Genomic DNA, 56,447 nt, shown 5'->3' on the forward strand with positions numbered 1-56,447 from the left:
CAGGAGACGATCGACAAGCGGCCGGAGGTGGTGAAGTGCTTCGTCGATGGCTCGGCCAAGGGCTGGTACAATTATCTCTACGGCGACAACAAGGCCGCCAACGAAGCGATCAAGAAAGACAATCCCGACATCACCGACGAGCAGATCGCGTTTTCGATCGAGCAGATGAAGAAGTTCGGCATCGTCGATTCTGGTGACGCGGAAAAGCTCGGCATCGGCGCCATGACCGACGAGCATATCGCAGGGTTCTACGCCAAGATGGTCAAGGCTAAGGTCATTCCTGAAGGCCTCGATATCAAGAAGGCCTACACGCTCGATTTCGTTAACAAAGGCGTGGGGCTCGACCTGAAGAAGTGAGCCCGGCTCCGGCGTAATGGTTCCATCGACAACAGTACCGGGCATGGAAGGCAGCGGAAAACCGCTGCTTTCGCTGCGCGCCGTGGGAAAGACCTTTTCCAACGGCGTGACCGCGCTCAGCAATGTCGACATGACGATCCGGGAGGGCGACTTTCTTAGCCTGCTCGGTCCGTCCGGCTGCGGCAAGTCGACGGCGCTGCGCATTATCGCCGGCCTGACCGCGCCGACCACCGGCACGCTGGACTGGTCGCGCAAGCCGGGTGAGGAGAGTTCCGTCGGCTTCGTTTTCCAGGAGCCGACGCTGCTGCCCTGGGCCAGCGTGTTCGACAATGTCTGGCTGCCGCTGCGGCTGAAGGGCGTTTCACGAAGCGATGCTGCACCGGCGGTTTCGCAGCTTCTTGAGCGCGTTCACCTGTCGGGTTTCGAAAATGCAGTGCCGCGCGAGCTTTCCGGCGGCATGAAGATGCGCGTGTCGATAGCCCGCGCACTGGTGACCAAGCCGCGTGTGCTGCTGATGGACGAGCCTTTTGCGGCGCTCGACGAAATCACGCGCTTCAAGCTCAACAACGATCTCCTCGAGCTCTGGCAGGACGAACGCTTCACCACGGTCTTTGTCACGCACAGCGTCTTCGAAAGCGTGTTTCTTTCCAACCGCATCGTCGTCATGGCCGCGCGTCCGGGCCGGGTGTTTCAGGAGGTCGAAGTCGACGCGCCCTATCCGCGCGATGAGGCGTTTCGCACGTCGCCCGCCTATGCCGCCCTGTGCCGGCAGGCCTCCGATGTGCTGGTCAGCGCGATCAACTCCACGCATGGAGCGGCGGCATGACCGCTGTCGAACGGTCCGTGGCAACGCTCGACCCCGAGGAAGCGCGGCGCCTGCGGCGGGAACGGCTGGAGCGCATCGGCAGCTGGGTTCTGCCGCTGGCGATCATGGTTCTGGCGATCTGGCTGTGGGACCGCATCTGCGTCTGGAACGAGATCCCGCAATATATCCTGCCGCGGCCGGGCGTGGTGCTGCAGACGCTGCACAACGATGCCGGTCTGCTGTTCGGCTCGCTGCTGGTGACGCTGCGCATCACCTTTCTCGGCCTGCTTCTGGCGGTCGTCGGCGGCGTCGGGCTTGCCGTGCTGTTTGCGCAGTCGAAATGGGTCGAGATGTCGCTCTTCCCCTTCGCCATCGTGCTGCAGGTCACGCCGATCGTCGCGATCTTTCCGCTGATCAACATCTATGTCGACAACCAGACGGCCAAGCTGCTGCTCTGCGCCTGGATCGTTGCCTTTTTCCCGATCCTGTCCAACACGACGCTCGGGCTGAACTCGGTCGACCGCAATCTGCGCGACCTGTTCCGGCTCAACGGCGCGACGCGCTGGCAGGAGCTCTGGCATCTGCGCCTGCCTGCGGCGATGCCCTATTTTCTCGGCGGCTTGAAGATCGCCGGCGGCCTGTCGCTGATCGGCGCGGTGGTGGCCGAATTCGTCGCCGGCGCTTCCGGCCAATCGTCGGGGCTCGCCTCGCGAATTATCGAGGCCGGCTACCGGCTCAATGCGCCGAGATTGTTCGCGGCGCTGATCCTGATCTCGCTCGCCGGCATCGTCATCTTCCTCGTGCTTTCGCTGGTGTCGCATCTCATCCTGCGGCGCTGGCACGAAAGCGCGCTGAAGCAGGAGCGGTAGTGATGATCCTGCTCGCATTTCGCTGCCCCTCATCCCCCTGCCGGGACCTTCTCCCCGTGAACGGGGAGAAGGGGGCTAGCCGCAGCGCCTCCACTTCTCCTTCTCCCCGTCACTATACGGGGAGAAGGTCCCGGCAGGGGGATGAGGGGCAGCAATGACATCTATCCAGATACCCGCCTCCGGCAACTACACCCTCGTCAATGCCCGAGTGCACTCCTCACTCACGCCCGACTTTGCCGCATCCTTCGACGCTGACGGCTTTGCGCTCGCCGACATCGCGGTCATGGGCGGGAAGATCGCCAGCATCACCGCGAACGAAGCACATGATCCCGCCGCCGCCATCGACCTCAAAGGCCGCATCGTCCTTCCCTGTTTCGTCGATTGCCACACCCATATCGACAAGGGCCACATATGGCCGCGAACGCCGAACCCGGACGGTTCCTTCCCGGGTGCGCTGGTCGCGACGGGAAACGACCGCGCGGCGCGCTGGACTGCCGAGGATGTCGCGCGGCGCATGGATTTCTCCCTGCGCTCGGCCTACGCCCACGGCACCAAGGCTCTGCGCACCCATATCGACAGCGTGCCGCCCCAGGAAGAAATCTCCTGGCCGGTTTTCGAGGAGATGCGCGAGCGCTGGAAAGGTCGCGTCGAGTTGCAAGGGGCCTGCCTGCTCGGCATTGATGGCGCGCGCGACGCGGCATGGTTCGAGCGGTTGGCGAAGCAGGTGGCGGCTGCCAAAGGCGTGCTCGGCGCTGTTGCATACATGGTGCCCGACCTCGATGAACTGCTGGACCGCATGTTCCGCACCGCGACCGATCTCGGCCTCGATCTCGATTTCCATGCCGACGAAACCGCCGATATCTCCGCAGTCGGGCTCAGGAAGATCGCGGAAGCGGCACTGCGTCATCGCTTCGGAGGAAAAATCCTCGTCGGCCATTGCTGCTCGCTGGCGCGCCAGCCGGACGCCGATGTGCTGGACACGCTCGACAAGGTGGCGCGCGCCGGCATCGCGGTCGTGTCGCTGCCGATGTGTAATCTCTACCTTCAGGATCGCCGCCATGACGGCACCACGCCACGCTGGCGCGGCGTGACGCTGCTGCACGAGATGAAGGCGCGCGGCATTCCCGTCTCCGTCGCCTCCGATAACACGCGTGATCCCTTCTATGCCTATGGCGATCTCGACATGCTGGAGGTCTATCGCATGGCGACGCGCATCCTGCATTTCGACCACCCGGTGAGTGACTGGCCGAAGTCGGTTGCGGCGACGCCGGCAGAGGTGATGCGGCTCGACGGGGCAGGCGGCTTAAGCGTCGGCGATGCCGCCGACTTCATTGTCTTCAAAGGCCGGAGCTGGACCGAACTCCTGTCGCGGCCGGAATCTGACCGCATCGTCGTCCGCAATGGCAAGGCCATCGCGCGCGAACTGCCCGACTATGCCGAACTCGACGACCTGATGGTGAACTGATGGACATTGCGGCGCTGAAGCGCGAACTCGACGGCCTGAAGATCGAAGATAATCCGGCGATCGTGCAGCAGAAGAGCCGCGATTTCTACTGGTACAGCCCTGTTCTGAAGCGCCAGCTCGAAAACGTAACCGCCGATCTTGTCGTCTCGCCCAGGAACCAGGGCGAGGTCGTGCGCGTGCTCGCCGCCTGTCACCGCCTCGGCATTCCGGTGACGCCGCGCGGCACCGGCACCGGCAATTATGGTCAGGCCATGCCACTGTCGGGTGGCGTTGTGCTGTCGCTCGCCGAGATGAACGAGGTGACCACGATTGCGGCGGGGCGTGTCATTTGCGGGCCGGGCGCGATCCTTGCCGATATCGACCGGGCGACGCGCGCGCATTCAGGCCAGGAACTGCGCCTGCATCCTTCGACCTACAACACCGCTTCCATCGGCGGTTTCATCGCCGGCGGCTCAGGTGGGGTCGGCTCGATCAATTTCGGCGGCTTGCGTGATTTCGGCAACGTCATTCGCCTGCGCGTCGTCACCATGGAGGCCGAGCCGAAGGTGCTCGACCTCACCGGCGAGGACCTGCACAAGGTCACGCACGCCTATGGCACCAACGGCATTATCGTCGAGGTCGAGATGCCGCTGACGGCGTCCTATGACTGGATCGACGTGATCGTCGGCTTCGACAGTTTCATCGGCGCAGCGCGCTACGGCAATGCGCTCGCCTGCCAGGACGGGCTTTTGACCAAGCTCATCACGCCGATCGCGGCACCGGTGCCGCAGGATTATTTCAAACGCCACCAGCGCTTCTTCCGGCCGGGGCAGAGCATTTGTCTCGTCATGGTCGCGCCGCAGTCGCTCGATGCTTTTCTGGCCTTCACACGCCGCGAGGGCGGGGAAGTTGTGATGAACGCAGCCAGCATGTCGGAGGCGGAGAAAAAGGGCCTTCCGCCGGCCTTCGAGCTTGCCTGGAACCACACGACCTTGCGGGCGCTGCGCGTCGATCCTTCAATCACCTATCTGCAATCGCTCTATCCGTTCCCGAACCAGCTGGCTCTGGTCGAGAAGATGGATGCGATGTTTCCGGGCGAGGTCTTTTCCCATCTCGAATTCGTTCGCTTCGATGGCAACATCACCTGTTTCGGCCTGCCGCTGGTGAAATTCACCAGCGAAGAGCGGCTCGATGAGATCATTCGCTTGCATGAGGAGAATGGCTGTCCGATCTTCAATCCGCACCGCTATACGCTGGAGGAGGGCGGCATGAAGCAGACGGACGATATTCAGCTCGCCTTCAAGCGCGAGGCCGACCCGCAGGGGCTGCTCAATCCCGGCAAGATGATCGCCTGGGAAAATCCCGACTACGACTACCGGTCGGGCAAGACCTTTCTGTTCAAAGGTTTGCAGCGGGCGGGTTGACGGAGCAGGCATGAACATCCTCGTCCTCTACGCCAATCCGGTCGAGACAAGCTTTGGCGCTGCAGTTCACAGCCTGATCGTTGAACGGTTGAGGACGAAGGGACATAGTGTCGACGACTGCGATCTTTATGGCGAAGACTTCGACCCGCGCCTCACGCGCGCCGAGCGCATTGGTTATCACGATGTTCCCGCCAACATCGAAAGCGTTCACACCTATGTCGAACGCCTGCGCCGCGCGGATGCGCTGGTGCTCTCCTTTCCTGTGTGGAACTACGGCTATCCCGCCATCCTGAAAGGCTTTTTCGATCGCGTCTTCCTGCCCGGCGTGTCGTTCAAGCTTGTCGCAGGCCGCACGGTGCCGACGCTTCACAATGTCAAAAAGGTCGCCGCAGTCACCACTTATGGCGGCAGCAGGCTTGCAGCGTTCCTGGTTGGCGATCCACCGCGAAAGATCATTACGCGGGTGCTGCGCGCGACGGTAAAGCCGGGCGCGCCGGTTTCCTATCTGGCGCATTATTCCATGAACCTCTCGACGCCTGCGTCGCGCGAAAAATTCATGGCGAAGGTTTCGGCCCAGATGGACGCCTTCTGATGCGGGTGCTGGTGGTCTATTGCCATCCTGTGCCTGAAAGTTTTTGCGCCGCGGTTCGTGATGCGGCCATAGAGGCGATCCACGCCAAGGGCTGCGAAGCGCGTCTCGTCGATCTCTACGCGGAAAACTTCGACCCCGTCATGCGTGACGACGAGCGGCGATTCTACAATGATCGTCGGCCGGTAGACCCGGCGCTTGAAGCGCATATCGAGCACCTGAAATGGGCGCAGGCGATCGTCTTCATCTACCCGACATGGTGGTATGGCCTGCCGGCCATGCTGAAGGGTTGGCTCGACAGGGTTTGGGCAACGGAGGTCGCCTTCGAACTGCCCAAGGGCAAGGGAGCGATCAAACCGCTGATGACGCATGTGTCGAAGATCGCCGTCATCACCACCTGCGGTGCGCCGCGCTGGTGGTCGCATGTCGTCGGCCATCCCGGCCGCAAGACCATCCTGCGCGGCATCCGCGCGCTCTGCGCCCGGCGCTGCCGCACGATGTTCCTGGCGCATTACATGATGGATACCTCGACGCCGAAAAGCCGCGAGGCGTTTCTGGGGCAGGTGCGGCGCAAGCTGGCGGCTTTTTGAGGGGTTGCAGTGGTCTTTCTTCTCCCCGTTCACGGGGAGAAGATGCCGGCAGGCAGATGAGGGGCAGCGCTTGCCTCTCAGAAGTTGGAGCCGCCCCTCATCCGACCCTTCGGGCCACCTTCTCCCCGTAAACGGGGAGAAGAAAGAGCGCGCTACATCCTGACCCGTTCCGACTTCGGATCATACATCGGCCTCAACGATGCCTCGGCCTTGAAGCGTTCGCCGGCGATCTCGATCTCGTAGGACGAGCCGAGCACATCGGCCTCGCTCTCCCCCTTCGCCGGCACATAGCCCATGCCGATGGCACCGCCGAGGTGATGGCCGTAATTGCCCGAGGTGACCGTGCCGACGATCTTGCCGTCGCGCACGATCGCCTCGTTGTGGAACAGCAGCGGTTCCGGGTCGGTCAGGCGGAACTGCACCAGCCGGCGTGACAGGCCGGCATCCTTTTTTGCCAGCACCGCGTCGCGGCCAATGAACTCGCCCTTGCCGGTCTTCACGGCAAAGCCGAGGCCGGCTTCCAGCACATGGTCCTCGTCGGTGATGTCGTGGCCGAAATGGCGGAACGCCTTCTCGATGCGGCAGGAATCCAGCGTGTGCAGGCCGCAGAGTTTCAGGTCGAATTCGCGCCCGGCGTCTTCCAGCGCCTCGAAGACATGGGCGGTCTGGTCGGTCGAGACATAGAGTTCCCAGCCGAGTTCGCCGACATAGGTGACGCGGTGAGCGCGCGCCAGCCCCATGCCGATCTCGATCTCCTGGAAGGTGCCGAACGGATTGTTCGCATTCGAAAAATCGTTTGGGCTGATTTTTTCGATCAGTTCGCGAGAACGCGGACCCATCAGGCAGAGCACGCTTTCTGAAGCCGTCACATCGGTGATGACGACGAACTCGTCGCGCAGATGCTTGCGCAGCCATGCCAGGTCGCGCTGCAAGGTCGCGCCGGGCACGACGGCGAAGAAGGCCGTTTCGGAAAGACGCGAAACGGTGAGGTCGCTCTCGATGCCGCCGCGATTGTTCAGCATCTGCGTGTAGACGATCTTGCCGGGTGCGACATCGAGATCGTTGGCGCACATGCGTTGCAGGAAGGCCAGCGCATCGCGGCCCTCGATCCTGATCTTGCCGAAGGAGGTCATGTCGAACAGGCCGACATTGTTGCGCACGGCCAGATGCTCGTCGCGCTGGTTGTCGAACCAGTTCTGTCGCTTCCAGGAATATCTGTATTCGCGCTCCTGGCCTTCGCGGGCGAACCAGTTGGCGCGTTCCCAGCCGGCGACTTCGCCGAAAACGGCTCCGCGCGCCTTCAGTTGCTCATGGATAGGCGAGCGGCGCACGCCGCGCGAAGTCGCCATCTGGCGGTAGGGGAAATGGTCGGCATAGAGAAGGCCGAGCGTTTCGGAGACGCGCTCCTTGAGGTAGGCGCGGTTCTTCTGAAAAGGCTGGGCGCGGCGGATATCGACTTCCCACAGATCGAAGGGCGCTTCGCCGTCATTGATCCATTGCGCCAGCGCCATGCCGGCACCGCCGGAGGAAACGATGCCGATGGAATTGTAGCCGGCGGCCACCCAGTAGCCGCCGAGTTCGGGCGCTTCGCCGAGATAATAGCGGTCGTCGGGCGTAAAGCTCTCCGGGCCGTTGAAGAAGGTGTGGATGCCGGCGGTGCCGAGCATTGGCATGCGGTTCACGCCCATTTCGAGGATGGGCTCGAAATGCTCGAAATCCTCGGGCAGCTGGTCGAAGCAGAAATCCTCCGAAATGCCGTTCATGCCCCATGGCTTGGCGACCGGCTCGAAGGCGCCGAGCATCATCTTGCCGGCGTCTTCCTTGTAGTAGGCGCATTCGTCCGGCACGCGCAGGACGGGGAGGCGGCCAAGCCCCTCAATGGCTTCGGTGACGAGATAAAAATGCTCGCAGGCGTGCAGCGGCACGGTCACGCCCGACATGGCGCCAAGTTCGCGCGCCCACATGCCGGCGCAGTTGATGACGATATCGCTCTCGATCGTGCCTTGCTCGTCGCCCTTGGCCCATGAAACGCCGGTGACGCGGCCGTTCTTCTGGTGCACGGCTGTGACTTTGACGTTCTCGACGATCTTCGCGCCGCGCTGGCGTGCGCCTTTGGCCAGCGCCATGGCGATGTTGGCAGGGTCGCACTGGCCGTCGAGCGGCAGATGCACCGCGCCGACCACGTCGGCCACGTTGAGATGCGGATACATCTCCTTGACTTCATTAGGCGAAATCTCGCGCACATCGACATCGAAGGCGCGCGCCAGCGAGGCCTGGCGGTAGATTTCGTGCTTGCGCTCCTCGGTCAGCGCAACGGTGATGGAGCCGACTTGGCGCATGCCGGTGGCGACTTCGGTTTCTTCTTCCAGCTTGACGTAGAGGTCGGCGGAATATTTGGCGAGCCGCGTCATGTTCTGCGAGGCGCGCAGCTGGCCGATCAGCCCTGCCGCATGCCAGGTGGTGCCGGAGGTGAGCTGTTTGCGCTCCAGAAGCACGATGTCGGTCCAGCCGAGCTTGGCGAGGTGATAGGCGACCGAGCAGCCGGATACGCCGCCGCCTATGATGACGGCGCGGGCCTTTTGCGGCAGAGAACTCATGCTTGCTTGCTTTCCTTGGATGGGCTGTAGGCGGCGGCGAAGCGCTTCAGGCGTTCGGCTGCTTCCAGAAGAATGTCCTCCGGCTGGCAGAGGCTGATGCGGATGTGGCCGGCGGCGGCGTCGCCGAAGCTGACGCCGGGCATGACGGCGACCTTCTCGCTGTTGAGGAACGCCCAGGCGAAGCTTTCGCAGTCCGGCTCTATGGCGCTGATGTCGAGCATGACATACATGCCGCCTTCGGAGCCGCGCACGGTGACATTGTTCAGCCCGCGCACGGCGTCGAGAAAGACGGCGCGCCGTGCCGCATAGCGCTCGGCTATCTCCTTGACGCCGTATGCATTCTCCATTGCCTCGACCGCTGCACGGCTGACGAAATCGGTCAGGCCGTAAGTGGTGACGAGATTGAGGCTGATGAGCAGGCTGACCAGGTCCTTCGGCGCAGTCAGCCAGCCGATACGCCAGCCGGTCATGCCGTGGCTTTTCGACATGGAGTTGATGACCAGCGTGCGCTCGGCCATGCCGGGCAGCGAGCGCGGCGAGACATGCTCGCCACCGCCCAGCGTCCAGTAAACCTCGTCGGAAAACAGCCAGAGATCATGCTTGCGGCAGATTTCCGCGATGCCTTCCAGGCTTTTGCGGGAATATACGGCACCCGTCGGGTTGTTGGGCGTGTTGATGAGGATCGCCTTGGTGCGCGGCTGCAAGGCAGCAGTGATGTCTTCGGCGCGCGGCTGGAAACCGTCCTCGGCGCGGGTCTCGACGATGGTGAAATCAGCGCCCGCCGCGCGGAAGGTCGGCGGGTAGGTGGCATAATAGGGCGCGACGACGATGGCGTGGTCGCCTGGATCAAGCGCGGCCTGCGCGGCGGCAAACAGCGCGAGCTGCCCGCCCGGCGTGGCGATCACCTCGTCGGCAGTGGTGGGCACGCCGGTGCATTGCGCGGAAAGCTTCGCCATGGCCGCGCGCAGGCGCGGGATGCCGGGAAGCTGCGTGTAATGATGATAGCCGCCGCGCACGGCGGTGACGCAGGCTTCGACCGTCTCAGTAGGCGTGTCGAAATCATGATCGCCGACCGAAAGCATGATGATGTCCTCGCCTGCCTCCTTGCGGTTCATGGCGGCGAAGTGGACCTCCCAGCCATCCTTGCCGGACGGCGTGATGCCGGAAATGCGGGACGAGGGTTTGGGCATCTTATGCTCTCAATCTTTCGTTCTTCGGGTCCCACAGGGGCTGGTCTTCCTGCACCACCGCGGGGAAATTCTCGCCAAAGATTTCCACCTGCACTTTCGTGCCGGGCACCGCCAGATCGGCGCGGATCGTGCCGAGCGCGATCGACTTGCCGACGCGGTAGCCCCAGCCGCCGGAGGTGGTTTCGCCGACGATCCTGCCTTCATAGAGAACGGTCGACATGTAGGGCGCGTCGTGAGCGCCAGCCTCGACCACCAGCGTGACGAAGCGTTTCTTCACGCCCTGCTGCCGTTCGCTGAGCAGTGCGGCCTTGCCCTTGAAATCCGGCTTGTCCCATTTGACGAAGCGCTCGAGCCCGCCTTGCAGAACGGTGTAGTCGGTCGAAAGATCGCCCTTCCAGGCGCGATAACCTTTTTCCAGCCGCAGCGAATCCAGCGCGAACATGCCGAAGGGTTTCAGGCCGTGCTTTTGTCCTGCAGCCCAGACGGCGTCGAAGATCGCCGCCGTGTCTTCGATCTTGGTGTGGATTTCCCAGCCGAGTTCGCCGGCAAAGGAAACGCGCACGAGCTGGCACCAGCGGCCGGCGATCTGCACGGACTGATGCGACAGCCATGGCAGCGTGAGGTCGGCGTCCGTTACGCCGGCCAGTATCGCACGGGAATTCGGCCCTGAAAGGATCTGGCAGGAAAAGGCGTCGGTCATGTTTTTGAGTGAGATTTGAGTCGCTTGCGGAAGATGCTTCTGAAGCCACTCGAAATCATGCCACTCGGCAACGGCCGCCGTGATCAGGAAGAAAAAGTCCTCGCCAAGCGCCATGATCGACATTTCGGTGACGATGCGGCCCTTGTCGTCGGCGAAATAGGCAAGCCCGATACGCCCGGGCTTCGGCACCACGCCGGTGATCAGTGAAGACAGCCAGTCGCGCGCGCCGGCGCCTTCGACGCGGAAGCGCGAGAAGCCGGGCAGGTCGAGGATGCCGGCCGTGTCGCGCACGGCCAGGCATTCCTCGCGAATGCGTTTCTCCCACGGCCCAGTGCGCGCAAAAGTCTGGGTGGATTCTTCCGAGGTGTCGTCGCCGTCCTTCGCGAACCAAGTCGCGCGCTCCCAGCCATTATAGGCGTTGAACTGTGCGCCGAGGGCGGCGATGCGGTCGTGGATCGGCGACAGTTTTTGTCCACGACCAGCCGGCCAGGCGTGGCGCGGGAAATGGATCGCATATTCGTGGCCGTAGATTTCCATGCCCTTGGCCACGGCATAGTCCTTATCGGCAGCGAATGAGGTGAAGCGGCGCGGGTCGCAGGACCACATGTCCCATTCGGTCTGGCCTTGCGTCACCCACTCGGCCAGCACCTTGCCGGCCCCGCCGGCCTGGGCGATGCCGAAGGTGAAGACGCAGGCCTCGAAGGCATTGGGCACGCCCGGCATCGGGCCGATCAACGGGTTGCCGTCAGGCGCGTAGGGGATAGGGCCGTTGATGACCTTGGAAAGCCCTGCGGTGCCGAGGATCGGCACGCGGGCTATGGCGTCGTTGAGATACCACTCCAGCCGCTCCAGATCGTCCGGGTAGAGCTGGAAGGAGAAATCGTCGGGCATTGGGTCGTCGGCGGTCGCCCAATGGGCGCGGCAGTTGCGCTCATAGGGGCCGAGATTCATGCCGTTCTTTTCCTGCCGCAGATAGTAGGAGCTGTCGACGTCGCGCAGCAGGGGCAGCTTGTGTCCGGCCTCCTTCGACCAGGCGGCGAGTTCGGGGATTTCCTCGAACAGGATGTATTGATGGCTCATCACCATCATCGGCACATCGCGGCCGAACATCTTTCCGACCTCCTGCGCCCGGTAGCCGGCGGCGTTGACGACATATTCGCAGCGGATTTCGCCTTGCGCGGTCTCGATCGCCCATTCGCCATTCTCGCGGCGCACACCGCTGACCGGGCAGAAGCGGATGATCTTGGCGCCCATGTCGCGCGCGCCCTTGGCAAGAGCCTGGGTCAGCTGCGCCGGGTCGATGTCGCCGTCGCTCGGGTCGTAGAGCGCGCCTTGCAGCTCATGCGTTTCGATAAAGGGATAGCGCGCCTTGATCTCGTCGTTGCCGACAACCTCGATGTTCATGCCCTGATAGCGCCCCATGCCTCTGGCGCGCTGGAACTCCTGCATGCGCTCCTTCGAGTGGGCAAGCCGCAGCGAACCGGTGACGTGATAGTTCATGGGGTAGTCGACTTCCGCCGCCAGCCCCCGGTAAAGCTTGGTCGAATAGCGCTGCATGTTCATCAGCGACCAGGATGACGAGAAGGTCGGCACGTTGCCTGCCGCATGCCACGTCGAGCCGGAGGTCAGCTCGTTCTTTTCCAAGAGCACGCAGTCGGTCCAGCCGGCCTTGGCCAGATGATAGAGCGCCGAGACGCCGACAGCTCCGCCGCCGATGATGACCACGCGCGCCGTTGTCGGAAAATCAGCCATCGAACTCTTCTCCTCCTCAATTCCTCAATAAACCGGTGGCGAGATCACCCATATGACCACCGCCGGTTCGTTCCCCGGATTCTTCCATCGGAACGGCTTGCCGCCGAACCTGAAACTGTCGCCTTCTGCGAGGCTGTGCCAGTTGCCGTCGATCTCGATGTCGAAGCGGCCTGAGACGAGATAGCCTGCTTCCTCGGTCGGGCGATGCGCCGCCGTCTTCAATTCTGCGCCGGGCGCGAATTCGGAGCGCAGCATTTCGAAGCTTCCGCCAAGGTCCGGCGAAAGAAGCTCTTCCACCAGGCCGGAATCGCTTGTGCCAAGCGAGCGGCGGCGGCCCGCGCGCACGATCACGCCGCGCTCGGCCTCTTCCGGTACGTCATGACCGAAGAACAGGCTGACCGGCACGCCGAACAGATCGGCGAAGGCGCGCAGGTCACCGATCGAAGGCGTCGACAGGCCGCGCTCGACCTGGCTCAGCCAGCCGACCGAACGCCCAAGTTTCAGCGCAATCTCGGACAATGTAAGGCCTCGCGCCTTTCGCAGCGCGCGCAGATCCCGCGCCAGCAGCGCGTTTGCGCCGTCTGGAAGGGGGCCATCCGCCGCGATGTGCCGGGACTTTTGAAGCGACATGAAAATTCCTCGAGAAATTTCATCAGATGTCAATTTCGTGAAAAATTCAAGCAGAATTTCATGGAACGCAGGTAGTGCTTGCGAGAGTTAAGAGGCTGGTGCAAATGCAGGTTTCGCGAAAGGATGATGAGGAGCGTTCTTTGGATCGCAGCCGCATCGAGAAGGAACTGTTCATGCTGGCACGTGGGGCCGCAGCCAACGCCAAGGACGAAACTGCAATCGTCGACGAGGCCATCGTGTCGCGTCGTTCGGTACGCGCTTTCCTGCCGACGCCGGTCGATGACAAGGTGATCCGGGAAATCCTGGATGTCGCCGCGCGCGCGCCGTCGGGCACGAACATGCAGCCGTGGAAGGTCTACGTCACCAAGGGCGAGAGCAAGCAGCGCATCACCGACGCCATCCTCAATTCCGGTATCCGCGCCGAGAAAGCCAATTGGGACGAGTACAAATACTATCCCGACCAGTTCTTCGAGCCCTATCTGGCGCGCCGCCGCGCCAATGGCTTCGGCCTCTACAGCGTGCTTGGCATCGGTCGGCGCGAGGTCGAGCGCATGCGCGCGCAGCACGACCGCAACTTCGTCTTCTTCGACGCGCCGGTCGGCATGATCTTCACCATCGACCGCCGGCTCAACCAGGGTTCGTGGATCGACTACGGCATGTTCCTGCAGAATATCATGATCGCAGCGCGGGGCAGGGGCCTGCACACATGCCCGCAGGCGGCATTCGCGCCCTATCACAACCAGATCAGGCCGGTTCTTGATATCCCGGATGAGGAAATCGTCGTCTGCGGCATGGCGCTCGGCCATGAAGACACGACCAAGCCGGAAAGCACCTTCCGCACCGACCGCGCGCCACAGGAAGAGTGGGTGACGTTTCGGGAGTGATTGCCGGCCGCAAGGCGGCCGGCTTCACGGCTGGTCGTTCAGGCGATTTTCCAGATTGGCGATGACGCCGCGCAGCATCGCCAGAAAAGCTTCCCTGTCGGGGCCCTCCAGACCTTCGAGCGCATCGGCATTGACTGTGGCGATTGCCGCTCGCACGTCGAGTGCTTTTTTCATTGCGGAGGGCGTCAGCGAGAACAGGGCACTTCTGCCGTCCTCCGGGTTTGGCGCGCGCGCGACGATGCCGTCGCGTTCCATGCGCGACAGCGTTGCGGCCATGGTCGGCTGCTCGATCGCAGCGATTTCGGTCAGCGCTTTCTGTGACATGGCACCGCCATCGCCAAGCGCGAAAAAGACAGGCAGTTGGCCGGATGACAGGCCGAGTTCCTTCAATCGTCGGTCGATGGCTTTCGCAAACAGGCGCGCCGCCCAGTTGGTGAGATAGCCGGCTGATTTCTCGCGCGAAAACTTCATCTGCATAGCTTGCGATTTATATCGCATGCTACGGTCACCGCAAGCGCGCTACCTCACCTCGTAACCGACCTCTTCCGAGGCATGGCACAGGGCGGTCCAGAACGATCGTGCGAAAGAGCGGAAGACATAGACGTCGAACTGCGTCGGCGCGCTGCGCTGGATCTGGGCGAAAATGTCGTGATGCACGGTCGAGCGCCCGGCGCCGACCGGGAAGGCGGTCGGCGAAAAGTCGATGGCGAAGAATTTTGCCAGCACCCATTCCGCCTTCGGCCCGGTGATGCGGATCGCCGTGCGGCCATGCGAGAGGTCGGTCACAGCCCCGGTCTCCGCCTTGACGGATTTCGCGAAAGCCTCAGTCAGCCCTTCCTGCTCGTCAACGATGAGGAATTTTCCCGGCGCAAAGCCGAAGGCAGCCTTCGTGCCGGTTGCCGTTCCACCGCCTGCGCCGTCCGGCAGCGTCAGGCCGGCGACCTTCTTGATGGCCGCGATGATCGCCTTTTCCTCGCCGTGCCATGCCGCGAGCTGGACGATCGAGCCCGGCGCGGTTTCGGACAGATAAACGCCGACGCCATCCGAAAAATTGCCGCGCGTGCCCGGCTTCCACACCGGCTTCAGCGGTGATTCCTGCTCAACCATGCATGCGGCTCCCTTCCGGATCGAAGAAATGGTGGCTGACGATCTCGACCGGGCCGAAGCGCTTGCGCAGCGGATCGGAGATGAAGGCGCGGGTGCCGCGCCGCACCTTGCCGCCCTTGACCAGCGCCAGGCCGATATATTTGCCGAGCGACGGCGAATAGCATGCGGCGGTGAGATGGCCGAGCGAGCCGTGCGGATTGGCCTCGTCCAGTTCCTCGACGATATGCGCGCCGCCATTCAGCGGGCGGTTGTCGAGCGAGACGATGCCGACGAGTTGCAACCGATCGTCTGCGACCAGCCCTTCGCGGTCCATCATCGCCGAGCCGATGAACGGCTTCTTCTTCGACAGCATCCAGTCGAGATGCAGGTCGCGCGCGGTGGTGCGGCCGTCGATTTCGGCGCCGGTGACATGGCCCTTCTCGATGCGCATGGTGCCGAGCGCTTCCAGCCCATAGGGCACGATGGCGAAGGGCTCGCCAGCCGTCATCAACGCTTGCCAGACATGGGTGCCGTGGCCCGCGCCGCTATAGACCTCGTAGGCCAGTTCGCCGGAGAAGGAGAGGCGGCAGATCATCACCGGCGCGCCGTCGATCTCGCCGTAGACGATGCCCATGAAGGGCAGGGCCTCGTTGTCGACCTTGGTGCCGGTGACACAGGCAGCCAGCACGTCGCGCGATTTCGGCCCGGAGATGGCAGCACCCGCCCACTGGTCGGTCACCGAGGTCAGTTGCACCTTCAGCTCCGGCCAGACGACATCGAGCAGATATTCCAGATGCTGCATGACCTTGCCGGCATTGGCGGTGGTGGTCGTCATCAGGAAATCATGCTCGCCGAGCCGCCAGGTCGTGCCGTCGTCGAGGACAAGGCCGTCCTCGCGCAGCATCAGCCCGTAGCGCGCCTTGCCGATGGCAAGGGTGGAGAACATGTTGGTGTAGACGCGGTCCAGAAACGCGCCGGCGTCCGGCCCCTGCACGGCGATCTTGCCGAGCGTAGAGACATCGACAAGCCCGACGCTGCCGCGCACGGCCTTCGTCTCGCGCACATAGGCCTGCTCGATGGTTTCGCCCGAGAGGCCGTAGATCATCGGGCGATGCCACAGGCCGGCGGCGTAGAAGGCCGCGCCATTCTCGACATGCCAGTCATACATCGGCGTCAGGCGCTCGGGGCGGATGTCGCCATAGCGCTCGCCCGCCAGTGAGCCGACCGAGACCGGCGCGAAAGGCGCGCGAAACCGCGTCGTGCCGACGTCCGGTATCGGCTTGCCCAGCGTCTCTGCCATGATGGCGAGCCCCGGAATGTTCGAGGTCTTGCCCTGGTCGGTCGCCATGCCAAGTGTGGTGTAGCGCTTCAGGTGCTCGACCGAGACGAACCCTTCGCGGTGGGCGAGGCGCACGTCGTCGGCCGTCACGTCATGCTGGAGATCGACGAAGGCCTTGCCCTTGGCCTTGATCTCGAAGACCGGCGCTGGGTTCGGGTCGAAGGCGTCGGCGTCTACCGAAGGCAGATCGTCCGCCTTGCTGTCGGCGGCACCCGCTGCGGAAAGTCCTGCGGCATAGCCTTCCGCGATCGCCTTTTCAGTCGAGAAACTGCCGTTGAACGCGCCGGCGCCGACCCAGTTCTGCGTTGGCTTCGGCGGCAGGAAGGCTTGCAGGTCGTTGTCCCATTCGGGCTTCAAGCCGGCCTGGCTGGCAAGGTGGATCGTCGGCGACCAGCCGCCCGAAACCAGCAGGCAGTCGGCATGGATGCTGCGCGGATCGCCCGACAGCGCACCCGTCGCGGCATTGATGCGCTGGACCTTGATGCCGGAGACCTGCGCGCCGCCTTCGGTGGCGACGACGGCGTGGCCGGCGAGGTATTCGCCGCCGACTTCGCGTGCGATTTCGCGTCCCGCGACCGATGTATCGTCGCGTACGTCCACCATGACGACGATCTCGGCGCCGGCCTTCTTCAGCGCTTCCGCGGTGCGATAAGCGCTGTCATTGTTGGTGAAGATCGCGACCTTCTGCCCCGGCAGCACGCCATATTGGTTGACGTAACGCAGGGCTGCACCCGCCAGCATCACGCCCGGCCGGTCGTTGCCCGGAAACACCAGCGGCCGCTCAAAAGCGCCCGTCGCCAGCACGACCGCTTGCGTGCGGATCGTCCAATGGCGATGGCGCGGCTCGCCCTTGGTAGGGGAGTTCTTGTGGTCGGCTACGCGCTCGATCGCCGACAGCGTGTTGCCGTCGTAGTAGCCCCAGACGGTGGTGCGCGGCAGCACGCGGACGTTCTCGCGCGTCTTCAGGTCGCGCAGCATGCCGGCTGCCCATTCGGTTGCGGGCATGCCGTCGATCGTCTCGCCGGACCAGTTGGCCGAGCCGCCTGGCGTCGCGTCGAGTTCGGCCAGCATCACACGCGCGCCATTGTCGGCGGCAGCCTTCGCCGCCATCAGCCCGGCGGGACCGGAGCCGACCACCAGCACGTCGCAGAAGGCGTTCATGCGCTCGTAGCGCGACGGGTCCTTTTCGAGCCCGGCGCTGCCGAGGCCTGCGGCGCGGCGGATGAACCATTCGCAGAACATCCAGAAGCGCGTGCCTTTCAGCGGGCCGATCACCGGGCCCATGAAGGTCTTGTAGTAGAAGCCGGCGCCAAGCACCTTGCTGCCGAGCTGGTTCAGCGCGCCGACATCATAGGCGAGCGAGGGGAAGCGGTTCTGGCTGACGACGTTCAGGCCATCGTAAATCTCCAGCATTGTCGCCGGAATGTTGGGCTCGCGCACCGCACCGCTCAGCACCGTCACCAGCGCATTGGGCTCGTCGATGCCGGCAGTCAGCACCCCGCGCGGGCGGTGGTATTTGAACGAGCGGGCAAACAGCGTCACGCCATTGGCAAGCAGCGCTGAGGCCAGCGTGTCGCCGGCATGGCCGGTGAAGGGCCTGCCGTCGAAGGTGAAGCGGATGGTGCGCAGGCGGTCGATCCGCCCGCCGGAAATGGCGCGGCGCGGGCTCATGCCTTGGCTCCGGTCTTGCGGCGGCTGTCGGACTTTTTGTGGCCGGCGTCGCGGGCGAAGGGAACGCTGCTGACGACATGCGTCAGCGTATTGCGCGTCACGGCAAGATGCGCGCGGCAACCACCGGAATGCTGCCAGATCTCATGGTGCTCGCCCGCCGGATTGAGCCGGTCGTAGACATAGGCGTTCCAGACCTCCTGGTCGGTCGAGGCGGGATCCGGCCGGGTTCGGTTGCCGTCACCCTGATAGGAGTATTCGGAAACGTCGCGCGGGCCGCAATAGGGGCAGGTGATCAGCATCTGGGTTCTCTAATGCAGCCGCGGGGTCGAACCCTGGCCCTTGTCGTCGATGATGGTGCCGCGATGGAAACGGTCGAGCGTGAACGGCGCGTTGAATTCGTGCGGCTCGTCGCGGGCGATGGTGTGGGCAAAGCACCAGCCGGAGGCCGGCGTCGCCTTGAAGCCGCCATAGCACCAGCCGCAGTTCAGATACATGCCGGGCAGGGGACCGGTGGTGATGATCGGCGAACCGTCCATCGACATGTCGCAGACGCCGCCCCATGAACGCAGCACGCGCACGCGGGCAAGGCTCGGGAACAGCGCCAGCATCTCGCTCATCACTTCCTCGACGATCGGCAGGTTTCCGCGCTGGGCGTAGCTGTTGTAGCCATCGAGGTCGCCGCCATAGACGAGACCGCCCTTGTCGGATTGCGAGGCGTAGAAATGGCCCATGCCGAAGGTCAGAACCGTATGCAGGAAAGGTTTCAGCGATTCCGAGACGAAGGCCTGCAGTACGTGACTTTCGATCGGCATGGTGTCGATGCCGGCCATGCGCATGACATGGCCGGTATGGCCGGCGACCGCTACGGCCACTTTGCCGGCGCGGATCTCGCCGCGCGTGGTGTTGACGCCGATCACGCGGTCGCCATCCTTGATGAAGCCGGTGACCTCGCAGTTTTCGAGAATATCGACGCCACGACGGTCGGCGCCGCGCGCATAGCCCCAGGCCACCGCATCGTGACGGGCGGTACCGGCGCGCCATTGCATCAGGCCGCCGATGATCGGGAAGCGCGCCGAGGCGGAGACGTCGAGACCCGGCACCAGCTTGGCGATCTGCGCCGGCGTCATCAGCTCGGCGTCGACGCCTTCGTGGCGCATGGCATTGCCGCGGCGCGCATAGTCGTCGAGCTGGCCCGGCGTATGGGCGAGGTTCAGGCAGCCGCGCTGCGAGAACATCACGTTGTAGTTGAGTTCGTGGGAGAGGTTCTCCCACAGCTTCATCGAGTGTTCGTAGAAGCGGACATTTTCCGGCAGGAGATAGTTGGAACGAACAGCGGTCGTGTTGCGGCCGACATTGCCCGAGCCGAGATAGCCCTTTTCCAGCACCGCGACATTGGTGATGCCGAATTCCTTGGCGAGATAATAGGCGGTGGAAAGACCATGGCCGCCGCCACCGATGATGATCACATCGTAGGCAGGCTTCGGGTCCGGCTTGCGCCAGGCCGGTTTCCAGTCCTGATTTCCGGTGAGCGCATTCTTGAGCAGCGAGAAGGCCGAATATTCCGCCATTATGTAATTCGTCCAATTGGGATAGTGCGCAGACTATAGAGCAGGCGCGACCCGCAAGGCCAATATTGCGCCACGGCCTTTCGTATGGCCGACTTTGGCCTGCCGGATCAAGGCGGCTTGCCCCGTTGGCGCGCCATCTTTATCACTGGGCGACTTTTCACAACCGGTTCTGGAAGCCAGTGAGTCGCCCGATCAATCTCTTTTCCATACTCTTGCGGCGCTTTGCCGTCCTGACCCTGCTGGCTGTTCTGGCAGCTGCCGGGCCGGTGGCAGCAATCGCGCAGCCTTCGGACACGGTTGCCGATGCTGCCCCGCCCGCAAACGGGATCGTTGCCGATCAGCGGCAGAAGATCGAGGCTATAACCGCTCAAGTCGATGCCATAGAAAAGAAAATCGATGCGAGCGCGGAAGATGATGTCGGCCTCGTCGAAATCCGGAGCGAACTGGAGCCGGTCGACAAGGCTCTGCTCGAAAGTGGCGTGGCCTTTCGCCCGCGCCTCGGCGAAATCAATTCCCGCATCGAGCAACTTGGCGCGCCGCCCGCCGAGGGCCAGCCGCCCGAACCGGAAATGGTTTCCAACGAACGCCGCGCTTTGGCAAATGAGAAGGCTGAAATAAACGTCCTGCTCGGCAAGGCGGAAGACCTGTCGGTTCGCGTCAACGGGTTGGCCAACAAGATCCAGACCATGCGCCGCGACCTGTTCGCCAACATGCTGACCAAGCGCTACCAGCTCAGCCAGGCATTCAGCGGGGAGGTCGGCCAGGAGATCCAAACGGAATTCTCGACCTTCAACAGGTCGATTTCGTCCTGGCTGCGCTTCGCCTTCCAGTTCAAATTCCAGGCTATGCTCGGCGCGACCTTCTTTGCGCTGCTGGCTGCCGCCGCCTTGCAATTCATCGGAAAACGCCTCGTCAAAAGGGTGATCGACCGCGATCCGACGATCGAGGACCCGTCCTATCTTGCGAGGCTGACAGTCGCATTCTGGTCGACGCTGCTGCCAAGCGTTGCGCTCTCCGTGTTCCTGAGCGCGACGATAGGGCTGTTCAACTATTTCAATGTCCTGCGCGGCGATATCGGCAGTTATCTCAACGGCCTTGTCGGCGTGATTTTCCTCGCCTTCTTCGTCTACCGCCTGAGCCATGCCGCCTTGTCGCCGGACATGCCCAACTGGCGGCTTATCCCGATCGAATCCCGACCTGCCCGCGTGCTGGTCTGGCTGATGACGGCTATGGCACTGGTTGTCGGCCTCGACTATTTCATGGGGCTGATCAGCGAAACGCTAAGCTCGCCGCTTTCCGTCACCATCCTGAAAAGCCTTATCGCAGCCGTGATCGTCGGCGTGCTTCTGGTTCTCATCGGCAGTGTCAGGCCGTTCATCGATGCACAAGGATCGCGGCGCCGCTGGCCGGCGACCTTGCGTTTCCTGCTCTATTTTCTCGGCTTCGCCACGGTCGTTGCCGCGCTGCTCGGCTATATCAGCTTCGCACAGTTCATCTCGCAGCAGATCGTCGTCACCGGGGCGATGCTGGCGACGGCCTATATAGGTTTCCTGGCCGCGCGTGCAGTGTCGGACGAAGGCAGCTTTGGCAACACCTTCATCGGCAGGCGCCTGAAGGCTCGCTTCGAGACGGAAGACACCACGCTCGACCAGCTCGGCCTTGCGGCGAGTGTGTGCATCAACATCCTGATCGTCGTCGTCTTCCTGCCGCTGGTTCTGTTCCAGTGGGGTTTCCAGCCGGGCGACATCGCGAACTGGCTCAACAAGCTGGCGACCGGCTTCAAGATCGGCACCTTCTCCTTCTCGCCATTTGCCATAGTCACCGGCCTGATCGTCTTTGCGATCGGCTATTTCATCACCCGCTGGTTCCAGAGCTGGCTCGACGATTCCGTCATGGCGCGCGGCAAGGTCGACACCGGCGTGCGCAACTCCATCCGCACGGTGGTCGGCTATGCCGGTCTGGCGCTTGCAGCGTTGATCGGCATCTCGGCTGCCGGCATCAATCTCTCCAATTTTGCCCTTGTCGCCGGCGGTCTTTCCCTCGGCATCGGTTTCGGTTTGCAGAACATCGTGCAGAATTTCGTCTCCGGCTTGATCCTGCTGGCCGAGCGTCCGTTCAAGGCCGGCGACTGGATCGTTGCCGGGGCGACTTCCGGCACGGTGAAAAAGATCAGCGTGCGCGCCACCGAGATCGAGACGTTCCAGCGCCAGACCGTCATTCTTCCCAATTCGGAGCTGATCAACGGCGCGGTCGGTAACTGGACGCATCGCAACAAGCTCGGCCGCATCGAGATCAAGGTCGGCGTGGCCTATGGTTTCGATGCAAAGCGCGCCCACGAGATCCTGCTCGAGATCACGCGCAACCACCCGCTCGTGCTCAAGAATCCCGAACCCTTCGTGCTGTTTGCCAATTTCGGCGCTGCCGCACTCGAGTTTGAGGTTCGTGCCTTCCTCGCCGATATCAACAATGGCAGCATTGTCCAGAATGATATCCGTTTCGCCATCCTCGACGCCTTCGGGAAGGAAGGCATTCCCATTCCTTCCACGGCGCGCTTCATCGAGCCGCCGCCGGAGGAAAACTGGCCGATCGACGACGACAAGCTGGAGGCCGAGCACTACGAAAAGGAACAGGTCAAGGCCAAGGCGGCGGTCGAACGGGCGACCAAACGCAGGCCCAAGCGACCCGATCCGGACTGACACGGTCGCGCGACCAATTGTGGCATGAACGTGTCATTCAGTTGCTGTTCAGGTTGGAATTCCTATAAGGTTGTTGCAAGGGGCAGGTGCGCCTTGCAAATGGCAACAGGGGCGGTGGAAACACCGACAATGCAATGATGAAATCTCTTCTTGCGGCCACGGTGCTTCTTGGGTTGGGCAGCGCTGCCTTTGGCGCGAGTGCCGTCAACAAGGATGCCGAGCCCCGCACGCTGATCGTGACGGAAGGCGGCAGCAAGTCCGAATTGTCGCTTGCCGGCGGCGAGACCGTGGAGTTCTGCCCGAGCGGCTGCTTCGTCACCATGCCCAATGGCGACCGCGAGGCCCTGACCGGCAACGAGACCATCGAAATCTCGGGCGGAACGGCCCGTATCAAGTAATTGCCCGCAAAGGGCGGAGGCGAAAGGCCGGGCGATCTGCCCGGCCTTTTATCGTCCGAGGTAGCGCAATCTTAACGATGACAGGCGAAATCGCTCGCCTTTGGCGGCCTTCAACCTGCCCGTTTAACCTTCCGTAGCGCTATGGTAGTTATACCCCGCCCAAAACGCCTACAAATGGCGTAATGCGGAAACGGGCGGGCTACGCAAAATGGATGCGCGATCGGACAACAATGCGATACCGCTTGCAGTCGACCTCGACGGCACGCTGATCGCCGGAGATCTGCTCTGGGAGGGGCTGTTTCTCCTCATCCGCAAGAACCCTCTCTATCTCTTCTGCATACCGTTCTGGCTATCCAAGGGGCCGGCTGGCCTCAAGCAGGCGATCGCGGCGCGCGTCGACATCGATCCTGCTTCGCTTGCTTATCGTGATGTGCTCGTTTCACGTCTGCGCGAGGAACGCGCCAACGGCCGCAAGATCGTCCTTGCCACCGGCACACCGCGCAAATTCGCCGACGCAATCGCAGCCCATCTCGGCCTGTTCGACGCGGTGCTTGCCACCGACGGCCTCGAGAACCTGACCTCAGGCCGCAAGCGCGCGGCACTTGTCGCGGCTTATGGCGATGCCGGTTTCGATTATGTCGGCAACAGCCGGCACGACCTCAAGGTTTTCGATGCATCGCGCGAGGCGATCGTGGTGGCGCCCGACCGTCACGCGGCGCGCTGGCAGGCAGCGCATGGCTGCGAGATCGTCGAGACGCCGAAGCCGACGCTGAAAACCATCCTGAAGATGCTGCGCGTGCATCAGTGGCTGAAGAATTCTCTGATAGCCGTGCCGATGGTGTTGTCGCACGAGTATTTCAACGAGGATATGCTGCTTGCCTGCGTGCTCGCCTTCATCTCGTTCAGCGCGGCGGCATCGGCGATTTACATCGTCAATGATTTCTTCGATCTGGCGCTGGATCGGCGTCATCCGACCAAGCGCAACCGGCCTTTCGCCAGCGGCATCCTGTCGATCCCGTTCGGTCTTGCCTCGGCTGCTATCCTGCTCGCGATCAGCGTTGTTGCGGCCCTTTTCCTGCCGATCGAGTTCGCCGGCGTGCTGGCGCTCTATCTGGTCGCCACGACGGCCTATTCGCTGGCCGTCAAGCGCATGCTGCTGATCGACGTCCTCTTGCTCGCGGGCCTCTACACCGTGCGCATCCTGGCGGGTGCTGCTGCCACCGGCGTCGACGTGTCGTTCTGGCTTCTCGCCTTCTCGATCTTCTTCTTCCTGTCGCTGGCGCTGGTGAAGCGCTACGTGGAACTGCGTTCCTCGGTGCTTTCGCCGGGCGAGCGTATCGCCGGTCGCGGCTACCGCACCGAAGATCAGGAAATCATCGCGCAGGCAGGCATGGCGTCCGCTTTCTCGGCAGCGCTCGTCCTTGCGCTCTACATCGACAGCGCGGCGGTGCGTGAGCTCTACCCGCATCCCTGGATGGTGTGGCCGCTGGCGCCGACGGTGCTCTACCTGACGATGCGCGTCTGGATCCTGGCGCGCCGCGACGAGATGCACGACGATCCCGTCGTCTTCATCATCCGCGACTGGCGCAGCCAGGTCGTAGCGGTTACCGGCGCGGCACTCCTCCTGCTGGCGGGGTGGATCGGATGACGGCCGCCTATAACAGTTTCGGCCGGACGACTGCGCCGGCGCGGTGGGCGATGCCTGCTGCCGAAGGCATCGCGCTGCTCAAGAGCGGTGCAGCCAACCCGGGGGCTCTCCTTGCCTACGGCAATGGCCGTTCCTATGGCGATAGCTGCCAAAACGAGGCCGGAAGCCTCGTCGACATGCGCTCAACGAAGCGCATCCTCTCCTTCAATGCCGAGACGGGCGTTGTCGAAGCGGAAGCGGGCGCGCTGCTTTCGGACATTATCGCCTATGCTGCGCCGCATGGTTTCTTTCCGGCGGTTGTTCCGGGCACGCAGTTCGTGACGCTCGGCGGTGCGATCGCCAACGACGTCCATGGCAAGAACCATCACCGGCGCGGCACCTTCGGCTGCCATGTCGAGTCCTTCGATCTGCTGCGCTCGGACGGCAAGACATATAGCTGCTCCGAAACCAGCAATGCGCGCCTGTTCTGGGCGACTATCGGCGGCATGGGCCTGTCCGGCATCATCCTGTCAGCCTCCATCCGGCTGATGCGCGTGCCCTCGATCGACATTTCGGAACAGGTCACGCCCTTCGCCAATCTCACTGAGTATTTCAATCTCGCCGAGGAGGCCGACGCGGCCAACGAATATGCAGTTGCCTGGATCGACCAGCTTGCTAGCGGCAAGGGAAGTGGGCGCGGGCTGTTGATGACCGGTAATCATGCCCGGCATGGCGCGCGGGTATCGGCTCCAGTAAATTCCCGGCTGTCCGTGCCGTTCCAGCCGCCTCTCAACATGCTCAACCGGCCGTTCCTGAAAGCCTTCAACGCTGCCTATCGCTGGCGCAAGGGCAGCAACACGGCCGAGCATCACGTGCCTTACCAAGGGTTTTTCTTTCCGCTGGACGGCGTGCGCGACTGGAACCGCCTCTACGGGCCGCGCGGGCTGTTCCAGCATCAGAGCGTGGTGCCGGAGGCCGTCGCACGCGAAGCGATACCGGCAATGCTTGCCGCCGCGCGGCAGGCCGGGCAGGGCTCCTTCCTCACCGTGCTCAAGCGCTTCGGATCGATCCGCTCGCCCGGCATCCTGTCGTTCCCGCGGCCGGGCTATACGCTGACGCTGGATTTCCCGAACCGCGGCCGGTCGACGCTGTCGCTGTTGCAGCGGCTCGATGAGATCACGGTCGACGCAGGCGGCGCGGTCAATCCTTACAAGGATGCCCGCATGGGCGCTGATATTTTCGGGGCGTCATTCCCCGAATGGCAGCGGCTGGAAGTGCTGCGCGATCCGGCATTTACCTCGAGCTTCTGGGAGCGCACGGCGCGGCGGCTCCATGCCCGTCAATGCGGGCATGTCGAAGCTGCTGAATAATTAAATTGTGAGCAAATCATAGTAAACGTTTCATTATTATCGAACTTTTCAAATCACTCTTCTGTTTCATGAAATGTTTTCAGTTTTGTTTTATAGAGCGTGACGGGTGGGTAGGACATGAAATACATCGCATTCATACTTTTCACGGTCATGACCAATGCGGCGGCGCAGTTGATGCTGAAGCACGGCATGATGACGCTTGGGCCGATCACCTTTGCCGGGGTCAATCCCATCCTGAAGATACTTCAGATCGTGTTCAGCCCATGGGTATTCGCCGGGCTCGCCACCTTCGTCATCTCCATGGCCTCGCATCTCTACGTGCTGTCGAAGGTAGAGCTTTCCTTCGCCTATCCTTTCCTCAGCCTGGCCTATGTCGCGGTCGCGGTATTCGCCTATTTTGTCTTCCGTGAAGACCTCAATGCGTGGCGCATCGCCGGCATCGGCTTCATCTGTGTCGGCACCATACTGATTGCCCAGGGCGGCAGCGGACACGAAGAAGCGGGCGATCTTTCGAAACCTGTTCAGACAAGCGAGCTTGCACAATGAGACACGTCATTTTCGGAGGCGACGGCTTCGTCGGGCGCCATCTTGCGCCAAAGCTTCTGGCCGACGGACAGGAAGTGATCGTCGCCGACATCGTAAAGAGCGACCTGCCGCACTACCGCAACGTCGGCTTCGTCCAGTGCGACGTGACCGAGCCGGCCTCGGTGGACGCTGTCGGCATCAAGGCCGACGATATGGTCTACAACCTGTCCGCCAAGATGCTGTCGCCGATCCAGGTGCGGGCCAAGCGGCACGACTTCTTCTTTCCTGTGAATTTTCACGGCACCGAGCACATCATGCAGGCGATGGACAGGGCGGGCGCGTCCAATCTCGTCCATTTCACCACGGACATGATCTACGGCCACACCGTCACCTATCCAATGACCGAGGAGCACCCGGTCGCGCCGCTCGGCGAATATGGCTGGTCAAAGCTGAAGACCGAAGACCTGGCCGTCGAATGGCGCAAGCGCGGCATGGCGATCTCGCTGTTCCGCCCGCGCCTCATCATCGGGCCTGGTCGTCTCGGCATCCTCGAAAAGCTGTTCAAGCTGATCGACTGGAACCTCCCGGTGCCGATGATCGGCTCGGGCAAGAACCCTTATCAGTTCATCTCGGTGTTCGACTGCGCCGAAGCTGCGCGCGCTGCCTGGAAGGCCGGCGTGCCGAACGAGGCCTATAATCTCGGCTCGCTCAATCCGCCGCCGGTGCGCAAGCTTCTGGGCGATCTGGTCAAGCATGCCGGTTCGAAGTCGATCCTGATCCCGACGCCGGGCTGGGCGGTCAAGCGCACGCTTGATCTGCTCGACATGATGAACATGCCGATCATGGACCCGGAGCAGTATCTGATCGCCGACGAGGAATGCGTTCTCGACGTTTCCAAGGGCGAACGGCAACTCGGTTGGGTGCCGCAGTATCGCGACGAGGACATGCTGATCGCCGCCTACAAGGAATACCGCGCCAAGAAAGACGGTCATGCAGTGGCCGCGAAACACGTTCCGGCCGAATAGGGGATATCGATGACCGTCATGACCAAGCCGAACACCAATGATGCCCGTGCCGTCTTAGCTGCGCCAAGCCTTTCGCCGGTGACGATCGCCAAGCCCGATCTCATCAGCGTCGAACAGGCCAAGGCGATGGACGTCGCCCGCATGACCGACCTGTTCAAGGCGCATCTCAATCCCGGCCAGCTTCATTTCATGAAGCTGCTCGGCTTCCACAAGATCAAGATCGAGAGCGCCGAAGGCATGTATTACGTCGACCAGAATGGTCGTCGCATCCTCGATTTCTTCGGCGGTTTCGGCTCGCTGGCGCTGGGTCACAACCATCCGCGCATCATCGAGGCGCGCAAGAAATTCCAGGACGAGAAGCGCCAGGAAATCGCCATCGCCTTCATGTCGCAATATGCGGCAGCCCTTGCGCACAATCTGGCGCAGATCTCTCCCGGCGACCTCGACATGGTCTTCCTTGGCTCCTCCGGTTCGGAGGCGATGGAAGCGGCAATCAAGATCGCAGAACGCGCCGCCGGCCCGAAGCGGTCCAAGGTCGTCTATGCCGAAAATTCCTTCCATGGAAAGACCAAGGGCGTTCTGGCCATCACCGACGGCCAGCTCTATCGCGGTGAGTTCAAGCTGGTCGACAACACCGTGCGCGTGCCCTTCGGCGACATCGACGCGATCGAGCGGGCGTTCAAGTCCGATCCCGAAATCGGCGTCATCATCCTTGAAACCATTCAGGGCGGCGGCGGCATCGTGCAGGCGCCTGCCGAGTTCTGGCAGAAGCTGCGCGCGCTGTGCGACAAGCATGGCGTGATCTGGGTTGCCGATGAGGTCCAGTGCGGCGTCGGCCGTTCAGGCCGCTTCTATGCCTTCGAGCATTACGGCGTCGTGCCGGATGTGACGGCAGTGGCCAAGTCGCTCGGCGGCGGCAAGTCGGCCATGGCGGCGATGATCGCCAAGCGCGATATCTACATGAAGGCCTATGGCACGCCGAAGACGGCGATGATCCATGCCGCGGCTACCTTCGGCGGTATCGGCGAGGCTTCCATCACGGCCATCGAGACGCTGAACGTGCTCTATGACGAAGGGCTGATCGAGAATGCCGCCGTCACCGGTGACTATCTGCTCGAACGGCTCCAGGCGCTTCAGGCGAAATATCCGAAGATCATCAAGGACGTTCGCGGCAAGGGCTTCATGGTCGGCCTCGAGTTCCACGATTTCTCGCAGACGCTGCCGATGGTGCTGCGTCCGGTGGTCAGCGTGCTCGACGACAAGCTGAAGGGCTCGCTATCGGGCTTCGTCGGCGCGCTGCTACTGCGCGACTATGACGTGCTGGTGGCCTTTACCGAATACAACCGCAACGTCATCCGCCTGCTGCCGCCGCTGATCTGCCAGCGCGAGCATGTCGATAAGCTCGTGGATTCGATGGATGATCTCCTGTCGCGCGGCATCGTGTCGATCGTCAAGGATTTCGTGAAATCGCAGATGAAGTGACGGTATAAGGCAGGGGGCAGGGCATGGCACAGTCGCAAGGGACGGCCATAGGTTGGGCGATGGGAACGGGTGCCGCTGAGGCGCTCGGGCGGGCGGCGTCGAACCGGACGCTGCTCGACCGGATCGCTGCCGTCTTCTTCCTCGCCATCTTCCTGTTCGTTGCGGCCTACACTTGGGTGCGGCCGGACTACAACTGGGACATGGTCGCCTACATCGCCAGCGCGCTTGAGAACCGCACGGAGACCCCGGAGCAGCTTCACGCCGAGACCTGGAAGGCTGTCAGCGAAGGCGCGCGCGAGGCGCAGCTCTACAATCTGCAATACGGCAACCCCTATAACCGCCATCAGTGGGAAAACCCGGCGGATTTCGAGTCGCAACTACCGATGTTCCGGGTGAAGCTCGGCTACATCGAAGCGCTGCGCGTGCTGGAGCCCATCACCGGCATCACAAGGGCGGCGATCCTGCTCTCCGTGCTTCCAGCACTTGGCTTCGCGTTGATCTGTCTGTTCTGGCTTGGTCGTGAAAACGCGCTGCAAGGGGCGATCATATTGGCGCCGGCGCTGATCGTCGCCGATGTGTTCCATATGACAACCGCGGTGACGCCGGACATGCTGCTTGCCCTGGTGTCCATGGGCGCGCTTTATCTGCTGGCCAGGAAGCAGGACATAGCCGCCTGCCTGCTGCTGTTCCTGTCGGTATTCGTGCGGCCGGACAACATCATCCTCATTTTCGCGCTGCTTCTGACTGCCATCGCCTTCGGCTGGCGGCTCTTGCCGATTGCGCTCACTTTTGTGGCGTCCTTCGCAGCCTGCCTGCTGATCTCGAAACTCGGCGGCCATCCCGGCTGGTGGGCGCATTTCTATTTCTCCTGCGTCGAGATCCAGAACTCGATGACAAACTTCCACCCTGACTTTTCGCTGGTCGCCTTCATCAAGGGGTATGCGCGGGGTGCGGCGGTCGCGCTGCTCGACAATGACTGGCCGCCGCTTTTCCTCGCGATCCTGGCCGGCTGGGCGCTGCTGTGGCGCGCGGGCCGAGCCGGCACTGGCCGCGAGAATGCACTGATGTTCGCACTGGCCATCGGCACGCTCGGCAAGTTCGCCAGCTTCCCGCTGCCTGACGACCGTTTCTACTTCGTTTTCCTCGCGGGCATGGCGATGCTGCTCGTCGTCATGTGGAAGCCGCGTTTCGATATCGCACCTGGAAAGGCATGATCATGGACGGAGCCGAAGCCTCGGTCTTCATGGAATTCGTTCGCGTCGTTTTGGCGCTCGGCGTTCCGGTCGGCATCCTCAATCGCGGCGCCCCGCTCAGGGGCACGCGGTTTCTCGCATGGGCAGCACTCAATGCCCGTTTCGGGCGCGGACGCCCCTTCCAGATGGTCAATGTCGGTGCCTGCGACGGCGCATTGTTCGACGACGTGACGCCGTGGCTGCACCGCATTCCGAATGCGCGTGCCGTGCTGGTCGAACCGATCCCCTACAACCAGCAGCGCCTGCGCAAGAACTATCCTGATACCGAACGTTTCAGGATCGAGCCGCTGGCGATCACCACAAAACCCGGCTCGATCACCGTGAAGACTTTTGACGCGGCAGCCCTCGAAGCCGGCACGCTGCCGATCGAGTTCATCGGCTGCTCTTCCATCACCGACACCAACCTGATGTCAGGCAAGAATGCCTGGGGCGAGGCGGATATCGATTTCAAGAAATTCGCGCCTTACCTCAGGGATATCGAAGTTCCCTCCGACACGCTGCAATCCGTGCTCGACCGCAACAAGGTCGAACATATCGACGCCTTCCTGGTCGATTGCGAGGGTGCCGACTGGATCGTCTTCGACCAGCTCGACCTCGAGCGCTACCGCCCGGGCATGATCAAGGTCGAGATCGGCGCGCTGCCGGCGACTGAGATCGGCAATGTCGTCGTCAAGCTGAAGACCGCCGGCTATCACGTCGGCATCTACGCCGAGGACATCTGGGCGTTTTCTTGAATTCCTTCGCGGGTAGTCGGCGGTTTATTTGGTGCGTCCTTCGAGGCTCGCTTTGCGAGCACCTCAGGATGAGGGCAGTAGGAGCCATTCTTCGCCCAAGTCCTGATAGACTGGGCGTTTCAGAACTGGGCGTGAAGTACCAACCTCCCTCATCCTGAGGTGCTCGCAAAGCGAGCCTCGAAGGACGCACTGAAAACTTAAGCTTCGGCCCGTCGCTCGGCTTTTTTGGAATGTCGCAAACAGGCTGCAATCGCGCTGCCCGCTCGCCCTATAGTCTGCCCGCATTACCACTTTGGAGTCGCGGGCAATGGCAGGGTTTCCGGCAAAGGCGAAGGTCGTCATCATCGGGTTGGGCGGGATCGTCGGCGCTTCGATCGCCCATCACCTGATCGAGCGCGGATGGGACGATATCGTCGGCATTGACAAGTCCGGCATCCCGACCGACATCGGCTCGACGGCGCATGCCTCCGACTTCTGCTACACGACCAGCCACGACTATCTTTCGGTCTGGACCACCCAGTATTCCATCGATTTTTACGAGAAGATGGGCCACTACGCCCGCATCGGCGGCCTGGAAGTCGCGCGCACCGGCGACGATACCTGGATGGAAGAGATCAAGCGCAAGCTTTCTTCCGCCAAGGCGTTCGGCACCCGTGCGCACTACGTTTCTCCGGCTGAAATCAAGAAGATGTTCCCGCTGATTGAGGAAGATCAGGTCATGGGCGGCATGTTCGATCCCGATGCCGGCCTCGTCATCCCGCGCTCGCAGACGGTTGCCGGCAAGCTTGTCGATGCCGCCGAAAAATCCGGCAAGCTCAAGGTCTTCGGCAACACGCCGGCGACCTCGCTCCTCGTTGAGAATGGCCGCATCAAGGGTGTCGTCACGCATCGCGGCACGATCATGGCGGACCATGTCATCGTCTGCGCCGGCATCTGGGGCCGCCTGATCGCCGAGATGGTCGGTGAGGACCTGCCGGTGATGCCGGTCGACCATCCGCTGACCTTCTTCGGCCCCTATAACGAGTTCGAAGGGACGGCCAAGGAGATCGGCTACCCGCTGCTGCGCGACCAGGGCAACTCCGCCTATATGCGCGACACCGGCGACCCGAAGACCACCGAAGGCGGCCAGATCGAGTGGGGCTATTACGAGACCACCAATCCGCGCCTCTGCCATCCACGCGACATTCTCGAAAAGCACCAGGCGCGCCTGTCGCCCTCGCAGCGCGACCTCGACATGGAACAGATCATGGAGCCGCTCGAAAAGGCCATGGAACTGACGCCGATCCTCGGCGAACTCGGCTACAATGAAAGCCACTCCTTCAACGGCTTGCTTCAGGTGTCGGCTGCGGGCGGTCCCTCCTGCGGCGAGAGCCAGAAGGTACGCGGTCTCTGGTATTGCGTCGCCATCTGGGTGAAGGACGGTCCCGGCTACGGCAAGCTCATCGCCGACTGGATGACGGACGGCCGCACCGAGATCGATCACAACTCAATCGACTACGCGCGCTTCTATCCGCACCAGCTTGAAGAGAAATTCATCGAGGGCCGAACCTACGAGGCTGCCCAAAAGATTTACTTCCCGGCCGTGCACACCCGCGAACCTTATGCCACCGGCCGCAACGTCAAGCGCTCGCCCTTCTATGAGCGCGAAGTCGAGCTTGGCGGCTACTTCATGGAACTCGGCGGCTGGGAGCGTGCGCATGGCTACAAGGCCAACGAGCACCTTCTGGAAAAATACGGCAACCGCGTGCCGGTGCGCGAGAACGAATGGGACAACCGCCACTTCTGGCGCGTCTCCAATGCCGAGCATCTGGCGATGAGCGAGGATTGCGGCATCGTCAACCTCTCGCATTTCCACATGGTGGATATCGAAGGGCCGGACCATGTCGAGCTTCTCGAATGGCTCTGCGCCGCCAAGATCGGTGGCGACGGCAACATCGGCAAGGGCGTCTACACTCACTTCCTCGACGACGAGGGCATGGTGCGCGCCGACTTCACCGTTTTCCGCCTGGCCGACCGCTGCCGCCTCGTGAACGGCGCCGATGCCGGCCCGCGCGACTTCCATTACATGAAGCGCGTTGCCGAAGATCGTGGCCTCGACGTCACCATCACCGATGTCTCGGAAAAATTCATCACCATCGGCATATGGGGACCGAATGCCCGCGACACGCTGAAAAAGGTGGTCGCCGACCCGGCCGGCCTCGACATCGAAAACTTCGCCTTCGCCGCGATAAAGCAGATCGAAATCGCCGGCAAGCCGGTCACCGCCTTCCGCATTTCCTATGTCGGCGAGCAGGGCTGGGAACTGCACATGAAGTACGAGGACGGCCTTGCCGTCTGGGATGCGCTGCGCGCCACGGGTGTCATGGCCTTCGGCGTCGAGACCTACGCGAACTCGCGCCGCATGGAAAAGAGCCTGCGCCTGCAGAACGGCGATCTCCTGACCCAGTACAACCTCATCGAAGCCGATCTTGCCCGTCCGAAGGTCAAGGAAGCGGATTTCCGCGGCAAGGCGAAGCATCTGGAATACAAGGCGCGCGAGCACCAGCCCGCCATGCTCTGCACGCTCGTCATGACGGAGAACACTGACAGCAAGGGCGTGAAGCGCTATCCCGTCGGCACGATGCCGGTCATCGACGCTGACACCGGCGCTGTGCTGATCGACGACCTCGGCCGCCGCTCCTACACGACTTCCGTCGCCTACGGCCCGACCCTCGGCAAGAACATCGCGCTTGCCTACCTTCCCTGGGCCTACTGCCAGGAAGGCCGCAAACTGAGCGTCGAATATTTTGGCGAGACCTATCCGGTGGAAGTGGCTGCCGTTGGCTACAAGCCGCTGTATGACCCGGAGAACCTCAAGCCGCGAAGCTAGAGGTTTTTGCGGCGATGGGACTTGGTCGGTAAGGTCTGCGCTGCCCCTCACCCTTACCCTCTCCCCGTGAAGGACGGGGAGAGGGGAGCGTCGACGTTGCGGCCAGCCTTCCTCTCCCCGTCCCTATACGGGGAGAGGATGCCGGCAGGCAGGTGAGGGGCGGCGCAACCTCTCATCATTAAGACGAAGATTCCTCGCGCATCCACCGTCTTCTCAACCGGTGGTTTTCATGTACCTTGCAGGGCATGTCTCGTTTGCCCCGCATCAGGCATGTCCTAGCAGCCAGCGCAGCACTTGCGTTGACGTTTCTTTGCGCCCCGCAGAGTTTTGCCGACGAACAGGTCGATATCGAGCTGGTGCTTGCCGTCGATGTGTCCCTGTCGATGTCGCCCGACGAGATGGAAATCCAGCGGCGCGGCTATGCGACGGCGCTGACGGATCCGCGTGTTCTGGAGGCGATTACCGACGGTGCGCATGGCAGAATAGCGCTCACTTATTTCGAGTGGGCCGGCAGCACCTCGCAGCATGTTATCGTGCCCTGGACGGTGATCGCAGGCCGTGAGGATGCTGAACGGGTTGCGCAACGCATTTCAGCCGAGCCGCCGCGCCAGTCGCGGCGAACCTCGATCTCGGGCGCGCTGCATTTCGCCGCCGATCTGTTTGCCGAGAGCGGCTTCAAGAGCTTCAAGCGGGTCATCGACATTTCCGGTGACGGGCCGAACAATGAGGGGCGGCCGGTCGATGCGGCGCGGGATGCCGTCGTTCAGCAGAAGATCGCCATCAACGGACTGCCGGTGATGGCGGCAGGCACCGAGCTGCTGCCCTATGAAGTTGCGGACCTCGATACCTATTACAGCGAGTGCGTGATTGGCGGGCCGGGCTCATTCGTCATGCCGGTCAATGGCTGGGAGCAGTTTCCGGAGGCCATCCGCCGCAAGCTTCTCATCGAACTTGCCAATACGCCGCCTTCGCACAACGAAAAGCGGCCGCCTGTGATACTGGCGCAGGGCAAGCCACCTTACGACTGCATGATCGGCGAAAAACTGTGGCAAGGCGATCGTGGGCGGCAACGGATGTACGATCCATGAGCAGCCGGCGCCGGAGCGACATGGCGCCTGGCAAAATCCCAGCAATCGCGAAAATGTGAACGGAAAAGGCCCAGCAAAAAACCGGGCTTTCTTTTCAACCGCAGATTTTCGCGTACCTTCGATTCATGTCTCGCTTGCTTCGCATCAGACATGTTCTTGCAGGCGGCGCAGCCCTTGCGCTGACACTTCTCTTCGCGCCACAGGGTTTTGCTGCCGAGCAGGTCGATATCGAGCTTGTACTGGCCGTTGACGTGTCGCTGTCTATGTCGCCGGACGAGCTTGAAATCCAGCGTCACGGCTATGCCGCAGCCCTTACCCACAACGATGTGTTGCAGGCGATTGCCGATGGCGTTCATGGCAAGATCGCGGTGACTTTCTTCGAATGGGCAGGCGCGTCCACCCAGCATGTCATCGTGCCGTGGACTGTCATCGCAACGCGAGAAGATGCCGAGCGTGTCGCGGCACAGCTTTCGGCCAGCCCGCCAAACAGCGCGCGGCGCACCTCGATCTCGGGCGCGCTGGAATTCGGCGGCGACCTTTTCGCCGAGAGCGGCTTCACCAGCATGAAGCGCGTGATCGACGTTTCCGGCGATGGACCCAACAACCAGGGTGCGCCCGTGCAGGGCATTCGCGATGCGCTGGTGCAGCAGGGCATCACCATCAACGGCCTGCCGCTGATGACCAATGGCGGGCTCGCCAGTGCCTATGATGTCGCCGAGCTCGACAAATACTACAAGGACTGCGTCATCGGCGGGCCGGGGGCTTTCATGATCCCGGTCAATGACTGGGAACAGTTCCCGGAAGCGATCCGCCGCAAGCTGGTGCTGGAACTGGCCGGCCCTTGGTCGCAGCCATGGCGCGCCGAGGCGGAGCAGGGGCTTCCGGTCGTTCTGGCGCAGGCCACAGCACCTTACGACTGCATGGTCGGCGAAAAGCTGTGGCGCGACCGCTCCTGGATGTGGGAGAGCCGCTGAGTTTTCCCTTCTCCCCTTGTGGGAAAAGGTGGCCGATTTCCCCAGGCTTGCCGCCAAAGTTTGGCCACGAGGATCGCATCTCTAAGTTTGGGGACACAGCCTGAGAGGGAAATGAGAATCATGAAACGTGTAGCCATTGCGGCATTTGCGTCTGTGCTGATGGTCGGCAGCGCCGCTGCCCAATATGATGAAGATGCCGCATGCGTGATGTATGAGCACAACAATTATCGGGGGCGTGCCCTGCCGATGCAGTCGGGCCAGGCGGTCAGTTTTCGCAACGGCCAGTTCTGGAACGACCGGGTTACCTCGATCCGCGTCGCGCGCGGCTGTACGCTGATGGCTTATCAACATTCCCGCATGAGGGGCAACGAGCGGGAATTCAATCGCGACGATCACAATATCGGTAACTGGAGCGACGGGATATCGTCGGCCGAGTGCTACTGCGACTCCTGGTGAAGCTTCTGCCCGACCTCAGGCAGCCAGCAACTGCTTGCGGTCGACACGCTCCTGCTGCGGCGAGCGCGCGTAAAGCTCGCGGTAGCATTTGGAAAAATGCGACGCCGAGACGAAGCCGCAGGCGACCGCCACTTCCACCACCGGCATCGATGACTGGATCAACAGATGCCGCGCGCGGTCGAGCCTGATCTCGAGATAATAGCGCGCCGGCGAGCGGCCCATCTCGGTGCGGAAAAGACGCTCGATCTGGCGGCGCGACAGGCCGACATGATCGGCGATCTCGATCAGCGACAGCGGCTCGGCAAGGTTGGCCTCCATCAGCTCGATAATGGTCAGCACCTTGGAGTTCTGGACGCCGAGGCGCGCCCGCAGCGGCAGCCGCTGGCGGTCCGTCGGGCTGCGCACGCGGTCGGTCAATACCTGCTCGCAGACGCGGTTGACGAGATTGTCGTCGAAATCGTCGCCGATCAGCTTCAGCATCATGTCGAGTGCTGCAGTGCCACCGGCGCAGGTGTAGATGTTCTGGTCGACCTCGAACAGGTCGGCGAAGACGTTGGCCTTGGGGAAGGCTTCCGAGAAGCCGGGCAGGTTTTCCCAGTGGATTGCGCAGCGTTTGTTGGACAACAGGCCGGCTGCCGCCAGCACATGCGCGCCGGTGCAGAGGCCACCGATGGCGACGCCGCGGTTGTATTCCTCGCGCAGCCAGGCGAAGGCCGACTTGTTCTGGTATTTCTCGACATTGATGCCGCTGCAGACCACCACCATTGAGGGGCGGTCAGGGCCGGCCATCTTCTTGCGCTCTTCTTCCAGCGAGGTGTTGACCGCGCACTGCACGCCATTCGACGCGCTGACGGGCTTTCCGTCGATGCTGGCAAGCCGCCACTTATAGGCCTCGTAGCCGAGCATGCGGTTGGCCGAGCGGAGTGGATCGAGCGCTGTCGCGAAGGCGATCATCGTGAAATCAGGCACGAGGAAGAAGACAAGCGACCGTTTGATCGGATGTTTTACGGCGTTCAAGGAACCCTCACGCAGACCGAAGATGGCGCGAACCTGATGTCGCGAACAGCAAAGCGTCATCAGGAAAAACCATTGCTGTCAATGGGGTAGAGGGCCTGCCGAAAACTAAATTTGCGACATCGACTTGTTTGCATCACCTTGGGTAAGGCTGCGGCGTCCAAAGAAAAAGCCGCGCGGCCTGTTTGGCCTGCGCGGCTGCTGGAAGTCGGACCCTGCAACCAGGGCCCTAAGTATGGTTTTTAATTAGCGGATCAGGAAGCCGAGGCGGGCGGCGGCAACAGCGCCGGACTGGCCAGGCATCGTCCTGTCGAGACGCTGGCGCTCAAGCGCGGTCGTCAGGTTCATTTCGCGGCGGCTGCCCTTCAGGAAACGGGAAAAAAACTTCATGACACTTCTCCATGCGTAGTGGTTACACGGGGTGCCTTCGCTTGATGGAGTGGGGCAGCTCGTTTGATGCCGCTCATATAGATGGTCTGTTGCGGAAGTTAAGTGGAGAAAACGAACTACTTGATGCGAAAAGCGACATCATCTGCGGCGTTTTTGTGCGTCGGATGCTGATAAAATAAGCAATTACAAGTATTTAACTATGAAATTAACCGGCTATGCGACTGCTTCATATGCGTCATGCGTGCCGCGCATGGCTGCCATGTCTACTTTGTGGCAAGGTCGAGGCAAAGAAAAAGCCTGCCGGTCTTCTGTAAGAGGGTCCGGCAGGCCATGATTTGGCTATGCACAATTACTTGCTCCCGGCCCATGCGCCAAGTGACGAGCGAGTAACGTCGCGCCGCGTGTAGCTATCCGGCCAGCCGATATCCTTCTGGATTTCGAAAGGAAGCGAACGAACCTGGCGTTCTGTCAGAAAGCGGTTGCGGGCGGCAGAGTATTCGGCGGCAAAGCGGCCGATCGTCGACAAAATAGACATTTTATTCTCCTCTCGGTTGCCCCACGGAAAAGATATCGCTGTGGGCTTTCGCATCTTGAGGTCGATCCTGGTGTCCATGCCCGTCGGCCTCTCTTCACGGTCTTGACTATCCTCCTGTTCTGAGGTTCAATCAAACGAAATGGAATGATGCTTCAGATCAGAAAAATTGAAGGGTTAGAGCGATGACAGCCCCACTCAATCATCCGCTGCCGGTGCTTGATCTTGATGTGTTGCGGACATTCGTGGCGATTGCCGAGACCGGCAGTTTCACCACCGCCGCCAATGCCGTCTTCCGCACGCCCTCTGCCGTTTCCATGCAGATCAAGAAGCTGGAGGACATTCTCGGGCGCTCGGTGTTCTCGCGCGATGCGCGCTCTGTGACGCTGACCAATGATGGCGAGGTCCTGCTGGGTTATGCGCGGCGGCTTCTGTCGATCAACCGCGAGGCGGTGTCGAAATTCATCATTCCCGATATCGTCGGTGTCGTGCGCCTCGGTTCACCGGACGATTACGGCGAACGCATCCTGCCGCATGTGCTGAAGCGCTTCGCCCAGTCGCATCCGTCGATCGCTGTTGACGTCACCATCGACCAGAGCAAGCATTTGTGGCGGCGCATGGACGACCGTACGCTCGACATCACGCTCATCACCAATTCCTACAAGACCAGCATGGCAGGCGCCGAGACGCTCCTGACCGAGCCGATCGTCTGGGCCGGCGCCAAGGGCGGCTGCGCGCATCTGCGCGAGCCGCTGCCGGTGTCGCTGTGGGAAGAGGGCTGCGCCTGGCGGGCAGGTGCGGTTGAAGCACTCGGCCGGGAAGGGCGAAACTATCGCGTCGCCTATATGAGCGCCCATACGGCGGGCCAGCGCGCCGCGATCCTGGCCGATCTTGCCGTTGCGCCGCTGCCGCGCTCCTTCATCGGCGGCGATCTGATGGAGCTTGGTTCCAAGGACGGCATGCCCGATATCGGCACTTACAGCCTGGCGATGGTCGTAGCACCCGACGCCAGCGCGCCGGTGCGCGCCGTGGCCGATCACATCCGCGCGGCGTTCGAGCTGTTCCGCGAAACCGGCAAGTTCTGAGAGACCGCTCGCTAACTCTACCCTGCCGGTCATCTGACGCAGTTTTCTGCGCTTCCGGTGCTCACGTACTTTGAGTACGCTCCGCTCCGGTTCTCGAAAACCACGCCATATGCCTCGGCAGGGCGAGTTATCAAACAGTCTCTAACAGCTAGTCCCGGTTTCGCCGCGCCGCACGTTCCTCACGTGAACGCCGGCGCGGGGTTGCGTCCCCGGCGATGCCATCCTCGCTCACCGTCTTGCGTGGCGGCAGTTTGACCGCAGCTGACAGTTTCGGGAACGGGTCGACCTTGTTGGGCAGCGCCATCGCATCGATGAAAAGCTGCTGGAAATTCGGCTCCAGCGCCGTTTCGATCTTCTCGATCAGACCGACTTCCTTTTCGATCTCGCGGCGGTGATTGCGGTTGAGCAGCGCCATCAGCGCGCCAGTGCCGGCTGCGTTGCCGACGGCTTTCACCTCGTCGAGATCGCAATCGGGGATCAGGCCGAGCACCATCGCGTATTTCGGATCGATGAAGGAGCCGAACGCGCCCGCAAAGCGAATCGTGTCGACGGTTTCCACGCCCTGCTTTTCCATCAGAAGCTTCACGCCGGCATAGAGTGCCGCCTTGGCAAGCTGGATGGCACGGACGTCGTTCTGCGTGACGGTGATGCGCGGTTCGCCCTGACGGCCTTCGCGCAGCAGATAGGAGAAGGTACGGCCGTTCTGGATGATACGCGGGGAGGCCGCGGCAAGCGAGCCGTCTACCACACCGTCTTCCGAGATGATGCCCGCCAGGTACATTTCGGCGACGACCTCGATGATCGCCGAGCCGCAAATGCCCGTCACGCCGGTTGCCCAGGAGGCTTCCTCGAAGCCTTCTTCGTCGGACCATTGTTCGACGCCGATGACGCGGTATTTCGGCTCCAGCGTCAGCGGGTCTATGCGCACGCGCTCGATCGCGCCGGGGGCGGCGCGCTGGCCCGACGAAATCTCCGCGCCTTCGAAAGCCGGACCGGTCGGTGACGAGGCGGCGACCACGCGCTGACGGTTGCCAAGGATGATCTCGGCATTGGTGCCGACATCGACCAGCAGCATCATCTTGTCCTGACGATACGGGCCTTCCGACAATGTCGCGCCTGCGGCATCCGCACCGACATGGCCGGCGATGCAAGGCAGCGTGTAGAGCCGCGCGCCGCGATTGACGTCGATGTCGATCTCATGCGCCCAGAATTGCAGCGCACCCGACACGGCAAGCGCGAACGGCGCCTGGCCAAGTTCGGTCGGGTCGATGCCGAGGAACAGGTGATGCATGATCGGGTTGGCGACGAAGACGCAGTCGAAGATATCGTGACGGTCGACGCCGCCTTCCTCGCAGACCTTGCCGATCAGCGTGTTGACGGCCTCGCGCACGGCCTTGGTCATCGCCTCGCGCCCGTCGGGGTTCATCATCACGTAGGAGACGCGGCTCATCAGATCTTCGCCGAAGCGGATCTGCGGGTTCGACGTGCCGGAGGAGGCAACGATGCGGCCGGACAGCAGCGAGACCAGATGCATGGCGATCGTCGTCGAGCCGATGTCGCAGGCGATGCCATAGGCCTCGTTCTTCAGGCCCGGGAAAAGCCCGATGATGAAGGGCCGCGACGAATCCATGTCGCGGTGGATGGCGGCGGTGACGCCCCAGTTGCCCTTGCGCAAAATGCCCTGAACCTGAGGGATCAGGTGGGGGGCGATCAACAGATCCTTCCAGCCCCAGTCCTTTTCCAGCATCACCTTCAGCCGGTCGAGGTCGCCCAGCGGCTTGTGCATGTCGGGCTCGTCGACCTCGACATAGCACATCTGGACTGCCGCATTGCGCTCGATGACGCGGTCGCTGGCAGCCTTGCGCACCACCTGCGCGTTGATGACGGTGTCCTGCGGCACATCGATGACGAGATCGCCCTGGACGGTGGCCGAGCAGGAGAGACGGCGGCCTTCGGGCAGGCCGCGCACCTTTTCATAGCGCTGTTCCTTGGCGCCCTTGGGCGAGATGTGGTCGTTGGACGAGACGATCTTGTGCTTGGCGAAATTGCCTTCCTGCACCTCGATCTGGCAGCGCCCGCAAGTCGCGCGCCCGCCGCACACGCTCTCGACATAGACGCCGAGCGTGCGCGCGGCATCAAGGATCGGCGTGCCGACCGGAAACCGCCCGCGCTTGCCCGAAGGCATGAACAGGACGAGCGGATCGGTGATATTGGCGGGAGAGTTCATTTATCGTGCGTCCTTCGAGGCTCGCCTGTCTGAAGCAGAGCGAATCCTTGATGCATTGTTGAGGGCTCGCACCTCAGGATGAGGGAGGTTGGAGCCATATTTCGCCCAGTTTCCGTTACGCCGGTGTTTCAGAACTTGACGTGAAGCACGCAAACCTCCCTCATCCTGAGGTGCTCGCGAAGCGAGCCTCGAAGGACGCACCCTTGGTTTTGCGAAGCGAAAATCATGCCGTTCGAAATGACCGTCTACATACTGCGCTGTGCCGACAACTCCTACTACGTCGGGTCGACCAAGCAGGAAATCGAAGCCAGAGTTTGGGAGCACAACAACCTGCCTATCGACGGTTATACGGCGCGCAGAAGACCTGTAACTTTGGTGTTCACCGAGACCTATGACCGGATCACTGACGCAATCGCGCGCGAGCGGCAGCTGAAAGGTTGGTCGCGCAGAAAAAAGGAAGCGGTGATCGCCCTTGCATACGAAGCGCTGCCCGAGCTTTCCCGGCGAGGACATTTGATTTCGAAGGCGGAATAGGTGCGTCCTTCGAGACTCGCCCATCGAATGTCGGGCAAATCGCCGGCAGTCCGTGCGGGCTCGCACCTCAGGATGAGGGCGGTGGGTGCACGTCACACCAAATTCTGAAAGGTAAGCACAACAAGAATGGGTAGGGACAGGGCGCTGTCCTCCCTCATCCTGAGGTGCGAGCCCTCGATCACGCACAACATATCGGCGCGAAATCGGATGGGCGAGCCTCGAAGGACGCACCAACGTCATTACTGTGCTCTTCGAGGCGTGGTTCTCACGCAAGCCGCTGTAAGCATGGCATTTCAATTCTTGGGAGGAATGGCAAAAACCTCCCTCATCCGGAGGTGCGAGCCCTCGACCACGCACAAGACATTGGCGCGAAATCGGATGGGCGAGCCTCGAAGGACGCACCAACGTCATTACTGTGCTCTTCGAAGCGTGGTTCTCACGCAAGCCGCTGTAAGCATGGCATTTCAATTCTTGGGAGGAATGGCAAAAACCTCCCTCATCCTGAGGTGCGAGCCCCCGATCACGCACAAGACATTGGCGCGAAATCGGATGGGCGAGCCTCGAAGGACGCACCACAACCATCACCCCCGCGCCATCCGCGCTTCACGACCACCACGCCGGCGGCCGCCATTGGCGGCGCCTTCGCCGGGTGCGTTGACGGCTGTCGGAGCCGCAATCGCTTGGCCGCCCTCGGCTGGCTTGTAGTCCTTGTAGGTCTTGATCCAGTTGGTGCAGTTGGCGTCGGTGCCGTTGAGCACGTTGGCGGCGCGCACGGCTTCCATTTCCTGCGGCCGCACCGGGTTCATGATGGCGCTAGTCATGCCGGCGCCGATGACCATCGGGATGAAGCCGGCATTGATGCCGTGGCGGTGCGGCAGGCCGAAGGAGATGTTGGAGAGGCCGCAGGTGGTGTTGACCTTGAGCTCCTCGCGCAGGCGGCGCAGCAGGGCAAAAACCTGGCGGCCGGCATCGCCCAGCGCGCCGATCGGCATGACCAGCGGGTCGACCACCACGTCATGCGCCGGAATGCCGAAATCGGCGCAGCGTTCGACGATCTTCTTGGCAACGGCGAAACGCACGTCGGGGTCCATGGAGATGCCGGTCTCGTCGTTGGAGATGGCGACGACCGGGACATTGTACTTCTTGATCAGCGGCAGGATCGCTTCGAGCTTTTCTTCCTCGCCGGTGACGGAATTGACCAGCGGGCGGCCCTTGGCGACCTTGAGCGCGGCTTCGATTGCAGCCGACACCGAGCTGTCGATGGAAAGCGGCAGGTCGACCAGGCCCTGCACGATCTCCAGCGTCTGAACCAGAAGCGCCGGCTCGGTCGCATTCGGGTCAACGGCGGTGACGCCGGCATTGACGTCGAGCATGGTCGCGCCACAGGCAGCCTGTTCGAGCGCGTCCTTGATGACGGTCTCGAAATTGCCGGCGATCATCTCGGCGGCTAGCTTCTTGCGGCCGGTCGGGTTGATGCGCTCGCCGATCACGCAGAAGGGCTGGTCGAAGCCAATGATGATTTCTCGGGTCGCCGAGGCGACGATCGTGCGGGTCATGAACTTCTCCGTAAGGATATAAAGACTTCTTTATATCGTTTCTCGTTTCGATCAAGCAGGCGCTCAGTGGGCGGTCTTCACCATGTCGACCTGGGTTTCGGTCACGTTGTCATGCAGCAAATGGTCGAGCCGGTCGGCGACAAGCTGGTCGTCGCGGCGCACTTCGCGCTTCCACGGCTGGCGGCCCTTCAGCACGCCCGATTCATCGACGATCTCGGCGACATATTCCTCCTGGCGATAGGCCATCACATGGATGCCTGAAACGCCGGGGATTTCCTTCACCTCGTTGATGATGTCGATGGCGAGCTGCTTGCCTTCCTTCTTCTGGTCCTGCGCGCCTTCCAGCCGTGCGATGATCGAATCCGGAATGTGGATGCCCGGCACGTTGGAGCGGATCCACTTGGCGGTCTTGGCCGAGGCGAGCGGCCCGACGCCGCACAGGACGAAAACCTTGTCGGTCAGGCCGAGATCGCGGGCGCGCTCCATGAAGGTGCGGAACATCGGCACGTCGAAGCAATACTGCGTCTGCACGAACTGCGCGCCGGCGGCGATCTTCTTGCCCAGGTGGATAGGCCGGAAATCGAAGGGCGGGGCGAAGGGATTGACCGCAGCACCCAGGAAAAGCTGCGGCGGCGTGGTCAGTTTGCGGCCCGAGAGGAATTTGCCGTTGTCGCGCATGATGCGGATGGTTTCCAGCAGCGACATCGAGTCGAGGTCGAAGACGGGCTTGGCGCCCGGCTGGTCGCCGGCCTGCACGCCGTCGCCGGTGAGGCAGAGCATGTTTGCCACGCCCATCGCAGCACCGCCGAGCACGTCGCCCTGGATGGCGATGCGGTTCTTGTCGCGGCAGGCGATCTGCATGATCGGGGCATAGCCCATGCGCGTCAGCAGCGCGCAGATGCCGACCGACGACATGTGGCAGTTTGCGCCCGAAGCATCGACGGCGTTGATGGCGTCGACCCAGCCGTCGAAAATTTTCGCACGATTGTAGACGTCTTCCGGATCGGCGCTGTCGGGCGGGTTGAGCTCGGTGGTCACCGCGAACTCGCCGCGGCGCAGCACGCGCTCCAGCCGGCCGCGCGAGGAATGGCCGGGCAGGCGGTCGAGTGGCAGGTCGATGCCGGCGGGGTTCTCGTCGATCTGTGGCGGGCGCGGCGGGTTCATGCCGAGGCTCCCTCCGTGGTCTTGGCCTGTTCCTTCGCCATGGCCGCCTGCGCCGTCACGCGCAGCCAGGCCGAGGTTTCGCGCAGCGACTGGTCGACCGGCTTCTGCACGTTCAGGATCGCGTCGCCGGCAACCATGTTGCGCGAGCCTTCCCACGCCTTGACCCAGACGCAGGGCATGTCCGGCTCGACCTCGCAGTTGCCGTTGGCGCGCACGCCGCCGCAGGGGCCGTTGCGCAATTGCTTGGGGCAGTTCATCGGGCACGACATGCCGGTGGAGGACAGGATGCACTGGCCGCACATGCGGCAGTCGAACATGAAGCCCTTTGCCCGCTTCTCGATAAACTTCACCGGTGCTTCGACGCGGGCGTAGCCGATGCCCTTCCACAGGGGATGGAGCAGCAGGAACGTGTCGGCGAAGCGGGCATAGAACCATTCGAGCAGGCGCGAATGGCGGATCGACCACAGCCTGATCGCATAGGAGCGCTGGACGCGCCGCTGCGGCGACACGTCGGCGGGCTTGTAGTCGCTTTTCGGCGCTGCCTTCTTGACCAAAGTGGCCTGGGTAACCGCCGGCTGGTTTTCAGACATTTTCTTCTGTCCCGCCTGCTTTCGCCAAAGCCACGAGACGCTCGCGGGTATAGTCGCTGTCTATCGAGGCAACGGCCTTGTCCGCCTCTGCCTCAAGATCGTCGCTGACCGGCAGCGGCTCGGCCTTGCGCCATTCGGCGAGATAGGCGTCGGTCTCGGCCGCACCCGACCGCATCGCGGCCATGTCGATGGCCTCGGTGAAACGCAGCGGCAATTCGCGCTTGGCGTTGGTGCGACCCTTCTTGACGATGACCTGGGCGGGGATGTCGCGCCAGTAGACGATAATCAGATCGGCCATTGAAATCTCGCTTTCCTCTTGTCTTCAGCATTGCCGCAACCGTTGGGGTGCTGCTTGTTATGGGACGACGCGCGCGCATTCAAAAGCGACGCCGCACGGTGTCGCAAAGAAACAGAGCGAAAAGGAGATTTAAGGAGCGACGGCTACCAAACGCCGCGCCGGATGCCGTTCCAGAGATAAGTCCAGATCGGCGGATGATACCATTGCATCGAGGGCAGGCCGGTATCGACCGGTTTCAGGCGCCCGGCGAGCGCATCGCCGACTGCCTGCACGCAGATTTCACGCGACAATGAGGCCAGCCGCAGCGCGTAGGACATCAGATTGTCGTCGGGGCCGGGCTTGCCGCGCACCTGATACAGCACGTCGCCGGTGTCGACGCCTTCGTCGACGAGATGCACCGTAGAGCCGAAATTTTCAGCGTCGCCCGTGGCCAGCGCCCAATAGGCGCCGTTCATGCCGCGATATTTCGGGTTGATCGCTGCATGGTAGTTCAGCACCGGGCATTTTATCGCGGCGAGCGTCTTCTTCGACAGCAGCCGGCAGCCGGCAAGGAAAACCACGGCCGGCTCGATTTCCGCGATCGCGGCGAGAAATTCCGGCGAATTGGCCGACGGAACATGGATGATCTTCTGTCCCGGGCGGGGCTCGGTTTCGAGCTTTGCGTCGGCTATCAGGCGATCGGCATGTCCGGAAAAGAAGCGCTTGCCCAGCCGATTGACGATCATCGTCGCAACCTGGCCGCCGACCGAAATCCAGCCCTGCTTGCGCGCCCGGCGCTTGAGGAGTGCGGCCTTCGATTCCGGTGTCTCGAGAATGACCGTGATGGGCCCGAAGGCGTTCGCCACGGCATTGATGATCGCCCAGATGTGAGGACCACCCTCGGTCACCATGACGATCGGTTTGTTGTCTGCGTGGGCTGTCATTCTATTCGGTCACGGTGATTTCTGCGAGCCCACGCCATTGCGGCGCGGGCCTGCGGGACAATCGCACGGTCAGCTTACTGCGGGCTTAACCGGAGTGATAAATTTGCTGCCGTGAACCGCGGTTCAGCGCTTGAATTCGAGAATGTCGAGCTTGGATTCGAAGCGTGGTGCGGGAAATTCGATGCGCCATTCGCTCGGCCCGGTGCGGAAGGTGTAGCCGGCCTGGTCGCTGTCGGGATTGGCCGGATAGCGCTTGGGCGTGTCGCCGGCGACAAAGAACGAGCCGAGATAGGTGAGGCGGGTATCGCTGTCGGTGAAGAAGCGGCCTTTGGTGCGCTGCGAGCCGCTCAGCTTCTCCAGCGTCCAGCCGGAACCGTCATCGGTGACGCGGCATTTGAACCAGCCATAGACGACCAGCGGCAGGTTGCCGCCGACCTTGATGGTGCGGCACTGCCAGTTGCCGGTCATGTCGAAGTCGGTGAAGGAAACGGGCTGCTTGGCCAGGATCGCATCGAGCGTCGCGACATCCGCTGCTGCGCCACCCTTCTTGGCCTCGTCGATCGCCTCGGTTCGCGTGGCTTCGTATTTTTCCAGCCGGGCGCGGTCAGCCGGCGTGATCAGGCTCTCGATCTCGCCGGTGGCAAGCGCCTGAGAGGCAGGCAGGACCAGCAGGAGAGAAAAAAGCGCTTTGCGAAATGCCATCGTGGGCTCCTTGTTTCCAGGCGAGGGGAGCCGGTGATTCCGGCAGCATCGTGATCACGCCGTTGTTCTTTACCTGATCATGATCTTATCCGAAAACCGGATTCCACTTTTCGGGATCATGATCAAGCACCGCCTTGGCAAGGGACGATGACAGGTCGCCATAGCCGGTGAAGCGGCGCTCATAGGCGAGGCCAAGCAGCCTGGCCGCATCCTCCGCCACCTTGTCCAGGGCAGGGTCATTGGTCTGGGCGAGATAGACGACCTTCTCGTAATTGCCGAAATAGTCGGCGATCAGTTCCGGGTGCCGGTCGAGCCCGAGCGGCTTGATGAAAAAGGCATCGAACTGCCGGCACAGGAAGTCGGTCATGTAGAAGGACATCATGTCGCCGTCTTCTATCGCGCGAAACGCCTCCATGCCCTGGTAGAAGGCAAAACAGTGCGGCCCATCCATGCGCTCGACGCCGTGCTTTTCGCATATGCGGTCGACCATGCCGCCGCTGCCGCAATCGGCATAGCCGACGAATATCTGGCCATAGCCGTCAGCCTTGGCTTTGACGATCGCCTTGTCGAGCGCCGGCGCGATGCGGTCGGGATAGTAGTGGAACTCGGCGGGCAGGCAGGTCAGGTCGAGATGGTCGAGCCCAAGCTGCTCTTTCACCGCAAGTATTTCGCGCGCAAGCATGCCGCAGCCGATTACCAGCAGCCTGTCTCCTTGAGTGCTCTTCGATGCGGTCGCCATGGAACCACTTCGGTTCGAATTCGTTCCTGATCGCGTATTGACGCCTGAACGCATATTTATTTAGTCAACGAGGGAGACACAGTCCATGAAACTGTCACGTATTGCATCGCTTGCAGCGATTTTGGCCTGCGCCCTGGCCGTCTCGGCCTGCGCGAACACAGTTCGCGGCGTCGGCAAGGACGTCAAGTCGACAGCCAATGCCGTCGAGGATACCGTCGAGTAGTCCTTGATCTGAATATTCCGTCATAAGAAAAGGCCGCACCTTTGAGTGCGGCCTTTTTTCATTCAGGCCGAAGCGCGGACGTTGTGCTTGCGCTTCATGAAATCCTTGGCGGTTTCGACCGCCACCGCCGCGTCGCGGCAATAGGCGTCGGCGCCGACGGCCTTGCCGAATTCCTCGTTGAGCGGCGCGCCGCCGACGAGCACGACATAGTCGTCGCGGATGCCCTTTTCCTTCATCGTGTCGATCACGACCTTCATGTAGGGCATGGTCGTGGTCAGCAGCGCCGACATGCCGATGATGTCTGGCTGGTGTTCCTCGATCGCGGCGAGATATTTCTCGACCGGATTGTTGATGCCGAGGTCGATCACGTCGAAGCCCGCACCTTCCATCATCATGCCGACAAGGTTCTTGCCGATGTCGTGAATGTCGCCCTTGACCGTGCCGATCACCATCTTGCCCTGCTTGGGCGCGCCCGTGGCGGCCAGAAGCGGGCGCAGGATGAACATGCCGGCCTTCATGGCATTTGCCGACAAAAGCACTTCGGGCACGAACAGGATGCCATCGCGGAAATCCTCGCCGACGATGCGCATGCCTTCGACCAGTGCTTCGGTCAGAACCTTGTAGGGCGCCCAGCCGCGTTCGAGCAGGATGTTGGTTCCTTCCTCGATTTCCTCCTTCAGGCCATCGTAAAGATCGTCATGCATCTGCTGGACGAGTTCGTCGTCGGAAAGCTCGGACAGGATGATTTCGTCATCGGACATTTTCAGGCTCCTCGTGGCCGCAGGCACCCATCCAGCGCGGCGCGCAATTTCGCTTCAATACCTATCCCGCAAGCAGTACAAATCCATAGCTGATTTGCGACTTCCTGCAAAAGGAAAGCGACCGCCAACTTATCGGTTTTCTTGTCGATTTTGCGACAGGTCTTGGCGCTGGCGGGCCGTTTCGCTAAGGGGGCATGACTACGATCCGGAGCAAGGGTGCAAAAAGCGCTCCATGTCAGATTTCTAGGGATGACTTCGATGGAAGATAACCTCTTGTCCGAGCAGGAAGCCTCCAACGCACGGCGCGGACGCGGCGCCAGCGGCGGCGCTGCGGCACGGCGCGCGGCGCGTTCGGGCGGCGGCCCCGGCGTGCAGCAGACCTATATCAACCGCAAGATCAAGGTTTACGAGGTCCTCGACGAGGAGGGTCTCGCGCTGATCGAGAAGAATGCCGACACCGTTCTGGAAGAAATCGGCATCGAGTTCCGCGACGACGCCGAGGCGCTGGCGCTGTGGAAGGAAGCCGGCGCGGACGTAAAAGGCGAGCGCGTGCACTTTCCCAAAGGCCTGCCGCGTTCGCTGCTGAAGACTGCGCCGTCCATGTACACGCAGCATGCGCGCAATTCGGCGCGTTCGGTGCAGATCGGCGGCAATGCCACGGTCTTCGCGCCGGTCTATGGCCCGCCCTTCGTGCGCGATCTCGACGGCAATCGCCGCTATGCGACGATCGAGGATTTCCGCAATTTCGTGAAGCTCGCCTATATGGCGCCGTCGATCCACCATTCAGGCGGAACTGTTTGCGAGCCTGTCGATGTGCCGGTCAACAAGCGCCATCTCGACATGATCTACAGCCACATCAAATATTCCGACAAGCCGTTCATGGGCTCTGTCACCGCGCCGGAGCGCGCCGAAGACACGATCGCCATGGCCAAGATCGTCTTCGGCGACGATTTCGTCGACCAGAACACGGTGCTGACCAGCCTGATCAACGCAAATTCGCCGATGGTCTTCGACGAGACCATGCTCGGTGCCCTGAAAGTCTATGCCCGCAACAACCAGGCCTGCATCGTCACGCCGTTCATCCTTGCCGGCGCAATGAGCCCGGTGACGGTGGCCGGCACGCTGACGCAGGTTCTGGCCGAGGTTCTGGCAGGTGCTTCCTTCACCCAGCTGATCCGCCCCGGCGCGCCGGTGCTGTTCGGCACCTTTGCCTCGTCCATCTCGATGCAGTCGGGCGCGCCGACCTTCGGCACGCCGGAGCCGTCGCTGGTGTCTTATGGCGCAGCACAACTCGCCCGCCGTCTCGGCTTGCCGTTCCGCACCGGCGGTTCGCTCTGCGCCTCCAAGGTTCCCGATGCACAGGCAGCCTATGAAAGCGCCAACACGCTGAACTCGACGCTGCTTGCCGGCACCAATTTCGTGCTGCATGCGGCCGGCTGGCTCGAAGGCGGTCTCGCCTCCTGCTACGAGAAGTTCATGATGGATATCGACCAGCTCGGCATGAGCCAGAAATTCGCCGACGGCGTCGATCTGTCGGAAAACGGCCAGGCGATGGATGCGATCCGCCAGGTTGGTCCGGGCAGCCATTATCTCGGCTGCGACCACACCCAGGCGAATTTCCAGACGGCTTTCTACCGTTCCTCGATTGCCGACAACAATTCCTACGAGCAGTGGCTGGCCGAGGGCCAGAAGACCGCACCGCAGCGCGCCAATGACCTCGCGCGGCGCTGGCTCGAAACCTACGAAGCACCGGCGCTCGACCAGGGCATCGACGACGGACTGATCGATTTCATCGCCAAGAAGAAGGAATCGATGCCCGACGCCTTCACTTGAAGCGAGCCCGATTCAGGCGGGGCTAAAGTCGCCAAAATCATTCACAAGGAAGTCTGGCGGAGCGCTTTCTCCGACCCGGGCAAGGGGTGAGGTTGTGCTTGCGCGGCTGGCTCTGCCCCTCATCCGACCCTTCGGGCCACCTTCTCCCCGTGAACGTGGAGAAGGAATACGCGGAGACGCTGCGGCCAGCCTTCTTCTCCCCGTTTACGGGGAGAAGGTCCCGGCAGGGGGATGAGGGGCGGTGAAAGCCTATCAGGAATTAGCGGAAACTCTCTCCGCCACCCTCGCTGCCCATGGCCTCATCCTGCGCGGCGGCTTCAACTTCGACGCCTCAGAACCAGCACCATCCGGCCCCTCCAACGCCCCCGCAAAATCCGTGCTTCTGGTCGGGCAGGCAGGCTCAGCACCCTGGCCGCATTTCCTGCGCTGGCACGAGAAACAACCGCGTGACCTGAAAGACCCGCTCGACACCTGGTCGCGCGAGGTCATCGGTGCGGTGGCGGACGAATTCGGCGCGCGTGCAGTCTCGCCGTCCGATCGGCCCTTCCTGCCGTTTCAGCAGTGGGCGATGCGGGCTGAGGGACTGCAACCGTCGCCGCTCGGCATCCTCATGCATCCCGAATACGGCCTCTGGCACGCCTATCGCGGGGCGCTGCTGTTCGACCATGAGATTGCTTTCCAGGCGCCTGAGAATCCGATTCATCTTTGCGATGCATGTATCGGAAAACCTTGCCTGAACTCTTGTCCCGTCGGCGCATATTCCGCCGACGGATTTGCCTATGAGACCTGCCTGTCGCATGTGCGCGGGCCTAAAGGAGCACCTTGCCGCGACGCCGGCTGCATCGCCCGAAACGCCTGTCCCTATGGTACGGCGTATCGCTACCCGGCTGAGGTGCAGGCCTTCCACATGACGGCCTTTGCCGGGCTGTAGAGAGTGGCCGGGTCAGTTGGTGTAGCGCGTGTCGTCGGCCATGGGGTCGCGAGGGGCGTCGCAGGTAGTGACGTTGCCGACCGTGCGGCAGGCGCTGGCGACGGGCTTCGGCGCACAACCGTCCGGGTTCGGGCAAGGCGGCGGGCTGGGAAACCCGACAACCGAATTTGCATCAGGCCGGATCGTGCCGGCCGGCTGTGTGGCTGTTGGCGCAGGCATCGCGTTTGCCGCGAGGCCCGGAGGTGGCAGGCTTTCGGAAGTGTTGATCTGCGATATCGAAGCGGCCGGAGGTGCCGGCGAATAGGCGAGATCCTGCGGCTCGGAGGATGTGCAGCCGGCAAGAAAAATGGCGGAGATTACCGGGCAAAACAGCGCCGGCAGCAGTCGATTTTTCATGTGGGACCTCATTTAGCCGCGCCATTTTTCAGAGATATGGCGGGGATACAAGCCGAGCTGCGCCTTCTCCCCGCACGAATTATTGAACGCTGCAATCCGACGCCGTCTTGGCCCTGTGACGGCAGATCGCTATGTGTCGAACCGGAGCAAAGGAGCAGCCAATGACTATGCGTGAGATCGAGATCAAGACCGAAGACGGCACCGCCAAGGCGGCTCTGGTTCTGCCGGTGACCGCCTCCAAGGCCGGTGTCATCCTCTATATGGACGCCTTCGGGCCGCGCGCCGCACTCTACGAGATGGCCGAGCGTCTGGCAGGCGAGGGCTATGCGGTTCTCGTACCCGATCTCTTCTACCGTTTCGGCGCTTACGGTCCCTATGATGCGAAGACAGCCTTCAGCGACGAGAAGCTCCGTGCCGAGATCATGGGCATGGTTGGCGGCACCACGCAGGAGATGACACAGCGCGACACAGCGGCGTTTCTCGAAGCCCTGTCGGAGAATGGCGCGACCGGCTCGATCGGCGCGGTCGGCTATTGCATGGGCGGCGGCCGCGCGCTGAATGCCGCCGCAACCTATCCCGATCGCATCGTAGCCGCAGCGAGCTTTCATGGCGGGCGGCTTGCCAGCGATGCGCCCGACAGCCCGCACAACAATGCGGCGAAGATCAAGGCGCGTGTCTATGTCGGAACCGCCGGCGTCGACGGCAGCTTTCCGCCGGAACAGTCCGGCCGGCTTGCCGAGGCGCTGCGCATAGCGGGTGTCGATCACATCATCGAAAACTATGTCGGCTCGGACCATGGCTGGTGCATTGCCGACCATGGCGTCTACAACGAAAAAGGCGCCGAACGCCACTGGTCGCGGCTGACGACGTTCTTTGCCGAAACATTGCGCTGAAGTAGCGTCGTTTCGGACAAACAGCCCGCTACGAGGGGTCGGTATTCTCACAAACTGATTCAGTTTGACCGCCTATCCATCGGAAAACCCTGCCGGAATCGGTTCGAGTTGACGATCGGAGGCTAGAGGCGTATTCATCAAGTCATCCGATGACTTGATGAATCTTTGCCATGCAACCTGCCACCCGAACCAATCTCACCGAAAGTGCCGCCCAAAGCGTGCGGCTCGAAATCGTCAACGGCCGCTGGGCCGTGGGCGAGCGCATCCCCAACGAAGCGACGCTGACCGAGATGCTCTCCGTCAGCCGCGGCACGGTGCGTGAGGCGGTACGTGCGCTGGTTTCGCAAGGCTTTCTCGAAACCCGGCAGGGATCCGGCACCTATGTGCGCTCCGCCGTCGACACCGCCGGCACATTAAGCCGCGTCAAGCGCGCCGGCCTGCGTGACCAGTGGGAGGCGCGCGCGGCACTCGACGTCGAGGCGGCGCGGCTTGCCGCCATCCGCCACACGCCCGCCGATATCGAACTGATGCGCCGGCTGCTGGCGCAGCGCGGAACGCCTGCAGACGGCGGGCGCGAGGCTTTCGCCCGCCGCGACATCGCCTTCCACAAGGCCGTCGTTGCCGCTTCCGGCAACCGGGCGATGGTCGAAATCTACGATTTCTTCTCTGCGGCAATCATCGAGACAATCCAGTCGACGCTCGCCGGCGACCTACCCGAGCCCGATGCCAGGGCGCATGAGGCCATCGTCGATGGCATCGCTTCGGGCGATCCCGACATTGCCGCCGCCACCGTCCGTGCCTTCATGGCGCCCGTCCTTCTCGAACTCGATCGGCTGCTTTCGCAATGAACCAGAACTTTCCCCGGCCGCAGGCGCAGGCCGAGCTTGCCGCGATGGATGCCGCAGACAGCCAGCTCATCGACGCCGAAGAAGACAGCATTCCGCGTCCGCTGCCGCCGCAGCTTCACAGCCGCGCGGCACAGATAATGCTTGGCTTGAGCCTCGTGCTGATCGCCTTCAATCTGCGCCCGCTGTTTTCCAGCCTGTCGGTCCTGCTGCCGGAAGTCATCCAGGAAACAGGCCTGTCGACGGTCGGCGCCAGCATCCTGACGACGCTGCCTGTCCTCTGCCTTGGCCTCTTCGCGCCCTTTGCGCCCAAGCTTGCCCAGCGTTTTGGCGCGGAGCGCGTTTTGCTCGGCGCGTTGCTGCTTCTTGCCGTCGGCACGGCTTTGCGCGGACTGGAATCTGTGCCGATCCTGTTTGCCGGCACTTTCCTAGCGGGTGCTGCAATTGCCGTCAGCAATGTGCTGCTGCCGGGGTTGGTGAAGCGCGATTTCTCCAGCCACGCCGCCATCATGACCGGGCTCTACACCATGGCGCTCTGCGGCGGTGCCGCCAGTGCTGCCGGGCTGACGCTGCCGATCGAGCATATCGTCGGCTCATGGTCGGGCGCGCTCGCCGCCTGGGCGGTGCCGGCTCTGGTCGTGATGCTGATCTTCGCGCCGCAGGCGCTGGCACGGAAGGCGCAGGCCGCCCATTCCGGTTTCCGCGTCGTCGGGCTCTGGCGCGACCGGCTCGCCTGGCAGGTCACGCTGTTCATGGGGCTTCAATCCGCACTTGCCTATTGCATCTTCGGCTGGCTCGCACCGATGCTGCGTGAACGCGGTTTCGATGCGGCGACTGCCGGCGGCATCGTCTCGCTTTCGGTGATGACGCAGGTCGTCACCTGTCTGGCGGTGCCGTCGCTGGCCGTCCGCTTCAGGGACCAGCGCGGCGTCAATGTGGTGTTGGTCGCGGCTTCGGTCGTTGCGTTGCTCGGCTTTCTGTTTGCGCCGACTTCCACGGTGCTGTTCTGGGCGGTTCTGCAAGGCATCGGGCAGGGCGGGCTGATCGCTGCTGCCATGATGGTCATCGTGCTGCGTTCGCCCGATTCCCATGTCGCGGCGCATCTTTCGGGCATGGCGCAAGGTGTCGGCTACGTCCTTGCGGCCATCGGCCCGCTGCTCGTAGGCCTCACCCGCAGCTGGACCGGCAGCTTTCATGCCGCCGCATTTCTCTTCGTGGCGCTCGGTCTGGGCGCCGCAATCATGGGATGGGGTGCGGGCAGGGCGCTGCATGTCGGGGCGCGGACGGTGATGGTTGGGGAAGAGTGATGTTCATCTTGTCCGACGGATTTGTCTTCGTTGGCTAATCGTCACCATGCTCAGAACACCATCGGTAACGATCAGCGCAAGCGGCACATGCCGTTCGTCATCCCGGAAACCGTAGCGAAGCTGAGGTTATCCGGGATTAATTGGCCGCAGCATCGTCTGGCGCGGCCCGGTCCTGATGTCGACGCGTTCTGCGCCGCTGAAGCTCTTTTGCATTCCGGCATGGATCCCGGGTCTCCGCTTCGCTCCGCCCGGGATGACGAAGAGAGGACAGCACTTCTAACGTCAACCTTGGCGATTGGCGGCGCCAACCATGAAGTTCGTCATCCCGGAAACCGCAGCGAAGCGGAGGTTATCCGGGACCCATTCCGAGCATCGGCAGGCACGGCCCGGTCCTGATGTTGACGCGCATTCTGTACCGTCGAAACGCTTCTCCGTTCCGGCATGGGTCCCGGGTCTCCGCATTCGCTTCGCTCATGCTGCGCCCGGGATGACGAAGAGAGGACAGCACTTCTAACGTCAACCTTGGCGATTGGCGGCGCCAACCATGAAGTTCGTCATCCCGGAAACCGCAGCGAAGCGGAGGTTATCCGGGACCCATTCCGAGCATCGGCAGGCACGGCCTCGTCCCGATATTGATGCGCGTTCAGTACCGCCGAAGCTCTTCTGCGTTCCGGCATGGATTCCCGACACTCTCCGCTCGTTCCTCGCTCACGAGGTCGAGAATGACGAGTGTGTTGTTTGCCCAGCGGCAAGCCGCTGACGTCGGAGATGCGCGGAGCTTGTTGGTTGCCTCGCCCGCAAATGGTCCGAGATTGGCAGCGATTCTTAGCTGCCGTGTTGGCAAATCACCAAGGGCGAAGATTAGCGACAAGCCCCAAATGCAATTCGTCATTCTCGACCTCGTGAGCGAGGAACGAGCGGAGAGTGTCGGGAATCCATGCCGGAACATCAATGAAGTTCACTGCGGCGCAGAACTGCCGAAGCTGAAACCAGCGGAAACTGTGGGGGAAAGATTCACCGCAAATTTCCCGCCAACCCATTGTTTCCACTCACCCCACACATTTTTTCACCCCCAATCTTTCCACACCCCAAGACGCCGCCCGCATAATCCCCCCATCGCTCCTGCGGGACCGGGTCTGGAACCGGGATCAAGGGGGAGTGGCGGTGACCTCCCGCCCTGGTGTGGTAGCCAGGGACCCGAGGGCCCGACACAGGCCGGCGTCCTGCGGCCGCATGCCCTGACTGGAGGCTTCAGGTGAAAATCTGTGGCGGAAGGATCAAGGGTAGATCGCGCAGGATGCGGAGAACCCGCGGCGTCTTGTCCATGGAATGTACATGGAGCGGGCGTTGTGACCGGCCAACTTCGGGACAGACACCGAGCGGGGCGCGGAAGTCGCGCCACGTACTAAACATTAGGAAGGCACGGCCATGCGCCCCGCTTCCCGATCTTTGACAATGGCCAGATGCGAAAGCAGGCGTGGCGATGAACAGGTGCGTCCTTCGAGGCTCGCT

General features: G+C 62.3%; 51 protein-coding genes (1 of these 51 running past the window's edge). 29 read left to right on the forward strand and 22 right to left on the reverse strand.

Annotated features, from left to right (window positions below; all coding sequences use genetic code 11):
• From BM413_RS16660 to BM413_RS16690, 7 genes are all read left to right on the forward strand, one after another.
• Positions 1-357, forward strand: the 3' portion of a protein-coding gene (locus BM413_RS16660; RefSeq protein WP_091914983.1) for an ABC transporter substrate-binding protein. Its footprint begins 648 nt before the window's first position; the window shows 357 of its 1,005 coding nt (coding positions 649-1,005); its start codon lies beyond the left edge, outside the window; the stop codon is at positions 355-357.
• A 16-nt stretch (positions 358-373) separates the two neighbouring features.
• Positions 374-1,183 (forward strand): ABC transporter ATP-binding protein, encoded by an 810-nt coding sequence (locus tag BM413_RS16665; RefSeq protein ID WP_091914985.1) that lies wholly within the window; start codon positions 374-376, stop codon positions 1,181-1,183.
• A complete protein-coding gene (locus BM413_RS16670) occupies positions 1,180-2,031 on the forward strand; it encodes an ABC transporter permease (protein ID WP_091914987.1) in 852 nt (283 codons plus the stop codon). The genes BM413_RS16665 and BM413_RS16670 overlap by 4 nt, the downstream gene beginning before the upstream one ends.
• Before the next feature lie 154 nt (positions 2,032-2,185).
• Positions 2,186-3,496, forward strand: a complete 1,311-nt coding sequence (locus BM413_RS16675; protein WP_091914989.1) for a cytosine deaminase — start codon at positions 2,186-2,188, stop codon at positions 3,494-3,496.
• Positions 3,496-4,899, forward strand: a complete 1,404-nt coding sequence (locus BM413_RS16680) for an FAD-binding oxidoreductase (protein WP_091914990.1) — start codon at positions 3,496-3,498, stop codon at positions 4,897-4,899. Before BM413_RS16675 ends, BM413_RS16680 begins: the two co-directional genes overlap by 1 nt.
• A 10-nt stretch (positions 4,900-4,909) precedes the next feature.
• Positions 4,910-5,491 (forward strand): NAD(P)H-dependent oxidoreductase, encoded by a 582-nt coding sequence (locus BM413_RS16685; RefSeq protein ID WP_091914991.1) that lies wholly within the window; start codon positions 4,910-4,912, stop codon positions 5,489-5,491.
• Positions 5,491-6,078 (forward strand): NAD(P)H-dependent oxidoreductase, encoded by a 588-nt coding sequence (locus BM413_RS16690; RefSeq protein WP_091914992.1) that lies wholly within the window; start codon positions 5,491-5,493, stop codon positions 6,076-6,078. The genes BM413_RS16685 and BM413_RS16690 overlap by 1 nt, the downstream gene beginning before the upstream one ends.
• 152 nt (positions 6,079-6,230) lie before the next feature.
• Here BM413_RS16690 and BM413_RS16695 read toward each other — a convergent pair whose 3' ends face one another.
• The 4 genes from BM413_RS16695 to BM413_RS16710 are packed head-to-tail and all read right to left on the reverse strand — an operon-like array spanning position 6,231 to position 12,947.
• Positions 6,231-8,675: a GcvT family protein gene (locus BM413_RS16695; protein ID WP_091914993.1), complete on the reverse strand. Its 2,445-nt coding sequence runs from the start codon at positions 8,673-8,675 to the stop codon at positions 6,231-6,233.
• The gene (locus BM413_RS16700) at positions 8,672-9,865 is read right to left on the reverse strand and encodes a pyridoxal phosphate-dependent aminotransferase (RefSeq protein WP_091914994.1); all 1,194 of its coding nucleotides are present in this window, start codon (positions 9,863-9,865) and stop codon (positions 8,672-8,674) included. Before BM413_RS16700 ends, BM413_RS16695 begins: the two co-directional genes overlap by 4 nt.
• 1 nt (position 9,866) lies before the next feature.
• Positions 9,867-12,317 (reverse strand): GcvT family protein, encoded by a 2,451-nt coding sequence (locus BM413_RS16705; protein ID WP_091914995.1) that lies wholly within the window; start codon positions 12,315-12,317, stop codon positions 9,867-9,869.
• Positions 12,318-12,341: 24 nt separating this feature from the next.
• Positions 12,342-12,947 carry a helix-turn-helix domain-containing protein gene (locus tag BM413_RS16710; RefSeq protein WP_091914996.1) on the reverse strand — a complete coding sequence of 202 codons (606 nt, stop codon included), beginning with the start codon at positions 12,945-12,947 and terminating at the stop codon, positions 12,342-12,344.
• A gap of 173 nt (positions 12,948-13,120) precedes the next feature.
• Between BM413_RS16710 and BM413_RS16715 the strand changes: the two genes are divergently transcribed.
• On the forward strand, positions 13,121-13,831 hold the full coding sequence (locus BM413_RS16715; protein WP_175544345.1) for a nitroreductase: 711 nt from the start codon (positions 13,121-13,123) through the stop codon (positions 13,829-13,831).
• A 24-nt stretch (positions 13,832-13,855) separates the two neighbouring features.
• Here BM413_RS16715 and BM413_RS16720 read toward each other — a convergent pair whose 3' ends face one another.
• Genes BM413_RS16720 through BM413_RS16740 form a run of 5 tightly spaced genes read right to left on the reverse strand, consistent with a single transcriptional unit; the run spans position 13,856 to position 19,495 of the window.
• Positions 13,856-14,302: a MarR family winged helix-turn-helix transcriptional regulator gene (locus BM413_RS16720; RefSeq protein WP_091915101.1), complete on the reverse strand. Its 447-nt coding sequence runs from the start codon at positions 14,300-14,302 to the stop codon at positions 13,856-13,858.
• 48 nt (positions 14,303-14,350) lie between these two features.
• Entirely contained in the window at positions 14,351-14,938 is a 588-nt protein-coding gene (locus BM413_RS16725) for a sarcosine oxidase subunit gamma family protein (RefSeq protein ID WP_091914998.1), read from the reverse strand.
• Positions 14,931-17,927 (reverse strand): sarcosine oxidase subunit alpha, encoded by a 2,997-nt coding sequence (locus BM413_RS16730; RefSeq protein ID WP_091914999.1) that lies wholly within the window; start codon positions 17,925-17,927, stop codon positions 14,931-14,933. Before BM413_RS16730 ends, BM413_RS16725 begins: the two co-directional genes overlap by 8 nt.
• Positions 17,924-18,226 carry a sarcosine oxidase subunit delta family protein gene (locus BM413_RS16735; protein ID WP_091915001.1) on the reverse strand — a complete coding sequence of 101 codons (303 nt, stop codon included), beginning with the start codon at positions 18,224-18,226 and terminating at the stop codon, positions 17,924-17,926. The genes BM413_RS16730 and BM413_RS16735 overlap by 4 nt, the downstream gene beginning before the upstream one ends.
• 9 nt (positions 18,227-18,235) lie before the next feature.
• Positions 18,236-19,495, reverse strand: a complete 1,260-nt coding sequence (locus tag BM413_RS16740) for a sarcosine oxidase subunit beta family protein (protein WP_091915002.1) — start codon at positions 19,493-19,495, stop codon at positions 18,236-18,238.
• A gap of 179 nt (positions 19,496-19,674) precedes the next feature.
• Here BM413_RS16740 and BM413_RS16745 point away from each other — a divergent pair, with 179 nt between their 5' ends.
• The 13 genes from BM413_RS16745 to BM413_RS16805 all read left to right on the forward strand — a co-directional run bounded on the left by BM413_RS16745 (position 19,675) and on the right by BM413_RS16805 (position 35,992).
• On the forward strand, positions 19,675-22,191 hold the full coding sequence (locus BM413_RS16745) for a mechanosensitive ion channel family protein (RefSeq protein WP_244537897.1): 2,517 nt from the start codon (positions 19,675-19,677) through the stop codon (positions 22,189-22,191).
• A 134-nt stretch (positions 22,192-22,325) separates the two neighbouring features.
• Positions 22,326-22,589 (forward strand): hypothetical protein, encoded by a 264-nt coding sequence (locus BM413_RS16750; protein ID WP_091915004.1) that lies wholly within the window; start codon positions 22,326-22,328, stop codon positions 22,587-22,589.
• A gap of 208 nt (positions 22,590-22,797) precedes the next feature.
• The gene (locus BM413_RS16755) at positions 22,798-24,237 is read left to right on the forward strand and encodes a UbiA family prenyltransferase (RefSeq protein ID WP_091915006.1); all 1,440 of its coding nucleotides are present in this window, start codon (positions 22,798-22,800) and stop codon (positions 24,235-24,237) included.
• Positions 24,234-25,586 (forward strand): FAD-binding oxidoreductase, encoded by a 1,353-nt coding sequence (locus BM413_RS16760; RefSeq protein ID WP_091915008.1) that lies wholly within the window; start codon positions 24,234-24,236, stop codon positions 25,584-25,586. Before BM413_RS16755 ends, BM413_RS16760 begins: the two co-directional genes overlap by 4 nt.
• 117 nt (positions 25,587-25,703) lie before the next feature.
• Positions 25,704-26,132: an EamA family transporter gene (locus BM413_RS16765; protein ID WP_091915010.1), complete on the forward strand. Its 429-nt coding sequence runs from the start codon at positions 25,704-25,706 to the stop codon at positions 26,130-26,132.
• The gene (locus BM413_RS16770) at positions 26,129-27,136 is read left to right on the forward strand and encodes an NAD-dependent epimerase/dehydratase family protein (protein ID WP_091915013.1); all 1,008 of its coding nucleotides are present in this window, start codon (positions 26,129-26,131) and stop codon (positions 27,134-27,136) included. Before BM413_RS16765 ends, BM413_RS16770 begins: the two co-directional genes overlap by 4 nt.
• A 9-nt stretch (positions 27,137-27,145) precedes the next feature.
• Positions 27,146-28,618, forward strand: a complete 1,473-nt coding sequence (locus tag BM413_RS16775; protein ID WP_091915015.1) for an aspartate aminotransferase family protein — start codon at positions 27,146-27,148, stop codon at positions 28,616-28,618.
• A gap of 23 nt (positions 28,619-28,641) precedes the next feature.
• A complete protein-coding gene (locus BM413_RS16780; protein ID WP_139238603.1) occupies positions 28,642-29,832 on the forward strand; it encodes a hypothetical protein in 1,191 nt (396 codons plus the stop codon).
• Positions 29,829-30,605 (forward strand): FkbM family methyltransferase, encoded by a 777-nt coding sequence (locus BM413_RS16785; protein ID WP_244537898.1) that lies wholly within the window; start codon positions 29,829-29,831, stop codon positions 30,603-30,605. The genes BM413_RS16780 and BM413_RS16785 overlap by 4 nt, the downstream gene beginning before the upstream one ends.
• Before the next feature lie 307 nt (positions 30,606-30,912).
• A complete protein-coding gene (locus BM413_RS16790; RefSeq protein ID WP_091915017.1) occupies positions 30,913-33,474 on the forward strand; it encodes a GcvT family protein in 2,562 nt (853 codons plus the stop codon).
• Positions 33,475-33,719: 245 nt separating this feature from the next.
• Entirely contained in the window at positions 33,720-34,562 is an 843-nt protein-coding gene (locus tag BM413_RS16795) for a DUF1194 domain-containing protein (RefSeq protein ID WP_091915018.1), read from the forward strand.
• A gap of 125 nt (positions 34,563-34,687) precedes the next feature.
• On the forward strand, positions 34,688-35,536 hold the full coding sequence (locus BM413_RS16800) for a DUF1194 domain-containing protein (protein WP_091915019.1): 849 nt from the start codon (positions 34,688-34,690) through the stop codon (positions 35,534-35,536).
• 120 nt (positions 35,537-35,656) lie between these two features.
• Positions 35,657-35,992, forward strand: coding sequence for a beta/gamma crystallin domain-containing protein (locus BM413_RS16805; RefSeq protein WP_091915020.1), 336 nt, complete (start codon positions 35,657-35,659; stop codon positions 35,990-35,992).
• 15 nt (positions 35,993-36,007) lie between these two features.
• Here BM413_RS16805 and BM413_RS16810 read toward each other — a convergent pair whose 3' ends face one another.
• The 3 genes from BM413_RS16810 to BM413_RS16820 form a co-directional block, all read right to left on the reverse strand.
• Positions 36,008-36,946, reverse strand: a complete 939-nt coding sequence (locus tag BM413_RS16810; protein WP_348272907.1) for a GlxA family transcriptional regulator — start codon at positions 36,944-36,946, stop codon at positions 36,008-36,010.
• A 306-nt stretch (positions 36,947-37,252) separates the two neighbouring features.
• The gene (locus BM413_RS33140; RefSeq protein ID WP_091915021.1) at positions 37,253-37,396 is read right to left on the reverse strand and encodes a hypothetical protein; all 144 of its coding nucleotides are present in this window, start codon (positions 37,394-37,396) and stop codon (positions 37,253-37,255) included.
• Between the two features lie 349 nt (positions 37,397-37,745).
• The gene (locus BM413_RS16820) at positions 37,746-37,931 is read right to left on the reverse strand and encodes a hypothetical protein (protein ID WP_091915022.1); all 186 of its coding nucleotides are present in this window, start codon (positions 37,929-37,931) and stop codon (positions 37,746-37,748) included.
• 182 nt (positions 37,932-38,113) lie between these two features.
• Here BM413_RS16820 and BM413_RS16825 point away from each other — a divergent pair, with 182 nt between their 5' ends.
• Positions 38,114-39,013, forward strand: a complete 900-nt coding sequence (locus BM413_RS16825) for a LysR substrate-binding domain-containing protein (protein ID WP_091915023.1) — start codon at positions 38,114-38,116, stop codon at positions 39,011-39,013.
• A 148-nt stretch (positions 39,014-39,161) separates the two neighbouring features.
• Here BM413_RS16825 and BM413_RS16830 read toward each other — a convergent pair whose 3' ends face one another.
• On the reverse strand, positions 39,162-41,240 hold the full coding sequence (locus tag BM413_RS16830; protein WP_091915024.1) for an ASKHA domain-containing protein: 2,079 nt from the start codon (positions 41,238-41,240) through the stop codon (positions 39,162-39,164).
• A gap of 225 nt (positions 41,241-41,465) precedes the next feature.
• Between BM413_RS16830 and BM413_RS16835 the strand changes: the two genes are divergently transcribed.
• Positions 41,466-41,774 (forward strand): GIY-YIG nuclease family protein, encoded by a 309-nt coding sequence (locus BM413_RS16835; protein WP_091915025.1) that lies wholly within the window; start codon positions 41,466-41,468, stop codon positions 41,772-41,774.
• Positions 41,775-42,355: 581 nt separating this feature from the next.
• Here BM413_RS16835 and BM413_RS16840 read toward each other — a convergent pair.
• From BM413_RS16840 to BM413_RS16870, 7 genes are all read right to left on the reverse strand, one after another.
• Positions 42,356-43,330, reverse strand: a complete 975-nt coding sequence (locus BM413_RS16840; protein ID WP_091915026.1) for a methyltetrahydrofolate cobalamin methyltransferase — start codon at positions 43,328-43,330, stop codon at positions 42,356-42,358.
• A gap of 63 nt (positions 43,331-43,393) precedes the next feature.
• The gene (locus BM413_RS16845; RefSeq protein WP_091915028.1) at positions 43,394-44,494 is read right to left on the reverse strand and encodes a methylenetetrahydrofolate reductase; all 1,101 of its coding nucleotides are present in this window, start codon (positions 44,492-44,494) and stop codon (positions 43,394-43,396) included.
• Complete coding sequence (locus tag BM413_RS16850; RefSeq protein ID WP_091915030.1) at positions 44,491-45,084, reverse strand: methylenetetrahydrofolate reductase C-terminal domain-containing protein; 594 nt, start codon at positions 45,082-45,084, stop codon at positions 44,491-44,493. Before BM413_RS16850 ends, BM413_RS16845 begins: the two co-directional genes overlap by 4 nt.
• The gene (locus tag BM413_RS16855) at positions 45,077-45,382 is read right to left on the reverse strand and encodes a virulence factor (RefSeq protein ID WP_091915032.1); all 306 of its coding nucleotides are present in this window, start codon (positions 45,380-45,382) and stop codon (positions 45,077-45,079) included. The genes BM413_RS16850 and BM413_RS16855 overlap by 8 nt, the downstream gene beginning before the upstream one ends.
• A 143-nt stretch (positions 45,383-45,525) precedes the next feature.
• Positions 45,526-46,305 (reverse strand): formyl transferase, encoded by a 780-nt coding sequence (locus tag BM413_RS16860; RefSeq protein ID WP_091915034.1) that lies wholly within the window; start codon positions 46,303-46,305, stop codon positions 45,526-45,528.
• A 123-nt stretch (positions 46,306-46,428) separates the two neighbouring features.
• Positions 46,429-47,007, reverse strand: a complete 579-nt coding sequence (locus BM413_RS16865) for a DUF4893 domain-containing protein (RefSeq protein ID WP_091915036.1) — start codon at positions 47,005-47,007, stop codon at positions 46,429-46,431.
• Positions 47,008-47,092: 85 nt separating this feature from the next.
• Entirely contained in the window at positions 47,093-47,746 is a 654-nt protein-coding gene (locus BM413_RS16870; protein WP_091915038.1) for a DUF1638 domain-containing protein, read from the reverse strand.
• An 85-nt stretch (positions 47,747-47,831) separates the two neighbouring features.
• Here BM413_RS16870 and BM413_RS16875 point away from each other — a divergent pair, with 85 nt between their 5' ends.
• A complete protein-coding gene (locus tag BM413_RS16875) occupies positions 47,832-47,969 on the forward strand; it encodes an entericidin A/B family lipoprotein (RefSeq protein WP_091915040.1) in 138 nt (45 codons plus the stop codon).
• 62 nt (positions 47,970-48,031) lie between these two features.
• On the opposite strand, the gene BM413_RS16880 is transcribed toward BM413_RS16875, so the two are convergent.
• Positions 48,032-48,730, reverse strand: a complete 699-nt coding sequence (locus tag BM413_RS16880) for a corrinoid protein (RefSeq protein ID WP_091915042.1) — start codon at positions 48,728-48,730, stop codon at positions 48,032-48,034.
• A gap of 258 nt (positions 48,731-48,988) precedes the next feature.
• Here BM413_RS16880 and BM413_RS16885 point away from each other — a divergent pair, with 258 nt between their 5' ends.
• Together BM413_RS16885 and BM413_RS16890 are read left to right on the forward strand one after the other, a co-directional pair.
• A complete protein-coding gene (locus tag BM413_RS16885; RefSeq protein ID WP_091915109.1) occupies positions 48,989-50,563 on the forward strand; it encodes a trimethylamine methyltransferase family protein in 1,575 nt (524 codons plus the stop codon).
• 241 nt (positions 50,564-50,804) lie between these two features.
• The gene (locus tag BM413_RS16890) at positions 50,805-51,494 is read left to right on the forward strand and encodes a 4Fe-4S dicluster domain-containing protein (protein WP_091915044.1); all 690 of its coding nucleotides are present in this window, start codon (positions 50,805-50,807) and stop codon (positions 51,492-51,494) included.
• A 12-nt stretch (positions 51,495-51,506) separates the two neighbouring features.
• Here the strand turns inward: BM413_RS16890 and BM413_RS16895 are convergent, their stop codons facing one another.
• Positions 51,507-51,890, reverse strand: a complete 384-nt coding sequence (locus tag BM413_RS16895) for a hypothetical protein (RefSeq protein WP_091915046.1) — start codon at positions 51,888-51,890, stop codon at positions 51,507-51,509.
• Positions 51,891-52,051: 161 nt separating this feature from the next.
• Between BM413_RS16895 and BM413_RS16900 the strand changes: the two genes are divergently transcribed.
• The 3 genes from BM413_RS16900 to BM413_RS16910 all read left to right on the forward strand — a co-directional run bounded on the left by BM413_RS16900 (position 52,052) and on the right by BM413_RS16910 (position 54,935).
• Positions 52,052-52,783 carry a dienelactone hydrolase family protein gene (locus tag BM413_RS16900; RefSeq protein ID WP_091915048.1) on the forward strand — a complete coding sequence of 244 codons (732 nt, stop codon included), beginning with the start codon at positions 52,052-52,054 and terminating at the stop codon, positions 52,781-52,783.
• Between the two features lie 170 nt (positions 52,784-52,953).
• Complete coding sequence (locus BM413_RS16905) at positions 52,954-53,631, forward strand: FadR/GntR family transcriptional regulator (RefSeq protein ID WP_091915050.1); 678 nt, start codon at positions 52,954-52,956, stop codon at positions 53,629-53,631.
• Complete coding sequence (locus BM413_RS16910; protein WP_091915052.1) at positions 53,628-54,935, forward strand: CynX/NimT family MFS transporter; 1,308 nt, start codon at positions 53,628-53,630, stop codon at positions 54,933-54,935. The genes BM413_RS16905 and BM413_RS16910 overlap by 4 nt, the downstream gene beginning before the upstream one ends.
• The last annotated feature ends 1,512 nt before the right edge of the window (positions 54,936-56,447 follow it).

The sequence above is a fragment of the Mesorhizobium sp. YR577 genome (assembly GCF_900116595.1).
Taxonomy (GTDB): domain Bacteria; phylum Pseudomonadota; class Alphaproteobacteria; order Rhizobiales; family Rhizobiaceae; genus Mesorhizobium_M.

Coding starts and splice junctions, on each gene's coding strand:
- BM413_RS16690 (WP_091914992.1), top strand. CDS start 5,491: ATGCGGGTGCTGGTGGTCTATTGCCATCCTGTGCCTGAAAGTTTTTGC.
- BM413_RS16695 (WP_091914993.1), bottom strand. CDS start 8,675: ATGAGTTCTCTGCCGCAAAAGGCCCGCGCCGTCATCATAGGCGGCGGC.
- BM413_RS33140 (WP_091915021.1), bottom strand. CDS start 37,396: ATGAAGTTTTTTTCCCGTTTCCTGAAGGGCAGCCGCCGCGAAATGAAC.
- BM413_RS16700 (WP_091914994.1), bottom strand. CDS start 9,865: ATGCCCAAACCCTCGTCCCGCATTTCCGGCATCACGCCGTCCGGCAAG.
- BM413_RS16855 (WP_091915032.1), bottom strand. CDS start 45,382: ATGGCCGATCTGATTATCGTCTACTGGCGCGACATCCCCGCCCAGGTC.
- BM413_RS16910 (WP_091915052.1), top strand. CDS start 53,628: ATGAACCAGAACTTTCCCCGGCCGCAGGCGCAGGCCGAGCTTGCCGCG.
- BM413_RS16785 (WP_244537898.1), top strand. CDS start 29,829: ATGATCATGGACGGAGCCGAAGCCTCGGTCTTCATGGAATTCGTTCGC.
- BM413_RS16725 (WP_091914998.1), bottom strand. CDS start 14,938: ATGGTTGAGCAGGAATCACCGCTGAAGCCGGTGTGGAAGCCGGGCACG.
- BM413_RS16775 (WP_091915015.1), top strand. CDS start 27,146: ATGACCGTCATGACCAAGCCGAACACCAATGATGCCCGTGCCGTCTTA.
- BM413_RS16790 (WP_091915017.1), top strand. CDS start 30,913: ATGGCAGGGTTTCCGGCAAAGGCGAAGGTCGTCATCATCGGGTTGGGC.
- BM413_RS16735 (WP_091915001.1), bottom strand. CDS start 18,226: ATGCTGATCACCTGCCCCTATTGCGGCCCGCGCGACGTTTCCGAATAC.
- BM413_RS16860 (WP_091915034.1), bottom strand. CDS start 46,305: ATGACAGCCCACGCAGACAACAAACCGATCGTCATGGTGACCGAGGGT.
- BM413_RS16875 (WP_091915040.1), top strand. CDS start 47,832: ATGAAACTGTCACGTATTGCATCGCTTGCAGCGATTTTGGCCTGCGCC.
- BM413_RS16830 (WP_091915024.1), bottom strand. CDS start 41,240: ATGAACTCTCCCGCCAATATCACCGATCCGCTCGTCCTGTTCATGCCT.
- BM413_RS16900 (WP_091915048.1), top strand. CDS start 52,052: ATGACTATGCGTGAGATCGAGATCAAGACCGAAGACGGCACCGCCAAG.
- BM413_RS16670 (WP_091914987.1), top strand. CDS start 1,180: ATGACCGCTGTCGAACGGTCCGTGGCAACGCTCGACCCCGAGGAAGCG.
- BM413_RS16665 (WP_091914985.1), top strand. CDS start 374: ATGGTTCCATCGACAACAGTACCGGGCATGGAAGGCAGCGGAAAACCG.
- BM413_RS16675 (WP_091914989.1), top strand. CDS start 2,186: ATGACATCTATCCAGATACCCGCCTCCGGCAACTACACCCTCGTCAAT.
- BM413_RS16685 (WP_091914991.1), top strand. CDS start 4,910: ATGAACATCCTCGTCCTCTACGCCAATCCGGTCGAGACAAGCTTTGGC.
- BM413_RS16780 (WP_139238603.1), top strand. CDS start 28,642: ATGGCACAGTCGCAAGGGACGGCCATAGGTTGGGCGATGGGAACGGGT.
- BM413_RS16770 (WP_091915013.1), top strand. CDS start 26,129: ATGAGACACGTCATTTTCGGAGGCGACGGCTTCGTCGGGCGCCATCTT.
- BM413_RS16765 (WP_091915010.1), top strand. CDS start 25,704: ATGAAATACATCGCATTCATACTTTTCACGGTCATGACCAATGCGGCG.
- BM413_RS16835 (WP_091915025.1), top strand. CDS start 41,466: ATGCCGTTCGAAATGACCGTCTACATACTGCGCTGTGCCGACAACTCC.
- BM413_RS16810 (WP_348272907.1), bottom strand. CDS start 36,946: ATGATCGCCTTCGCGACAGCGCTCGATCCACTCCGCTCGGCCAACCGC.
- BM413_RS16800 (WP_091915019.1), top strand. CDS start 34,688: ATGTCTCGCTTGCTTCGCATCAGACATGTTCTTGCAGGCGGCGCAGCC.
- BM413_RS16850 (WP_091915030.1), bottom strand. CDS start 45,084: ATGTCTGAAAACCAGCCGGCGGTTACCCAGGCCACTTTGGTCAAGAAG.
- BM413_RS16715 (WP_175544345.1), top strand. CDS start 13,121: ATGCTGGCACGTGGGGCCGCAGCCAACGCCAAGGACGAAACTGCAATC.
- BM413_RS16760 (WP_091915008.1), top strand. CDS start 24,234: ATGACGGCCGCCTATAACAGTTTCGGCCGGACGACTGCGCCGGCGCGG.
- BM413_RS16895 (WP_091915046.1), bottom strand. CDS start 51,890: ATGAAAAATCGACTGCTGCCGGCGCTGTTTTGCCCGGTAATCTCCGCC.
- BM413_RS16865 (WP_091915036.1), bottom strand. CDS start 47,007: ATGGCATTTCGCAAAGCGCTTTTTTCTCTCCTGCTGGTCCTGCCTGCC.
- BM413_RS16730 (WP_091914999.1), bottom strand. CDS start 17,927: ATGAGCCCGCGCCGCGCCATTTCCGGCGGGCGGATCGACCGCCTGCGC.
- BM413_RS16840 (WP_091915026.1), bottom strand. CDS start 43,330: ATGACCCGCACGATCGTCGCCTCGGCGACCCGAGAAATCATCATTGGC.
- BM413_RS16805 (WP_091915020.1), top strand. CDS start 35,657: ATGAAACGTGTAGCCATTGCGGCATTTGCGTCTGTGCTGATGGTCGGC.
- BM413_RS16825 (WP_091915023.1), top strand. CDS start 38,114: ATGACAGCCCCACTCAATCATCCGCTGCCGGTGCTTGATCTTGATGTG.
- BM413_RS16905 (WP_091915050.1), top strand. CDS start 52,954: ATGCAACCTGCCACCCGAACCAATCTCACCGAAAGTGCCGCCCAAAGC.
- BM413_RS16870 (WP_091915038.1), bottom strand. CDS start 47,746: ATGGCGACCGCATCGAAGAGCACTCAAGGAGACAGGCTGCTGGTAATC.
- BM413_RS16795 (WP_091915018.1), top strand. CDS start 33,720: ATGTCTCGTTTGCCCCGCATCAGGCATGTCCTAGCAGCCAGCGCAGCA.
- BM413_RS16740 (WP_091915002.1), bottom strand. CDS start 19,495: ATGGCGGAATATTCGGCCTTCTCGCTGCTCAAGAATGCGCTCACCGGA.
- BM413_RS16680 (WP_091914990.1), top strand. CDS start 3,496: ATGGACATTGCGGCGCTGAAGCGCGAACTCGACGGCCTGAAGATCGAA.
- BM413_RS16755 (WP_091915006.1), top strand. CDS start 22,798: ATGGATGCGCGATCGGACAACAATGCGATACCGCTTGCAGTCGACCTC.
- BM413_RS16705 (WP_091914995.1), bottom strand. CDS start 12,317: ATGGCTGATTTTCCGACAACGGCGCGCGTGGTCATCATCGGCGGCGGA.
- BM413_RS16880 (WP_091915042.1), bottom strand. CDS start 48,730: ATGTCCGATGACGAAATCATCCTGTCCGAGCTTTCCGACGACGAACTC.
- BM413_RS16720 (WP_091915101.1), bottom strand. CDS start 14,302: ATGAAGTTTTCGCGCGAGAAATCAGCCGGCTATCTCACCAACTGGGCG.
- BM413_RS16885 (WP_091915109.1), top strand. CDS start 48,989: ATGGAAGATAACCTCTTGTCCGAGCAGGAAGCCTCCAACGCACGGCGC.
- BM413_RS16710 (WP_091914996.1), bottom strand. CDS start 12,947: ATGTCGCTTCAAAAGTCCCGGCACATCGCGGCGGATGGCCCCCTTCCA.
- BM413_RS16820 (WP_091915022.1), bottom strand. CDS start 37,931: ATGTCTATTTTGTCGACGATCGGCCGCTTTGCCGCCGAATACTCTGCC.
- BM413_RS16845 (WP_091915028.1), bottom strand. CDS start 44,494: ATGAACCCGCCGCGCCCGCCACAGATCGACGAGAACCCCGCCGGCATC.
- BM413_RS16750 (WP_091915004.1), top strand. CDS start 22,326: ATGATGAAATCTCTTCTTGCGGCCACGGTGCTTCTTGGGTTGGGCAGC.